General features: G+C 60.2%; 45 protein-coding genes and 1 tRNA gene (2 of these 46 cut by a window edge). 15 read left to right on the forward strand and 31 right to left on the reverse strand.

What is annotated here, in order from left to right:
• The 4 genes from rpiB to U5K31_04145 all read left to right on the forward strand — a co-directional run.
• Positions 1–436 carry the 3' portion of a ribose 5-phosphate isomerase B gene (gene rpiB, locus U5K31_04130; GenBank protein MDZ7771913.1) on the forward strand. Its footprint begins 8 nt before the window's first position, so only the last 436 of its 444 coding nucleotides appear in the window; the start codon falls outside the window, past its left edge; the stop codon is at positions 434–436.
• Positions 437–443: 7 nt separating this feature from the next.
• Positions 444–1,742, forward strand: a complete 1,299-nt coding sequence (glyA, locus tag U5K31_04135) for a serine hydroxymethyltransferase (protein ID MDZ7771914.1) — start codon at positions 444–446, stop codon at positions 1,740–1,742.
• A 54-nt stretch (positions 1,743–1,796) separates the two neighbouring features.
• On the forward strand, positions 1,797–2,648 hold the full coding sequence (tatC, locus tag U5K31_04140) for a twin-arginine translocase subunit TatC (GenBank protein MDZ7771915.1): 852 nt from the start codon (positions 1,797–1,799) through the stop codon (positions 2,646–2,648).
• Positions 2,649–2,716: 68 nt separating this feature from the next.
• A complete protein-coding gene (locus tag U5K31_04145; protein ID MDZ7771916.1) occupies positions 2,717–3,289 on the forward strand; it encodes an FKBP-type peptidyl-prolyl cis-trans isomerase in 573 nt (190 codons plus the stop codon).
• Here the strand turns inward: U5K31_04145 and alr (U5K31_04150) are convergent.
• Both alr (U5K31_04150) and U5K31_04155 read right to left on the reverse strand, forming a co-directional pair.
• Entirely contained in the window at positions 3,264–4,379 is a 1,116-nt protein-coding gene (alr, locus tag U5K31_04150) for an alanine racemase (protein ID MDZ7771917.1), read from the reverse strand. The genes U5K31_04145 and alr (U5K31_04150) overlap by 26 nt on opposite strands.
• The gene (locus U5K31_04155) at positions 4,379–5,974 is read right to left on the reverse strand and encodes an NAD(P)/FAD-dependent oxidoreductase (protein MDZ7771918.1); all 1,596 of its coding nucleotides are present in this window, start codon (positions 5,972–5,974) and stop codon (positions 4,379–4,381) included. Before U5K31_04155 ends, alr (U5K31_04150) begins: the two co-directional genes overlap by 1 nt.
• A gap of 102 nt (positions 5,975–6,076) precedes the next feature.
• Between U5K31_04155 and sppA the strand changes: the two genes are divergently transcribed.
• Together sppA and U5K31_04165 are read left to right on the forward strand one after the other, a co-directional pair.
• Positions 6,077–7,879: a signal peptide peptidase SppA gene (sppA, locus tag U5K31_04160; protein MDZ7771919.1), complete on the forward strand. Its 1,803-nt coding sequence runs from the start codon at positions 6,077–6,079 to the stop codon at positions 7,877–7,879.
• An 11-nt stretch (positions 7,880–7,890) separates the two neighbouring features.
• Positions 7,891–8,757: an MBL fold metallo-hydrolase gene (locus tag U5K31_04165; GenBank protein MDZ7771920.1), complete on the forward strand. Its 867-nt coding sequence runs from the start codon at positions 7,891–7,893 to the stop codon at positions 8,755–8,757.
• 40 nt (positions 8,758–8,797) lie between these two features.
• Here the strand turns inward: U5K31_04165 and rho are convergent, their stop codons facing one another.
• Together rho and U5K31_04175 are read right to left on the reverse strand one after the other, a co-directional pair.
• Positions 8,798–10,330 carry a transcription termination factor Rho gene (gene rho, locus U5K31_04170; GenBank protein MDZ7771921.1) on the reverse strand — a complete coding sequence of 511 codons (1,533 nt, stop codon included), beginning with the start codon at positions 10,328–10,330 and terminating at the stop codon, positions 8,798–8,800.
• Positions 10,331–10,468: 138 nt separating this feature from the next.
• Entirely contained in the window at positions 10,469–11,764 is a 1,296-nt protein-coding gene (locus tag U5K31_04175) for a folylpolyglutamate synthase/dihydrofolate synthase family protein (GenBank protein ID MDZ7771922.1), read from the reverse strand.
• Positions 11,765–11,858: 94 nt separating this feature from the next.
• On the opposite strand from U5K31_04175, the gene U5K31_04180 reads away from it, so the two are divergent.
• Positions 11,859–12,956: a quinone-dependent dihydroorotate dehydrogenase gene (locus tag U5K31_04180; protein ID MDZ7771923.1), complete on the forward strand. Its 1,098-nt coding sequence runs from the start codon at positions 11,859–11,861 to the stop codon at positions 12,954–12,956.
• A gap of 16 nt (positions 12,957–12,972) precedes the next feature.
• Here the strand turns inward: U5K31_04180 and U5K31_04185 are convergent, their stop codons facing one another.
• The 7 genes from U5K31_04185 to U5K31_04215 all read right to left on the reverse strand — a co-directional run bounded on the left by U5K31_04185 (position 12,973) and on the right by U5K31_04215 (position 25,306).
• The gene (locus tag U5K31_04185) at positions 12,973–15,477 is read right to left on the reverse strand and encodes a hypothetical protein (GenBank protein MDZ7771924.1); all 2,505 of its coding nucleotides are present in this window, start codon (positions 15,475–15,477) and stop codon (positions 12,973–12,975) included.
• Positions 15,478–15,544: 67 nt separating this feature from the next.
• Positions 15,545–16,975: a pyruvate kinase gene (gene pyk, locus U5K31_04190; GenBank protein ID MDZ7771925.1), complete on the reverse strand. Its 1,431-nt coding sequence runs from the start codon at positions 16,973–16,975 to the stop codon at positions 15,545–15,547.
• A 17-nt stretch (positions 16,976–16,992) separates the two neighbouring features.
• Positions 16,993–17,694: a hypothetical protein gene (locus U5K31_04195; GenBank protein MDZ7771926.1), complete on the reverse strand. Its 702-nt coding sequence runs from the start codon at positions 17,692–17,694 to the stop codon at positions 16,993–16,995.
• Positions 17,695–17,909: 215 nt separating this feature from the next.
• Positions 17,910–18,302 carry a Calx-beta domain-containing protein gene (locus tag U5K31_04200; protein ID MDZ7771927.1) on the reverse strand — a complete coding sequence of 131 codons (393 nt, stop codon included), beginning with the start codon at positions 18,300–18,302 and terminating at the stop codon, positions 17,910–17,912.
• Between the two features lie 99 nt (positions 18,303–18,401).
• Entirely contained in the window at positions 18,402–19,859 is a 1,458-nt protein-coding gene (locus U5K31_04205; GenBank protein MDZ7771928.1) for a RagB/SusD family nutrient uptake outer membrane protein, read from the reverse strand.
• A gap of 102 nt (positions 19,860–19,961) precedes the next feature.
• Positions 19,962–23,033, reverse strand: a complete 3,072-nt coding sequence (locus tag U5K31_04210; protein MDZ7771929.1) for a SusC/RagA family TonB-linked outer membrane protein — start codon at positions 23,031–23,033, stop codon at positions 19,962–19,964.
• Between the two features lie 152 nt (positions 23,034–23,185).
• Positions 23,186–25,306, reverse strand: a complete 2,121-nt coding sequence (locus tag U5K31_04215) for a GWxTD domain-containing protein (protein ID MDZ7771930.1) — start codon at positions 25,304–25,306, stop codon at positions 23,186–23,188.
• Positions 25,307–25,647: 341 nt separating this feature from the next.
• Here U5K31_04215 and U5K31_04220 point away from each other — a divergent pair, with 341 nt between their 5' ends.
• Positions 25,648–27,129 (forward strand): GWxTD domain-containing protein, encoded by a 1,482-nt coding sequence (locus U5K31_04220; protein ID MDZ7771931.1) that lies wholly within the window; start codon positions 25,648–25,650, stop codon positions 27,127–27,129.
• A 42-nt stretch (positions 27,130–27,171) separates the two neighbouring features.
• On the opposite strand, the gene alr (U5K31_04225) is transcribed toward U5K31_04220, so the two are convergent.
• The 8 genes from alr (U5K31_04225) to U5K31_04260 form a co-directional block, all read right to left on the reverse strand.
• Entirely contained in the window at positions 27,172–28,335 is a 1,164-nt protein-coding gene (gene alr, locus U5K31_04225) for an alanine racemase (protein ID MDZ7771932.1), read from the reverse strand.
• 49 nt (positions 28,336–28,384) lie between these two features.
• The gene (locus tag U5K31_04230; GenBank protein ID MDZ7771933.1) at positions 28,385–29,545 is read right to left on the reverse strand and encodes an amidohydrolase; all 1,161 of its coding nucleotides are present in this window, start codon (positions 29,543–29,545) and stop codon (positions 28,385–28,387) included.
• Position 29,546: 1 nt separating this feature from the next.
• On the reverse strand, positions 29,547–30,140 hold the full coding sequence (locus U5K31_04235; protein ID MDZ7771934.1) for a peptidoglycan DD-metalloendopeptidase family protein: 594 nt from the start codon (positions 30,138–30,140) through the stop codon (positions 29,547–29,549).
• Positions 30,137–31,207 carry an alanine/ornithine racemase family PLP-dependent enzyme gene (locus tag U5K31_04240; GenBank protein ID MDZ7771935.1) on the reverse strand — a complete coding sequence of 357 codons (1,071 nt, stop codon included), beginning with the start codon at positions 31,205–31,207 and terminating at the stop codon, positions 30,137–30,139. The genes U5K31_04235 and U5K31_04240 overlap by 4 nt, the downstream gene beginning before the upstream one ends.
• Positions 31,208–31,210: 3 nt before the next feature.
• Positions 31,211–31,654, reverse strand: coding sequence for a GNAT family N-acetyltransferase (locus tag U5K31_04245; protein ID MDZ7771936.1), 444 nt, complete (start codon positions 31,652–31,654; stop codon positions 31,211–31,213).
• A 49-nt stretch (positions 31,655–31,703) separates the two neighbouring features.
• Entirely contained in the window at positions 31,704–33,140 is a 1,437-nt protein-coding gene (locus U5K31_04250) for a sodium:solute symporter family protein (GenBank protein ID MDZ7771937.1), read from the reverse strand.
• A gap of 151 nt (positions 33,141–33,291) precedes the next feature.
• Positions 33,292–33,759, reverse strand: coding sequence for a polymer-forming cytoskeletal protein (locus U5K31_04255; protein ID MDZ7771938.1), 468 nt, complete (start codon positions 33,757–33,759; stop codon positions 33,292–33,294).
• A gap of 99 nt (positions 33,760–33,858) precedes the next feature.
• Positions 33,859–34,884 (reverse strand): ParM/StbA family protein, encoded by a 1,026-nt coding sequence (locus tag U5K31_04260; protein MDZ7771939.1) that lies wholly within the window; start codon positions 34,882–34,884, stop codon positions 33,859–33,861.
• 198 nt (positions 34,885–35,082) lie between these two features.
• On the opposite strand from U5K31_04260, the gene rocD reads away from it, so the two are divergent.
• A complete protein-coding gene (gene rocD / locus U5K31_04265; protein ID MDZ7771940.1) occupies positions 35,083–36,309 on the forward strand; it encodes an ornithine--oxo-acid transaminase in 1,227 nt (408 codons plus the stop codon).
• 715 nt (positions 36,310–37,024) lie between these two features.
• On the opposite strand, the gene U5K31_04270 is transcribed toward rocD, so the two are convergent.
• Together U5K31_04270 and U5K31_04275 are read right to left on the reverse strand one after the other, a co-directional pair.
• Positions 37,025–37,489: a mobile mystery protein A gene (locus U5K31_04270; protein ID MDZ7771941.1), complete on the reverse strand. Its 465-nt coding sequence runs from the start codon at positions 37,487–37,489 to the stop codon at positions 37,025–37,027.
• A gap of 184 nt (positions 37,490–37,673) precedes the next feature.
• Positions 37,674–37,746 (reverse strand) — tRNA-Met (locus U5K31_04275).
• Positions 37,747–37,890: 144 nt separating this feature from the next.
• Between U5K31_04275 and lat the strand changes: the two genes are divergently transcribed.
• A complete protein-coding gene (gene lat, locus U5K31_04280; GenBank protein ID MDZ7771942.1) occupies positions 37,891–39,219 on the forward strand; it encodes an L-lysine 6-transaminase in 1,329 nt (442 codons plus the stop codon).
• A gap of 16 nt (positions 39,220–39,235) precedes the next feature.
• Here lat and purL read toward each other — a convergent pair whose 3' ends face one another.
• The gene (gene purL / locus U5K31_04285; GenBank protein ID MDZ7771943.1) at positions 39,236–41,491 is read right to left on the reverse strand and encodes a phosphoribosylformylglycinamidine synthase subunit PurL; all 2,256 of its coding nucleotides are present in this window, start codon (positions 41,489–41,491) and stop codon (positions 39,236–39,238) included.
• A gap of 192 nt (positions 41,492–41,683) precedes the next feature.
• On the opposite strand from purL, the gene U5K31_04290 reads away from it, so the two are divergent.
• From U5K31_04290 to U5K31_04300, 3 genes are read left to right on the forward strand one after another with little or no spacing between them, the layout of a single operon-like run.
• Positions 41,684–42,271, forward strand: a complete 588-nt coding sequence (locus tag U5K31_04290; GenBank protein MDZ7771944.1) for a LemA family protein — start codon at positions 41,684–41,686, stop codon at positions 42,269–42,271.
• Positions 42,272–42,308: 37 nt separating this feature from the next.
• Complete coding sequence (locus tag U5K31_04295; protein ID MDZ7771945.1) at positions 42,309–42,758, forward strand: TPM domain-containing protein; 450 nt, start codon at positions 42,309–42,311, stop codon at positions 42,756–42,758.
• A complete protein-coding gene (locus tag U5K31_04300; protein ID MDZ7771946.1) occupies positions 42,755–43,561 on the forward strand; it encodes a TPM domain-containing protein in 807 nt (268 codons plus the stop codon). Before U5K31_04295 ends, U5K31_04300 begins: the two co-directional genes overlap by 4 nt.
• A 23-nt stretch (positions 43,562–43,584) precedes the next feature.
• On the opposite strand, the gene U5K31_04305 is transcribed toward U5K31_04300, so the two are convergent.
• The 8 genes from U5K31_04305 to U5K31_04340 form a co-directional block, all read right to left on the reverse strand.
• Entirely contained in the window at positions 43,585–46,050 is a 2,466-nt protein-coding gene (locus U5K31_04305) for an acyl-CoA dehydrogenase (GenBank protein ID MDZ7771947.1), read from the reverse strand.
• A 37-nt stretch (positions 46,051–46,087) separates the two neighbouring features.
• On the reverse strand, positions 46,088–46,702 hold the full coding sequence (locus U5K31_04310) for a TetR/AcrR family transcriptional regulator (GenBank protein ID MDZ7771948.1): 615 nt from the start codon (positions 46,700–46,702) through the stop codon (positions 46,088–46,090).
• An 83-nt stretch (positions 46,703–46,785) separates the two neighbouring features.
• On the reverse strand, positions 46,786–47,460 hold the full coding sequence (trmB, locus tag U5K31_04315) for a tRNA (guanosine(46)-N7)-methyltransferase TrmB (GenBank protein MDZ7771949.1): 675 nt from the start codon (positions 47,458–47,460) through the stop codon (positions 46,786–46,788).
• Between the two features lie 28 nt (positions 47,461–47,488).
• Positions 47,489–48,148, reverse strand: a complete 660-nt coding sequence (pdxH, locus tag U5K31_04320) for a pyridoxamine 5'-phosphate oxidase (GenBank protein MDZ7771950.1) — start codon at positions 48,146–48,148, stop codon at positions 47,489–47,491.
• Between the two features lie 57 nt (positions 48,149–48,205).
• The gene (locus U5K31_04325) at positions 48,206–48,787 is read right to left on the reverse strand and encodes a thioredoxin family protein (GenBank protein MDZ7771951.1); all 582 of its coding nucleotides are present in this window, start codon (positions 48,785–48,787) and stop codon (positions 48,206–48,208) included.
• A gap of 281 nt (positions 48,788–49,068) precedes the next feature.
• The gene (locus U5K31_04330; GenBank protein MDZ7771952.1) at positions 49,069–50,133 is read right to left on the reverse strand and encodes a PA0069 family radical SAM protein; all 1,065 of its coding nucleotides are present in this window, start codon (positions 50,131–50,133) and stop codon (positions 49,069–49,071) included.
• Positions 50,130–51,500 carry an NAD-dependent succinate-semialdehyde dehydrogenase gene (locus U5K31_04335; GenBank protein ID MDZ7771953.1) on the reverse strand — a complete coding sequence of 457 codons (1,371 nt, stop codon included), beginning with the start codon at positions 51,498–51,500 and terminating at the stop codon, positions 50,130–50,132. The genes U5K31_04330 and U5K31_04335 overlap by 4 nt, the downstream gene beginning before the upstream one ends.
• 69 nt (positions 51,501–51,569) lie before the next feature.
• On the reverse strand, positions 51,570–52,766 hold the full coding sequence (locus U5K31_04340) for an aspartate aminotransferase family protein (GenBank protein ID MDZ7771954.1): 1,197 nt from the start codon (positions 52,764–52,766) through the stop codon (positions 51,570–51,572).
• Between the two features lie 262 nt (positions 52,767–53,028).
• Here U5K31_04340 and U5K31_04345 point away from each other — a divergent pair, with 262 nt between their 5' ends.
• On the forward strand, positions 53,029–56,160 hold the full coding sequence (locus tag U5K31_04345; protein ID MDZ7771955.1) for a T9SS type A sorting domain-containing protein: 3,132 nt from the start codon (positions 53,029–53,031) through the stop codon (positions 56,158–56,160).
• A gap of 11 nt (positions 56,161–56,171) precedes the next feature.
• Here the strand turns inward: U5K31_04345 and U5K31_04350 are convergent, their stop codons facing one another.
• On the reverse strand, positions 56,172–57,086 hold the full coding sequence (locus tag U5K31_04350) for a UbiA family prenyltransferase (GenBank protein ID MDZ7771956.1): 915 nt from the start codon (positions 57,084–57,086) through the stop codon (positions 56,172–56,174).
• A gap of 112 nt (positions 57,087–57,198) precedes the next feature.
• Between U5K31_04350 and U5K31_04355 the strand changes: the two genes are divergently transcribed.
• Positions 57,199–57,671, forward strand: the 5' portion of a protein-coding gene (locus U5K31_04355; GenBank protein MDZ7771957.1) for a 3-methyladenine DNA glycosylase. The gene runs 427 nt beyond the window's last position; only the first 473 of its 900 coding nucleotides appear in the window; its start codon is at positions 57,199–57,201; the stop codon falls past the right edge of the window.

Consider the following 57,671-nt stretch of genomic DNA (forward strand, 5'->3'; position numbering starts at 1 on the left):
TCCCATCGCAAGCGACCATGCGGGCTACCCCGCCAAGGAAACCGTCAAGGAGATCCTCGAGGAGATGGGCCACATGCCCGTGGATTTCGGCACGCACTCCGAGGAGTCGGTGGACTACCCCGAATTTGCCGTGCAGGTGGCCGAAAAGGTGGACGGCGGCGAGCACGATCAGGGTATCCTGATCTGCGGCAGCGGACAGGGCATGTGCATGACGGCCAACAAGTTTCCCAACGTCCGCGCCGGGCTGGTCTACTCGCCCGAGGTGGCCGCCCTCACGCGCCGCCACAACAACGCCAATGTGCTCTGTCTGCCCGGCCGCGAGCTCGACAATAATCAGCTCCGTGACATTCTCGAGGCCTGGTTCGACTCGGATTTCGAGGGTGGCCGACATGAGCGCCGGGTGGGCAAAATCCATTCCCTAACCGAGAAATCCTGAGCTTCCCATGAAATCACTGCAGCAGCAGGACCCCGACCTTCATGCCATCCTGGACGACGAGCGGCGGCGGCAGAACCAGAACCTGGAACTGATCGCTTCGGAGAATTTCGCCTCCCGCGCCGTCATTGAGGCCATGGGATCCACCCTCACCAACAAATACGCCGAGGGGCTGCCCGGCAAGCGCTACTACGGGGGATGCGAGCACGTGGACCGTGCGGAAAACCTGGCACGCGAGCGGGCAAAAAAGCTGTTCGGAGCGGAGTGGGTGAACGTGCAGCCCCACTCGGGCGCGCAGGCCAACGCCGCCGTATACCTGGCCCTCATGGAGCCGGGCGACACCCTGCTGGGGCTGGATCTCTCTCACGGGGGACACCTGACGCACGGCTCGCCGGTGAATTTTTCCGGCATCCTCTACCGTTCGGAGTTCTACGGCGTGGACCGCCAGACCGGGCGCATCGACCTGGACAAGGTGCGTGAGCGCGCACGCGAGGTGCAGCCCCGCATGATCTCCATCGGCGCTTCGGCCTATCCCCGGGACTTTGACTATGCGGCGTTTCGCGAGATCGCCGACGAGGTGGGAGCCTTCCTCTGGATGGATATGGCCCACACGGCCGGGCTCATCGCGGCGGACCTGCTCAACGATCCCCTCCCCCACTGCCACGTGGTCACCACTACCACGCACAAAACCCTCCGGGGTCCCCGCGGCGGGATGATCCTGCTGGGCAGGGACGGGGAGAATACCGTGGGCGTCACCGCCCGCAAGTCGGGCCGCACCAAAAACTGGAGCGAGGTCTTCGACTCGGCCGTTTTCCCCGGCACCCAGGGGGGTCCCCTGATGCACGTGATCGCCTCCAAGGCCGTGGCCCTGGGCGAGGCGCTGGAGAAGGATTTTCCCGCCTATCAGCGGCGCGTGCAGCAGAATGCGCAGGTGATGGCCGAGGCCTTCCTGTCGAGGGATTACGACCTGGTGAGCGGCGGCACCGACAACCACCTCATCCTGGTGGACCTGCGCAACAAGGGCTTGACCGGCAAGACGGCCGAGGAGGCCCTGGAGCGCGCCAACATCACCCTCAACAAAAATATGGTGCCCTTCGACGAGGAGAGCCCCTTTGTGACCTCGGGCATCCGCATCGGCTCCCCCGCCATGACCACGCGCGGCATGGGAGACGAGGAATTCCGGCTCATCGCCCGCCTCATCGACCGGGTGCTGCAGGACCCCGACGACGAGTCGGCGATACGGGAGACCCGCGCCGAGGTGAGGGAGCTCTGTGCGGAGTTCCCTCTCTATGATTTCGTAACCGCCTGACCCGACCAGCCGGCCCGACGGCCGGCGCGAACCAACCGCATTTCCCATTCCTCCATGGCCTCATCCGACCAACGCCAGATCATGTCCGGAAGCCCTCCCAAGGCGCGCATGCCCAAAGACCGCACCAAGGAGATGTCTTTCCTGGAACACCTGGAGGAGCTGCGATGGCACCTGCTGAAGGGGCTGGGCGGATTTGCGGTGGGCATTGCCATCGCCGCCTTCTTCGCCGATTTCCTGGTGGACCGGATGATACTTGGACCCACCCGCGCCGATTTTATCATCTACCACTGGCTGGGCATCGAGGCGGTGGACCTCACCATCCAGAGCCGCAGGCTGCCGGGTCAGTTTTTCACCTACTACGGCACCCTCATTATCGCAGGGGCAGTCATCGGCTCGCCCATCTTCTTCTACCAGATCTGGTCGTTCGTCGAACCGGCCCTGGAGCGCTCTTCCCGCTGGAAGACTTACCTGCACACCTTTTTCATCGCTTTCTTCTTTCTGCTGGGCATCGCCTTCGGCTACTTCCTGCTGGTGCCCTTTGCCCTGCAGTTCTTCGCGCAGTTCCAAATATCCGACGTCATCCGCAACGACTTTGACATCAACGAGTACTTCACCTCCCTGACCATGTGGGTGGTCTCCTGCGGAATCATTTTTCAGCTGCCCATGGTAAGCTACTTCCTGTCGAAATTCGGCCTGCTCACGCCCGAATTCCTCCGGAAGTACCGGCGCCACGCCATCCTGGGATGCTTTATCGTCTCGGCCGTGCTCACTCCGCCCGACCCGGTCTCGCAGGTGCTCATCGCCATCCCCCTGATTCTGCTCTACCAGTTTTCCATAGCAGTGAGCCGCTTCGGACTCAGACGTCGGGAAAAAGAATTCAACCGAGCCATGGATGGGTCCTCGTAGCGGATTACTTTTCAAGCATGGAAAAAAATCTTACTTTTCCCTAAATGCCAACTTTCAGCGATACAGCTATGCAACGTCTGTCCCTGCCCTACCACCAAGCCATCGTCCTCATGCTGGCGATTCTGGTACCGTTTATATCCGGTTGCGGCGACAATGCATCCGGTCCTGATTTCAGCACGGTGCCCAGTCCCTACGACACCAGCCAGGCCGTAAAAACGGTGACGACACCGGGGGGCATGGTCGTACATATCATCGAGGAGGGGGATGGAGCCTTTCAGGTCGTCAGCCGCGACATCATCGACCTCTTCTACACGGGCCGCTCGCTGGACGACCAGCGGGTATTTGACAGTTCCTATGCCAACGGCAGCGAGGAACCCCGCACCTTTCGGAACCTGACACCTGTATCCGTGGCCTCCGGCAACCAACCCATATCACCCCTTATCGAAGGCTTCCGCAAAGGCATCACAGGCGTTACCGTGGACGGTGAAACCTTGCTGGAAGGCATGCGGGAAGGCGAGCGCCGGACGCTCATCATTCCCCCTTCCATGGGTTATGCGGGAGCCCCGGAGGGTAACAGCGGTTACAACCTGCGCAACGACACCCTGCGCTTCGACATCAAACTTTCCCAGATCTACTACTGAGTCCCGCGCTGCGCGGGACCCTGCGTGAGAGTCCCGTAAGTATTTCGTAGGAAATGGTGCCGGCGGCCGCGGCCCACTCTTCCACCCCGTTTTCACCTCCCAGCAGCGTCACCTCGGTAAGTTCAGGCCATCGCTCGGACCCGAGCCAGACCATGGCGTAGTTCATGGTGACCGTGCCGGCCAGCTCGTAGTGTTCGGACCCGATCTCCACGGATATTTTACCGGACAGATCCCGGCGCAGCCCGTCCTCGTAGCCTACCGGAAGCACGCCCACCCAGCCGTCGGAGGGGGCCGCCCAACGCGCCCCGTAGCTGACCGTCTCTCCTTTTCGAACCCGATTTACCTGCACCAGGTGCGTTTTCCATCCCAACACGGGACGCAGCCCCTCCAGGGGGGTCTCCCCGGGGGCACAGCCGTAGAGCGCGATGCCCGTCCGCACCAGGTCGAAGCGCGCCTCCGGGTAGAAAAAAAGTCCCCCGCTGTTGGACATATGTACAGTGAGTCCGTCCGCCAGGTCCCCCAATCCGTCCTGCACCTCCCGGAAACGTGCCAGCTGCCTGCGTGCCATACCGGATTCCGGGACGTCCGCCGTGGCGAAATGGGAGTAGATACCCGTGCAGCGGGGTCCGTCGACTGCCTGCAGGCGCCTTATCATATCCCCCGCCGCCTCCGGCCGCACGCCCAGGCGTCCCATGCCCGTATCGACGTTCAGGTGGCAGGTGGACCCCTTCTCCAGCAGCTCGACATGGTGCAGCGTACTTACCGTGGCGGTGAGGTCCCACCGGCGGTAGGCGCCCCGGTGCCGCGACTCGGGCACGCCGAAGACCAGCACCGGCGCACGGATGCCTGCCCGTCGGAGGGCCACGCCTTCGGCCACCTCGTTCACCGCCAGCCCCTGGACCTCCCCTTCCAGGGCCCCGGCGATACGCACCAGGCCGTGCCCGTAGGCGTCGGCCTTGACCACCGCCATGACGCCGGCCTCCCCGGCCCTGCGGCGCACCTCGGCCAGGTTGTGCCGCAAGGCGCCCAGATCAATTTCGATGACCGAGTGTCCCCCTGTGCGGAAGCTATGTTCGCCGGTCCCCGCCATCAGAACCACCGGGTTTTGGAATGGTCTCGGAGCACCATGCGTGCGGCATTGCGGCCGGCCGCTCCGAAGACGCCCCCTCCGGGGTGGCAGGAGGCCGAGGAGAGGTAGAGTCCGTCAACAGGAGTGCGGTAGTCGCTCATTTCGGGAAGGGGCCGGAAAAGAAACATCTGGTCCAGGCTCATCTCCACGTGCATCACGTTGCCGCGCGGCATGGCGTGCTTTCGCTCGATGTCGAGGGGCGTCTGTATGTAGCGGTCGATGAGACCGCCCTCCAGGTTGGGGGCGTAGCGGGTGAGCACGCTCCAGATCCTGTCGGCCTCCCGCTCGCGTATGTCGTCCCAGTTCACTCCGCCGGCCAGCTCGTAGGGATGCCACTGCGCCCAGGCAAAGAGGGTATGTCCCCCGCTGGGCGCCACATCGTCATCGATGGCCGAAAAGGTCATGGCCAGTACGGCGGGCTCCTCCGGAGTGCGGCCCGCCCGGTAGTCGCCTATGGCGCGATTCATATAGTCCACCGAGGGCGCCAGAAGCTGCATGCCCTTGTGAATGTGAGGGTCGCCGGGGCAGGCCCGGTACTCCGGCAGCTCCTCCACGGCGCAGCGGATGACCATGCCGAAGCCGTTCCCCACGTTGATGTTCTCCACCTTGCGGTAGAAGTCCGGGTCAAGGTGACCGGCTCCAACAAGACGCATCATGGTGGTCTGCACGTGGGCATTGGAGATCACGGTATCCGCGGCGATCTCTTCCCCGCCGGCGGCGCGCACGCCCCGGACAGCCCCCTCCTCCACCAGAATCTTCTCCACGGGGGTGGCGGTGCGCAAGGTCCCGCCGTGGTCCTCCAGGAATCCTTTCAGGGCCTGGGTGAGCATGCCGCTGCCGCCGCGCGGGTGCTTGGCCCCGCTTCGGTGCAGCATGGACTGCCAGCCGGCGAAGTCGCCCGTCGCAGGGTGGTCGGGGGTGGGACCCGACTGCGCGGCAAACCAGGTGAGGGCGGCCTTGACGGCCGGGTGCTCGAAGGCATCGTCCACCACCTTGCCGTAGGGACTCAGGATCTTCTGCAGGCCGTCCATGTGGTCGCCTTTGGCAAACATGCCGCCGCCCGACCACGGCCCGCGCAGCATCTCTGTGGCCAGATGGCGTCCGGTAGGCGGTTTAAGAAAGGTGCGCATCACCCCCTCATTCACCCTTCCCCAGAAGTCCACGAAGCTCCGGTAGTTTTCGGCGTCGGCCGGGGAGATGCGCGCAATGGAATCGGCCGTGCGTTCCAGGTCGCGGAAAAAGTGGATCACCCCCTCCTCTTCCGGCAGCGGGTAGGACATCATCGGGTCCATGTCGATATATTCCAGTCCGTACTCCTCCAGTGCCAGCTCTTCTAAGATGCCCGTCTGGTGGATCATAATATGCACCGACGACCCCGTGTCCACCCGGAAACCCTCCGGATAGCCCTCGCTTCGGAACATGGTTTCGGTCTGAACCGCTCCTCCCGCCTGCTCCTGGCGCTCCAGCACGCAGACCGACCAGCCCTCGCGGGCCAGGTAACAGGCCGTCACCAGGCCGTTATGCCCCGAACCCACCACGATTGCATCGTATTTCATTGTATAAAATGCCTCATTTTTCATAACATGCCGCTGACCGGCATGTCATACCAACCGGAGCGCATGCAGCCAATTCAGAAACAAAACAATTTTTTTTAAAGGATGAAATTTTTTAAAAGTCTGATCGCCGCCACGCTGGGCACCTTCCTCGCCCTGCTCATTGCTTTTTTCGTTCTTGTTATCACCTTTTCGGGAAGCGGACAGGCCCCTGAGCCCTACATCCGCGACAACACGGTGCTGGAGGTGCACATGAGCGGCAGCCTGCCTGCGCGCGACGCCCGTTCGCCCCTGGAGGAACTGTTCCCCACCGCCGCCAATTCCGGCGTTTCCCTTCAGTCCCTGCGCGAAAACCTCGACAAGGCGGCCTCCCACGACAACATCGGGGGCGTACTGCTGGAGATCGACGTGATGACCGCCGGCTGGGCCAGCCTGGAGGAAGCGCGCCGCATCATCGACCGTTTCCGGGAAGATTCCGACAAGTTCATCTACACAACCACCAACGACATCGGCCTCAACGAAAAGGGATACTACCTGGCCTCGGCGACCGACTCGGTATTCTCGCCGCCGGAGACCTTCTTCGAATTCGACGGTTTCTACAGCGAGGTTATGTTCCTGGAGGGCCTTTTCAATAAAATAGGCCTGGAGGCGGAGATCGCACGCCACGGGGAGTACAAGGGGGCCGTGGAACCCTTTATGCAGCAGGAGCTCTCCGAGGAGAACCGCGAGCAGCTCAATGCCATCGTAGGCCGGGCCGGCGCCACCTTTGTGGAGGCCGCCTCAGCCAAGTCGGGCCTGGAGTCCGCGCAGGTCCACAGCCTGCTCAACGGGCAGCCCCAAATGTCAGCCCGATTCGGGTATGAGAACGGCTTCATCGACTCTCTTCTCTACCGCGACGAGCTGGAGAACCACATGAAGGGCCGTCTTGGGGTGGACGCAGGCGATGAGCTTCAGACGGTGGATTTTAAACGCTACACGCGGGTCACCAGCAGCTCCGCCGGACTCACCTCCCCCTCCACGCAAGACAGGATCGCCGTCATCTACGCCTCGGGCATGATCGCGCCCGACCCGTTTACCGATTCGCCTTTCGGCGAGGGACAGATGATCAGCACCTCCTTCTTCGAGGAGCAGCTGGAAGAGATCCGGGATGACGGGGACGTGAAGGCCCTGGTGGTACGGGTTAACAGCCCGGGCGGTTCCGGCTCCACCTCCGATGCCATATGGCGCATGCTCAACCAGATGCGCGACGAGATGCCCGTCATCGTCTCCATGGGCGACATGGCCGCTTCCGGGGGCTACTATATCGCCGCCGCGGCCGACACCATCCTTGCCGAGACCAACACCCTTACCGGCTCCATCGGCGTCTTCTCCACCAAATTCAACGCCCAACAGCTCTTCAACGAGAAGCTGGGCCTCACCTTCGGCACGGTCACCAGCCACGAGCACGCCGACTGGCTGAGTCCCTCCCGCGGCTTCACGCCCTCCGAGCAGCAGGCCTTTCAGAAGTATGTCGACCGCTTCTACGATACCTTCATCACCAAGATGGCCGCCTCTCGCGGCATGGAAAAGCAGCGCATCGACGAGCTGGCCGGGGGACGCGTCTGGACCGGAGAGGCCGCACAGCAGAACGGGCTGGTGGACCTGCTCGGCGGCATGGACCGCGCCCTCGAGGTGGCGGCCGCCAAGGCGGGTCTGGAGGCGTACCGCGTGTCCAGCTACCCGGAGCCTGAGAGCCTCTTCGAATTTTTTATGGGCAGCGCACAGACGCAGGTTCGCTCCTGGGTGCGCAGCCTGGTGCCAGGCTCAACACTTACGGCAGAGGCCGCCATCGAGGCGGAGCGCGCCATGGGCATCTTCGGGCGCCGCGACCCCCTGACCCTCTTCCCCTACGATATCACCGTAGAATAGAGGGGCGTCCGATGGAGATGGGAGCGTTTCGGGTGGAGCAGCTCAGCGAAGGCCACTTCCGCATTTTCGAGGACGGCCACATCCGGCGCGAGCCCTCCTCGCCCTACGGGCACGGGAAAGAAGGGGGCGGCGTCCCGGAGGGACTGCGCAGACCCGGCTACCGCATCGGCATAGGACCCATCCTGGTGAGCCGCGGGGACACCCATCTGCTGCTGGATGCCGGTCTGGGATGGGGACTCGACGCAGGAAGCGCCTACGGGGAGGTCTCCAATGTGCTCACCAACCTGGAGATTTTCGGCCTGGGGGCAGGCGACATCGCTCACGTGGTGCTCTCCCACCTTCACTACGATCACGCCGCGGGATGTACCTGGAGCGATGCCGAAAACGTCACGCGCCCCACTTTTCCCAACGCACGCTACCATTTGCAGCGCGCGGAGTGGGACGACGCCCTGGCCCGCTACGACCGCGACAAGGTGAAGGCCGGGGCCGGCTATGAGCTGGATGAACTTTTCCGCCTGGCGGCCGACGGGCGATTCCATTTTCTGGAGGATCGCGAGACCGAAATCGTGCCCGGGATACGTGTCATGCGGACCGGGGGACATACGCCGGGCCACCAGGCGGTGCGTGTGGGAATGCCCGACGAGGAGGGAGCCTTCTGGTACCTGGGCGACCTGCTGCCTACCCACGGCCAGCTCAATCACTACGACATGCAGCATATGGACCGCGATCCCCTGGAGGCGAAAAAGCAGAAAGTGCGGCTGCTTAAAAGGATTTACCGGGAGCAGGGCGTGCTTCTTTTCTACCATTCGCGCCACGCCCGTTCGGGCACCCTGCTGAGAGATGAGAGGCAGCGCTACATACTGAACGAGAAAAGCTGAGCGCAACTGTGCGCCATGGCTGCGCCGGGTCGGGAGGCCCTTACTCCTTGTTCATGGAGACAAGAAACTCCTGGTTGTTTTTGGTGCCTTTCATCTTGTCCTTGACGAACTCCATGGCCTCGAAGGTATTCATGCGGTTCAGGTATCGGCGCAGCAGCACCACCTTTTCATGCTCGTCCTCTGGAACGATGAGCTCCTCGCGGCGGGTACCGCTCCGGAAAATGTCCAGGGCCGGGAAGATACGGCGGTCGGCCAGGTTGCGGTCCAGCACGATCTCCATGTTGCCGGTGCCCTTGAACTCTTCGAAAATGAGATCGTCCATCCGCGAACCGGTCTGCACGAGGGCGGTGGCCAGGATCGTAAGGCTGCCGCCGTCCTCGATATTGCGGGCCGAGCTGAAGAGCTGGCGGGGCGCCTTGAGGGCCTCCGAATCGACGCCGCCCGACATGGTGCGCCCCGATGTGGGCACGCATATGTTGTAGGCGCGCGACAGACGGGTGATGGAGTCCATGAGCATGAGCACGTCTTGCCCGCTCTCCACCAGTCGCTTGGCCTTCTCAAAAACGATCTCCGAGAGGCCGATGTGATTTTCGGGTTTTTCATCAAAGGTGGAGGCCACCACTTCGGCATCCTTCACCGTGCGCTCCATCTCGGTCACCTCCTCCGGACGCTCGTCGATGAGCAGGATGATCACCTTGGTGTCGGGATCGTTGCGGTTCACCGCATTGGCGATGTTGCGCAGGATGGTGGTTTTGCCCGTCTTCGGCTGCGCCACGATAAGTCCCCGCTGGCCTTTGCCCATGGGGGCGAAGAGATTGATAATACGGGTGGTATATTCGTTGGGTTCGAATTCCAGGTCGAAACGGTCTTCGGGGTAGATAGGCAGCAGATCCTCGAAATCCTCCCGGTTGTCCATGTCACGGGGAATTTTGCCGTTTACCCCCTCCACGCGCAGCAGGGCGAAATAGCGCTCACCCACTTTGGGAGGACGGATAATGCCGATGACGCAGTCGCCCTGCTTCAGGCGAAAACGCTTGATTTGGGAGGGCGAGACGTAGATGTCGTCCGGGCTGGCCTTGTAGTTGTAGTTTACCGAGCGCAGGAAGCCGTAGCCGTCGGGGAGGATCTCCAGCGTACCCTCGTTAAGCAGGTAGGGTCCCAGTTCATCATCTATCTCCTCCAGGCGATCGTCCAGCGTGGCGCGTTCGGAGTCGGGCAGCTTGTCGTGCACGCCACCTTTGGGACTGCCGCCGTTTCCCTCGTCTCCGCCACTTCCGCGTCCTGACGTGCCGGAGGAGCCTCGTTCGGGGCGGCGCGGGCGGTCGTCGTCCTGCTGGTAGGGCTGGGTATGGCTGGTGTTCTGCCGCTGCCGGCTGCGGGAGCCTTCGTCGGTCGAGTCGTCGCCGGACTCCTCCACTTTCCTGCGAATATTGCGGATCAGGTCGCCCTTGTTAATGCCCGTAACACGTTTGAGTCCCACTCCGCGTGCAATGGACTGCAGCTGCGGCAGCTTCTTCTGTTCGAGGTCGCTCAGGTCCTCTTCGGTTACATTACCGGTATGGTAATCCGACATAATGCTCGTTTGTATAGCGTTTAAATTGGATTGGAATGAAAATAGGTACGAAAAAAGCTTAGACGACCCCTAAGGGAGTTAATCTCCACTGCAAGCTGAAGGCAATCCGGGGCGGAAGAAGTTCAGGCAGATATGAATTCAACGGGATTTAGAAAAAGAGAACACCCATTCCCGAACCGTGGCATAAAAGTAAAAACTTCCTGCAAAAATTACTAATTCACTTTGCAGGTCCCTCATCAGGGAGAGGCGTTCACCGGAGCGGGAAGGAAATTCGGATAATTCCGGAAGGCCGGGCGATAAATCATCCAACCGGGCCGACCGGGCCGTTTCAAGGTTATAATAATAGATTTTTTTGAATTCCGAAAATGCCTGCAGCAGGTCGGGGCCCGCCTTGTCGCGCATCAGAGCGAACACCAGCACCGCTTCAGAAACGGGGCGGCGGGCCGCGACGGCCTCCTTGAGTGCGCAGGCAGCCGCGGTATTGTGGGCCCCGTCAAAAAACCACTCCAGGTCGGGATGAAGCCGCTCAAAACGCGCCGGCAGGGGAAAATTCTGCGGAGCGCGGGTGAGTCCACGTCCCACCGTTACGTCATCCATGGGAAAGTCATCCGACAGCAGACGTGCGGCGCGCCAGGCCATGGCCAGGTTGTGGGCCTGCACCGGGGGCAGGGCACCCACCCACGCCTCGAAGCCGCCCCCCTTCTTATCCCGGGACGGCTCCAGTCGAAAGAGACCGTCTTTCAGGGCATAGCGCAAATCGTCCGTGCCGTACAGGGAAGCGCCGCGTTCCGCCGCCGCTTCACGGATCACTTTCCGTGCGTCAGGACTCACGTTGCCGGTGAGCACGGGCACGCCGGATTTGACGATGCCGGCTTTCTCCCGGGCAATTTCCGGCACAGTCTCCCCCAGCAGATCGGTATGGTCCAGCGAGACGTTGGTGATGATCGACAGCACCGGAGAGATCACGTTGGTGGCATCCAGTTTTCCACCCAGACCCGTCTCCACCACGGCCAGGTCCACCTGCCTCTCTGCAAACCACCAGAAGGCGAGGGCTGTGGTCAGCTCGAAATAGGATAGCCTGAAAGAGGTGATAAGGTCTTCGTGCGTGCGGAAGTAAGCCAGCATCTCTCCGTCGGTGATCATCTTCCCGTCCACCCGGAAGCGCTCGTGAATACGCTGAAGGTGGGGAGAAGTGTAGAGGCCGGTGCGCCATCCCCCCTCCCGCCAGACCGAGGCGATGAGCGAACAGGTGCTGCCCTTGCCGTTTGTGCCCGCCACGTGCACCGAGGCGAAGCGATCCTGGGGATTGCCGGACACTTCCAGATAGCGCCTGAAGCGCTCCAGATCGAAGTTGGCCGCCTCCGGACCGGAGGTGGAGAATTTAGGCATCTGCTCCAGATAGTCGTGCACCTGGCCGATTCGTTGGAATCTCATGACCTGAAGATAGCGGTATTGACCGGGGGAATCCTAATTTCGTTCTTTTGAGAAGGCTCTGTACCTTGTCCGGGCTAACCTCGGACACATGATCATGGTATACCAATCGCTGCTGAAGCCCCTCCTTTTTCGCCTCGAGGCCGAAAAGGCGCATGAGTTGGTCTACGATTTCGCACGAAAAATTTCGGACATCCCGCTGGGAAGGGATTTGACCCGGCTGATCTACGGCTACACCTCCCCTGTCCTCGCCCAAGATCTCTTGGGACTTCATTTTCCCAATCCCGTCGGCCTGGCGGCAGGATTCGACAAGAACGGGTACCTACCTGAGATACTGGAAGCCGCCGGGTTCGGTTTCATGGAAGCGGGAAGCATTACCGCGCGCGCCAGCACCGGCAATGCCCGGCCCCGCATGTTCCGCCTGCCCGATGACCACGCCCTGGTGAACCGTATGGGACTGAATAACGACGGGGCCCGGACCGTGTGCCGTCGCCTGGCGAATCGAAGGTGTGATATTCCGGTGGGCATCAATATCGCCAAGACGCACGACTCGAAGATTACCGGCGACGCCGCCATCAACGATTACGTACTGAGCTACCGGGAAGCACAACACACAGCCGATTACATCACACTGAATATTTCATGTCCGAATACGGCCGACGGCCGAACCTTTGAAGAACCAAATGCCCTGGACGAGCTCCTGTCCGCCACCAGGAGCCGCGATGACGCCGGAACGACCCCCACCCTGGTTAAATTTTCATCGGACCTGCCGCGCGATGAGCTATGGCGCCTGGTGGAACGTTGCGAAGACCACCGGGTGAACGGTTACGTAGCCGTCAATACCACCGGCAGCAGAATGGGATTGGCCAGCGATCCTGAACGTCTCTCGCAGATCGGGCGGGGCGGACTGAGCGGGCGCCCCTTGTTTTCACGGAGTCTTCGCACCGTTGGATGGATTCGGGAAATCGCAGGCGACAAAAAACCCATCATTGGAGTGGGGGGCATTGATTCTTTCGAGGCAGCACAGGCCATGCTCCGGGCAGGCGCCGATCTCCTGCAAATCTATACCGGGCTGGTTTACGAGGGACCCGGGCTGGTGAGACGCATCAACCGGGGCCTGGCGCGGTATCTCAGGGAGAAGAGCCTGAACTCTCCTGCCAAACTTCGGCAGAACGCCACGGTCCAGGGTCCCTGACAGGGAATCCGCAGAATCAACGCAGCGAAATGGGAAAATGGTAGGTACATTGTATGTTGGCCGCCTCACCCTGCACGTGCACGGGCAGGAAGCGAAGGTGCGCAGGGAATTCGCGGGTCAGGACATCTTCCAGGCCCAGCCCCGTGGTCGAGCCCTGCAGTTCCCATGACAGGGGTACGCCCTGCCGGTCCACCCTGAAACGGTAGCTGATGGTGCCTTCCAACCTCATACCCTGCAGAGACTCGGGTATGCGCAGATGCTCCATAAAGGCATCCAGTCCCTCCCGGATAACAAGCTCAGAGTCCGTCTCTTCGCAGGTACGAAAGTCCCGCGCGGCGGCCTCGCCTGTATCAATTTGCAGTTCGTCGAGCAGCGCCTCTGCTCTCCCCGCCAGCTCATGTTCCCCGAACTCACTGAGAAAGTCCTCCAGGGCCGCTCGCACGCGATCCCAGTGCGTACCTGCATAGCGGGCGGAGCGGCCGGTATCCGCAGGCCCCTCATTCTCACGGGTCCTGGCCTCCTCCGCATGCAGTTCGATCGCACGCATATACAGCTCCGGTGCTATAGAAGCCTGGGAATGATCCTTGGCCATCTGACGCAGCTTCAGGGCGGCTTCACCTGTTGTACGCAGGGTGTCCCTCAACAGGGAGCGGGCGGTCCTTCTCAGGGAATCCTCAAGCGAAATGGAGGTTTGGTGGTCGGCGCTTCGTTCATAGGCCGCGCCGTAGCGATCACGTCCCTCACGCAGGATCTCCCGGGCGAGGGCCGAGTCTCCCTGTGCCAGGTAGAGCTGCTCAAGTGAAAAGAGTCCCACCTTGGCCACGGGACTCTCCGGGTAGCGTTCCGCCGCCCTGCGGTAATAGGTGGCTGCGCTGTCGGGCATGGCCAGTGAGAATCGAAAGTGGTGGCCCAGCTGCAGACTGAGTTCGGCCAGGCGATTGCGCATGCGGTCCTGAGCCTCCGGTGTCAAAGGAATGGCCTCAAGGTTCAGGTCGATGACCTCACTGGCGCTCTCCTGTTCTTCCGTGTACGGCTCCTCGGGAACAGGTGGGCTTTCCCCGTACCCGCTATCGGATCCGCCCTGCGTGCGCCAGTTGTCCTGCAACGGCCGTTCTCCCCAGTACGCCCTGAACTGATTCCGGGCTTCCTGTCGCATGGATGGGTTTCGATGGTTCAGAAATCCGAATAGCGCCCAGTTACCGGAGCCGGGATCCGCATTCCGGTGCGGCGCACCGTAAAGGCGGTCGCTTTGACGCATCTGGTTCTCCCTGAGGGCTTCCAGCCGCCTGTTTCTCTCCTCCTCCAGCAGTTTTTCGCGTTCCAGGGCTGGTAGGGAGCCCAGCCAGAGCAGACTGTCCATCCGTTGCATGCGATGCCGCATTCCCGCATAGTCGCGGTAAGGGGTAGCAGCCAGCGAATCACGGTCCGGATTCAGGATGTTTGAAAAGGCGGAGGGCGAAAGGCCGGATGCGGAGTCAAAATAGGCTGCCGCTTTCAGATAGTCGGATTGCTGCCGCACATAGAGTGACCCCAGGCGATAGTAGGTGTCTGCCCGTATCCCCGGTACTCCCCCGGCTGTATTCGAACGCAGGGTTTGCAACAGGTTCAGATAGGTGCGTTCAGCCTGTTCGTGGTTGCCCTTCGCTTCTTCTGTTTTCGCCTGCTCCAGGACAATATGATGTCGGTAACCGTAAAATTTGTCGTCCCGGAGCAACTCCCTGAGAATGTCCGCTGATTCCTCGGTATTTCCCATCTTTCGCGCCATATCTGATTTTTTTACGGCGGACAAGAAGAGGTAGATCGGTTCAGGGTACCCCTGAGACACGTTGGTATACGCATAGTATGCTTCCACCCAGCTGCCTCGTTCTTCCAATACCTGTCCGAACAGAAAGTGGGTTCTTGCCCGCAGGTCTCCTGGAGGAAGCTCGCTTGTGGCCTCTTCCAGCATGGTGCGCGACTCGTTCAGCCTCCCGTTGCGGGCATGCGTCTGGGCCAGCAACGCTTTGGCCTCTGCCCGGTAGTTGCGGTCTTCGGTTACGGCAAGTCTGCCGAGTTCTCCCTGCAGGTAGGCCGTTTGGAGAGAATCCCTGTTCATTTCGTAAAGCACCCGGCCCTTCCATATTACCGCCTTCTGGCGGTATGCACTCTCCATATCGGATGCCAGCTCGTCAAAGCTCTGAAGAGCGCGATAGGGTCTCCCCAGATAATACAGGGAGCGGGCACGAAGGAATTGTGCCTCGCCGGTCCACCTGGAGTCAGGAAAGTTCCGAAGAAGCTCCCCGGTTTTGGCGATGGCCTTCTCGAAGGGTTCCTCCTGTCCCGCCCTTCTTTCGGGAAAGAGCTGGATCCACGGATCTGTAAAGCGGTCGAAATCCTGTTGAAGCGCATCCTCTCCTGCCCTGAATTCCTGCTGTGCGTTGTAGAGGCGGTTGTAATAGGCGCGAAAGTCGGTCCAGGACCGTGAAACCGTTGAACAGCCGGCCAACAGAAGCGCTAGCAGTATGAACGCCGCCTTTTTCATATACTGACGTGCCTTGAAGGTGGTAGAAGTGCGGACCGTGTCATGGCCTGAATGCGAAGATGCAGCGCTACGAAATGGTACTCACTTTCACCATATTCGTATGTTTCTTTTTGGTAACGGGCATGCCTGTTGCAAGAACTACACGATCCCCCGAGTTAACCAAACCGCTCGATTTTAGGTAGTCTTCCATATACCGTACGCTTTTGTCGATGCCAAAGATCGATTCCAGCATTACGGGGATAGTCCCCCAAACCAGGGACAGCTGGCGATAGACGATTTCGCTTTCGGTGAAGGCGATGATGGGTACGCGGGGCCGGAATTTGGCGATGCGTTTTGCGGTGTTCCCCGAATGGGTGATGGTACCGATGGCGCGTGCATCAACGTTGTCAGCAAGCATGACCACGGAATGAGCGATGGATTCAACAATCTGTTTATCCTTCCATTCCGGCTTACGAAAATCAAGTCCCCCGTAGATGCGGGAGGAATGATCTTCAATGGATCGACAGATTCGATCCATGGTACGTACCGTCTCCAACGGATAATCGCCTACCGCAGTCTCCCCGGACAACATGACCGCATCAGATCCGTCAAAAACGGCATTGGCTACATCGGAGCTTTCGGCCCGGGTGGGACGTGAATGGGTTATCATAGAGTCCAGCATCTGGGTAGCGGTGATGACCGGCTTCCCTGCCATACGACTGCGTTCGATGATGCGCTTCTGAATAAGCGGCACGCGTTCGCTTGCGATTTCTATACCCAGATCCCCCCGTGCCACCATCAGGGCGGTAGCCTCCTCGATGATTTCGTCGAGGTGTGTCAGGGCTTCCGGTTTCTCAATTTTAGCAATTACGCCCGCGTGGCTGCCCGCCGATCGCAGCCTTGAGATAAGCTCCATCAAATCGTTGGGACTACGGACAAAGGAGAGTGCCACGTATTCAACGTCCGCTTGGATGGCGAATGCGAGATCCTCCACATCCTTGGAAGTCAGCGAAGACATGGCAAGGTTGACTTCCGGCAGGTTTACCCCCTTTCGTGACTTCAGGCGACCCCCTTCCAGTACAAGGGCGGTCAGCTTATTGGCATTTTTCTTAATGACCTTCAGTTCCAGCAGCCCGTCATCGATAAGGATCCTGTTGCCTTCGGAGGCATCATCGACCAGGCCGGGGTAATCAATGGGAATGCGTTTGCTCGTACCGGTAATATCCTCTGTCGTAATTTCCAGATAGTCACCGGTTTTTATCGTTTGTCCGCCGTCCATCATGGTCCCCACCCGCACCTTCGGTCCCTGCAGGTCGGCCAGAATGGGAATGCCGACGTTCATATCCGAAGCCACCGTACGCACGGCTTTGATAGTATCGCTGTGCTGCTGGTGCGTACCGTGCGAAAAATTGATACGGGCCACGTTCATGCCGGCATCAACCAACCCGCGAATGAGCTCTTCGGACTGGCTGCTGGGACCCAGGGTACATACGATTTTGGTCCTTCGATTTGCTAGCATAGAAAAGCTTGGACTCGTCAGTTACCCTGTGGAATAGTACTTTCCGAGGAGGCCTCCACATCCAGCGATTCCATCAGCAGCTGATCTATACGGTCAGTATTCGATGATTCGCGCGGGTCCAGGATCTGCTGCGTCTGGGGATCAACCAAAAATTCATCCACGAAACAGACAATACGCAGCTTTAAAATTTCCTTGTCGGCGCCTATGCTTACCGTCTCAAAAGTGAGACGATGATTCAGGTTTGAGCTGGAATGATACTCAAAGTCTTCCCCATTGTAGGTGCCCTTCATATAAATGGAGTATCGGGAGCCGCCGCTTACAAGATCGGTGTCGGGAACGGAAATGCTGTCGGGCGGAGGATTGACGAAATACTCAAAGGCATTAAAATCGTTGAAATCATCGTAGCCGAGTTCCCCGGCAAAGATGAAATTCTCAATACCTGAGTTGCTTGCGTCATAATTCAGAATGATTCCCTGGTTGGCCTCCAACCGTGCTTCGCCAGTAGTCTCCAATATAAATGAGCCCAGGTAGAGTTTTACTTCACTCACTACCAGCTCATTGCCGTTTCGCTCTATGGTCCTGTTTTGTGAACCAACAGGATCTACAAGGAAGGTCATGTTAACCCGCTTGGGAACAGATGGCACGTCCTGCAAACATCCGGATAATAGCGACAGCACGAACAGGCCGGCCATCAGCGATACGAACTTCTGTGCTTTCATAAGGAATATAGAGTATTAGTAATTAGACGGTTCAATATACCTATCAGACCGTCATCGTTCAAACGTATACGGTTAACGAATGGCGGGTAAAGCCTATTCTATTCGATCCTCAGAAAATCCTTACCTGCTATAAATACAAAAGGCCATGTCCGAAGACATGGCCTTTTGCCTACATTCGAAGATGTCGAATGCGTTGCGGTCTCTTTTTTACCCGTTTACTCCCCTTCGATGAAGAGGTCGTAGTACTTGAGGTTCTCGGCAGGAGCAACATCTCCTCCCGTGAGCTCAAGGGTCAGCTGTCGGGTTGTTCCGGCAGAAATGCCGTCACCGTTCAGGTTGATGGTGATCACCGTCTGGCTGCTGTTAGCCGGTATGGTAACAGGATTGCCGGATACGATGTCGTAATCATCACCTGTGGCGGTGGTAGCCGAGTCGTTGACGGCCCAGTTGATGTTGGTCGCAGCACTGCGCTGCGGGCCTATCAACTGCACCTCCACCTGGATCTGTCCGGATCCCTCGGAACGAGTGTCATCCAGAGGGAAGAACTCAACGACAGTAGGGCCGTCATATTCACGGCTTTCCTGTTCGAAGAGGCCGCAACCTGCCACAGCAATGCAGAGTACTGCGACAAATAGCGTGCTTTTAGTGATATTTAGGTATTTCATGGATGTACGGATTTTATATTCGCGTTAAGCCTGAATGAGCGATCATTCGTAGCCGGGATTTTGGACCAGCACGTTCTCACCCTCGGCATTAGCTTCGGAAAGCGCAATTTCTCCACTGGGGAGATTACCGAGAATGATGTAATCCTTGTAGCTGACGGTCTCGACCACTTCAAACTGGGCGGCGAGCGTGGGATCTTTTACGATATCACGCCCGAGACGCTTGAGATCCCAGTAACGTTGACCCTCAAAAGCGAATTCGCGGCGACGCTCTTCCAGGATGTCATCCGTAGTGAGCGCGGCAACGGGGGCTATGCCCCGGGCCTGGCGAAGTTCGTTGAAGGGAGCCAAGGGGTCACCGGGTGCGCCATTAATCCGTGCTTCAGCTTGGATCAGCTTCATCTCGCTTACGCGAAAGAGAGGTACATCGTCGATGTACTGGCCTTGTTCGGCGTTCCACTTCTGGGTTTCCAGCGTACGGCTTCCCCCCTCGATGGTGGGATGCGTGGCCCAACAGTTGTTGAGCGCGGTGCTGTTGCCGTCTTCGAAGCAGGGTGCGTACCAGGCCAGACGGGCATCATCGTTGGAGTAGAGATCCATCAGGCTTTGGGTCGGCACCTGTGCGATCCACTGCTCGGAGGTGTAGGCGGACAGGCCGCTGTTCACCCCGAGAGCTTCCGCCGAGTTTGCCACGTTAATGACCATGATACCCTCCGGATTAAGACCGGCGGTCTCATCGAACATGGTGGCAACGCCGCCTTCTTGTACCAGCGAGGCGGTGGTGCTGCTCAGCGCACTGGAAGCGGCACTCTCGGCGGCGCTCCAGTTGCGGGCATACAGCTCAACGCGAGCCTGGAGCGCATAGGCTCCGGCCTGGGTCCAGTAAGTCGGATTGCCAGTCCCGGACTGGCCGAGCAGGCTGATGCCCTGCTCCAGGTCGGAACGGATCTGGGCATAGACTTCATCCACCGTGGAACGGCCCCGGAAGTCCGCCTGCTCGGCGGTCTGTACGGGTTCGGTCCGGATGATAATGCCCTGGTTCCAACCCGCCGTTTCGGCGATGGGCGTGGGCGCTGCAGGCGCCATGCCGGGCTCGTAGCCCAGCGCACGCACCAGGTGATGCATGGCGAATGCACGCATCACATAGGCCTCTCCGCGATAGCGGTTAAGGCGATCCTGGGAAATGACTCCTTCATCAATGGCACTGATCAACAGATTGGCCTTGTTGATGAGGTCATAGGTACCGCCCCAGCTGGAGGGCACGGCGCCCTCGCTGTTTTGGGCCTGCCCGATAAGGCGTGTGGTACCCGGACGGTTGTAGGAGTTGTCTCCCAGTGCTTCGGGTGCGAGCATGTAGGTGGTGGTGTAGGTTCCACCGTGGAGCTCGCTGTACATTGCCGCGTGGACGGCTTGCACCGCCCCTGCATCCTCGAGCGCTATGGTCTCGGAAATAGATGTGCTGGGCGCGGGCTTCTCCAGCAACTCCGTACAGGACTGGGTCACTGCTACGATGAGCAGTAACATCAGTATTCGTGTTAGGTTTTTCATAATCATACCTGATTTAAATGATTCGACTGAATGACGTCAATGGAATTATCAATGGCGTTAAAAGTCCACTTCTATACCACCATTGATCTGACGTGCAACCGGGATGGAACCTGCCGTGCTCAATGACGTCGTCTCCGGATCGTAACCCGGGAACGAAGTGATGGTCAGCAGGTTGAGGCCGGTAACGTACAGTCGCACGTTGCCAAGACCCAGCCGGTCCATCAGCGAGTTGGGCAGATTGTAACTCAGGGTTGCATTCTTCAGACGAATGTAATTGGTCTTCCAGTAGTAGTTGGTACTGCCGGTGAAGTACCCGTCGGTATCGGTGTGGTAGAAGTTACCAAACACCAGCGGGGAGGGAATGGGGGTGATGTCACCCGGCTGTCCCCACGATTCAGTAAGCATCTCCAGGATAGGATTGGTACCGCTTCCCGACGCCTGGGCCATACCCCAAACGGTCATCTGGGAAGGACGGGAGATGCCGCCGAAGCTGTACTGGAAGAAGAAGTCCAGCGTGAGTCCCTTGTAGCTCAGGCGGTTGCCCAGGCCTCCGGTGAAATCACTGGCGTAATCTTCATCCCTCTCAACTTCATCCGCCTCGGTGGGCGTATAGGTGATGTCCCCGTTCTCGTCGTACCACATCGGACGACCGTCGGCGGGGTTCACACCGGCCCAACGAATCTGGTTGAGTGCGCTCTGCGAGCGTCCAACCTCGTAAGGAGTCATTGAACCCGGGAAGAGCGCGTCTTCGCCCTCGCTGAGTTCCATGATTTCGTTCTCCGTAGCCGCAAAGTTGAACCGGGACGTCCAGAGGAAGTCGCCGATGTCAACATTCACAGAATTAAAGGAGAACTCGATGCCTTCGTTGCGGACATGGCCGATGTTACGCGTGATGCTTCCGAAGCTGCTGTCGCCGGGAAGCGGCTGGTTGAGCAGCAGCTGGGTGTTGTCACGGCGGTAGACGTCGATGCTACCGGAGAGGCGACCCGCCCAGAGGCTGTAGTCAACTCCGATATTGACGGAGCCGGATTCCTCCCAGGTCAGCAGCGGGTTGGAAAGCTGCGAGGGGCCGAGACCGCTGACTCCGTTGTAGGAGCCGCTCAGTCCGTAGAGACCGAGTGCGGCGTAACGGCCGATCTGGGAGTTCCCTGTCACGCCGTAGCTGGCGCGGATCTTGAGATCCTCAAAGGCGTCCACGTTCCAGAAGTCTTCTTCACTGACGGCCCACGATGCGGCGACCGAGGGGAAGAAGCCCCATCGGTTGTCGGCGCCGAAGCGCGAGGAACCGTCGTAGCGGGCGGTAAGGTTGACGAAGTACTTGTTGTCGTAGTTGTACTTCAGGTTACCGAAGTATCCGGCAATGCGGAACTCGTCGAACTCACCGCTGGTGCTGGTCGCTTCAGCAGCTGCATCGAGCACGGTAAACAGCTCGTTGGGGAATCCAATGCCCGAGGTACCCAGATCGCGGGTGAAGTCGCGGCGGTATTCGCCTCCGAGCAGGCCGGAAAAGTTGTGCACTTCGTCAAAGGTCTGACGGAAGTTCAGCACGGTGTTGGTCGTGAAGTTCACCGTGGTGTTGATGCCTTCACTCATGGTACCGCCCTGTCCGGGACGAGCCACCGGGTTGTCGTAGCGGTAGTCGCGTCCGTTTCTCCAGTCCATGCCGAACTGCGTACGCAGGCTCAGCCAGGAGGTGAAGTTGTAGGTCGCCTGCACGTCACCGATAATCTGAACGGTGCTGGTGTTACGAGAAACCTCGTTGAACAGGATGGCAGGCTGGCTGCCGGCCCCGATGAATGGGAAGTAGGGGCTGTAGTCGCCAACCTGAAGGTCAGGGTTGTACTGCGTCATCTGCTCCGTCACATAGGGCTGCGTAAACGGCAGCATGAATGTGGAGCCGGAGAGGGGACAGTTAATATAGTAACCGTCCTGGCAGACACCGTTGAACTTCGAGTTGGAGAGGCTCAGGTTCAGCCGTGTGGAAAACTTGGAGCTGACCTGGTGGTCGATGTTCGAGCGCAGCGAATAGCGCTGGAACCCGGAATACTTGATCTGGTCATCGTCCTTCTCGTACGCACCGGAAATGTAGAATCGCGTATCCTCATTACCGCCGCTAAGCGACATGTTGTAGGTCTGCGATGCACCCGGGCGCGTAATGAAGTCGAACCAGTCGGTGCTGGGAACTTCGCTGAAGGGCGTATTGGCAGGAATTCCGTAGGAGGGAAGCAGGCTGCGGATGACATCGTTGGCCGCCTCCTCGCCGAATCCGGAGGTCCGGTAGGCTTTTTGCAGATACTGAATGTACTGCTGGGAATTCATGTATTCCACGTTCTCGACGAAAGTACGCGCGCCGCGCTGTACCGAAGCGCTGACCTGCGTTTCGCCGCTCTGTCCACGCTTGGTGGTGATCAGAATCACGCCGTTGGCAGCCTGCGCGCCGTAAATGGAAGCGGCGGCGGCATCCTTCAGCACCTCGATGGACTCAATGTCCTTCGGGTTGATTCCGTTGAGCGGGGATTCGTCGACCTGGCCGGACTGGTTGCTGAAGCTCACCTGTACGCCGTCGACGATCCAGAGGGGATCATCGCCTGCGTTGATGGAGCCGTCACCGCGGATGTCGACTTCAAATCCGGCACCGGCGGTACCACTGCTGGTCGTCACCTGGACTCCGGCTGCACGCCCCTGCAAAATACCAGCGGTATTCTGAACAGGCACATCTTCGAAGTCTTCGGAACTGACCTTGGCAATGGAGCCGGTAAGCTCTCGCTTGGACTCCACGCCGTAGCCGGTTACCACCAGCTCGTCAAGTCCGATCTCGCCTTGCTCCAGCTCCACATCGTGTGTGAGCTGCTGCCCGGCTTCGATGGTTACTTCTGTTTCGTATGCTGTGTAGCCCACGAAGGTCACGCGCAGCGTGTACGTCCCGGAAGGAACGTCTTCGATGAGATAGATCCCATCGACATCGGCTGCATCGCCTCGTTGAATCGGCAACAGTATGACGTTTGCTGTGGGTACGACATCACCCGTCTCAGCGTCAGTCACCGTACCGGTGATACTGCCGTCTTGAGCAAAAGTCATAGGTGCGATAAGGGCTACCATAAATATGGTAGATAGTAGCTTTCTAAGCATAATAGTCACCTTGGTTGAGATTTATTTACAAGCAGCGATTCCACCTGTAGAACCGCTACTTGTCTTTATTGTACATAAAAATAATTAAAAACAAAAGCCTGCATGCAGGAAAGAAGTGCAATAATTCATGCAGGGGGCCTGCTGAGGGAGCGCTATCCCTCCTCGATGGTAACGTCTAACGTGCGGCTGAGGCTGCGTCCTGTAAGTTCGTCGGTTACCTCAATATTCAGTTTATAGTCGCCGGCCTCGAAGGATGAGGTTACTATTTCCAGCACCTGGGAGAAAGACGAGCGGTCCGTCTCGTTGTTCAGGGTAATATTCACGCCGAGATCCCTTGAACCGAAGAGGCGAGCCAGACCGGACCGTTTTGCCCTCATTTCATAGGAGAAGGTAAAGCGGGCCCGTCCGCCGGCCGGCTGCTCCAGTTCGTATACCTCATAATATAGATTGAGATTGCTGCCCTCCGGTATGGCACGGTCATGGCTGACCGAAAAGGGAACGAATCCCTCCCCGCCGGATGATCCCTGGCTGCCGTCCGGCCGGGTGTAGCCGACCATAATGTCGGATATCGTAATATTCTCACCGGAGAGAGGTTCAGGAATATCCACTACACGATTGGAAACCGCCTTGACGGCACGGTTGAAGGAGGTGTCTCCGTGAAAAAGCGAGTCTACAGGTTCGTCGCTCTTTTCAAGCTGGCTGCCGGCCACCAGCGTGACATCCTCCTCGTAGGGATAGAGGTTGAATTCCGAGGTAATCCATTCATGGCGGCCTTCCGACAGCCCGTAATTGCGGCGATCGCGTTCTTTTACGTTACCAAGGCTGTCCAGCGTAACCACGCCGCTGGCCAGCCGGTACTGCCTCCAGGACCTTCGGTTCAGGCGGGTATCCGCCGTGAGTTGATCGTAATAGCCGGCATCCCGCGGATTGCTCTCCAGGTAGAGCTTGAGGTAGGGACGGCCGCTGTCATCGCGAAAGCGGTAGGGATGCAGCTGCATGGGAAGCGTGGGCATGGTCCGCGCATAGCGTGACTGTTCGCGCGGGGCCCTCCGTTCGATCTCCATGAGCCTGCCTGCGTTGGTGTTTTCAAATTCACGCGCCAGGCTTGGCGAGAGATCCATATTCAGGTTGTTGTACCGGGTGAGCATCTGGTCAAAGGTCTGCCCGAAATAGCTGTCCAGGGCGGCCAGCTGCTGGTAGTACATGATTTGGATGAGAAGCGCCGGCGTGATTTCCTGCGGGGGCGGCGTATTGGCCCTTCCCTGGTTGTACTCGCTGAGCGAAATAGCGCCGCTTGTCTCTTCATCGTCCTGCCCTCCCTGCTGGTTGTCGTTGAGGGCCCTCATATCCTGCACACTGCTGTTGAAACCGGTGGAGGGTTCATAGAGGCGGAAGGCGCTGTTGGGGATCAGGTCCTCCAGGGCATTGATCTTCTGGAAACGGCTGCCGCCGTCCTGCGTTCCGAACAAAAAGATGGTATTCTGTACACGGTCGGTGAGATCCCTGTAGATCCAGACTTCGTAGCGGGGGTGTTGATGGGTTTGCCGTACATAGGACTCCAGGTTGAATCGCTGGTCGCCCCGGACCTGCTCGGTGGGAGAAAACTGGTTCATGGTACTCATGGATCCCATGCGCTGTGAGAGCAGGCTGTTGACCATATTCGAATTGTAGGTCAGCTGGTCCTGCTTGCGGTAGAAGGGATCGCCGTAGCGGATGTAGATGCGTGCGCGGTCTTCCAGGTCTTTGTCTTCCCTCGTCGGGTAGTGCTCCTCGGTATAGGCTATGCGGTGCCAATGTTCAATCAGCCGTTCGTTGTATTCGCTGAGCGGCGTGGGGTCGGTCTTATTCCAGAACAGGCGCACCTCGTCCAGCACATCGGCATCTCCCTGTTCGGCAAGATCCTGCATTTCCTGGTATTCCGCACGGTCAACGAGCGGTTCGAGGTACTGGAGCTCGCGAAGCACAACCTCCCGTTCCTGGGAGATCGACGGGTCGTTGAGCCCCCAGAAATATATCTCGGAGGCTTTACGGTAGGCCTCCTCTACCTTTTCCCGGCTGGCCACGGCGATGTACCGCTGCGCGAGACGAAACTGGGGGTCCTCCAGGTTTTTCCATCCCTCTTCCCAGATGGAAAGCGCCTGCCTGATATGGCCTTGCGCTTCCTGGTCTGCGCCCCGCTCATAGTAATCCGAAGTATCGGGATTGGCGGCCGAACGGTCTTCGGAGAGGGCTGCCTGCTGGATGCCCACAAGAAGCAGGCAGGCGGTCGCCATTCTGAGCGCCACGGGTTTGGTTGCCCTTATCACTGCGCGGGATGGAATTAGGGAAGGCATGGCGGTCACAGCTGCATTATGTTGAGGGCCGGAACAGTCTACATTCAGATAAACAGCAAGGCCAACCGGGACGTTCGAACAAAAGTTACCTGCCAGTCGGCTTGCAATCAAGGTATAATGTTCAAACGGGCCGTGAAAGCCTTTAGTATCGGGTCTTACCCCTCAACGCCACGGCCGGCAGGAGGAAACGCTGCTGACGGACAAAATAGTCTGCGACGGCAAACGTTATGCACTTTGTGCCACCCGGATTGATTATGAACGGCAAATTAACGTACATACAAGTGCATCGCACCTACGACTCCATCCCGCAGTTACCACTTATGCCTACCAACATCCCCCGCCTGTCGACATTTCTGCTCTGCCTGTTCAGTTCGGTCATACTGCTTTCCTGTGCCCGTTCCGCCAACCCTGATATTGAAAGAGGATCCAATTACAAATTTCGCCAGGGCTATCCCGAGGCACGTGCGGACGCCGTAGGATATATTGACGAGAACGGCGATCCCGGCATCAGCGTGGCTGTTGACCTGGTGTACGGAAGCCTGGTCTACAAGGAGAATGATGAGGGCGCACTCACGGCCAGCTACGCCATCGATGTTCAGGTCATCGAACAGGGAGGCCTGAAGAGAGTGATCAATTCCGTACGACACACCAACGAGGTGAGTTCCAATTCTGAAAGCATCGTATATAACCAGGACGTACTCAACTATGAAGACCGCATAGAGGCCAAGCCCGGAACCTACGATGTCAACATTACGGTAACCGACCTGAATTCCAGCCGGCAGATTACCCGCATTGCACAAACCAGCATCCCCAACCCGCGGAGCAAGCAAATGGACCTGACCAACATCCGCATGTTCAGCAAGGACATGGATGTGCAAAACCCGGCCTGGAAGCCGATGACCACCTACGATGTGGCAGGGGATATCGATTCGCTCAAATTTATTTTCCAGGTGGTTAACAGCCCCTCCGACCGGCCGCTGCAGATTGATACGCGCCTCGTCCGCTACCAATCGGATACCGAGCCGGCCCGGGATATGTACCAGAGCAATTACGGCTCTTCAACCCTTGGGCACAAAGGAATAGAATATGACGAGTTTGATGTGGTCCAGTCCAGTCAACGAACCTTTGAACAGGCCGGGAGCGTGCTGATCGAACTCAAATTTGCTCAGCAGCGACGAGGTAACTACCGCTTCGAAGCCAGCACCTACAGGAACGAGAACGAAGAAGAGTCGATTTTCAAAGGAAGGGACTTCGGTGTGAAGAGCCAAAATTACCCGGCCGTGCAGAACGCCCGCGAGCTGGCTCGGCCCCTGACTTATTTGATGAACGCCGACGAATACGAGTCCCTGATGTCCATTGAAGAGGACGACTCCCTTAAAGAAGCCATCGATCGCTTCTGGCTGCGGAATATTGGAAACACCCAGGAAGCGAGAAGCGTAATCCGCATGTACTATGAAAGGGTTGAGGAGGCCAACAAGCAGTATTCCAACTACAAGGAAGGGTGGAAAACCGATCAGGGCATGATCTATGTCCTCTTCGGCCCGCCCTGGTATACCGAAGAGAACCTCGACCGCCAGGTCTGGTCGTACTCCTACAACCGCAACGATCCCGACCTGAACTTCCTGTTCATTCAGCGAAAGTTAAAGACCGAGTTCTACCCATTTGACAATTATATCCTGCAGCGCAACAACTATTATTACGACACGCAGTATCAGCAGGAGCAGCTCTGGCTTTCGGGACGCATCCTGAACCGAAACATCTGACAGCCACGCATCATCGGGGTGCTTGAGCCGGCTCTGCACGGATCAGACCACCGTGCGAGGTATGGAGGAGGGCAGGCGCGTGAGCACCTCGTAGTTCATGTAGTTGGTCATTTCGCTGAAAGACGCCACGGTCATTTCGTTCTCTCCCTGCCGGCCTATAATCACCACCTCGTCGCCCTTGCGCACGCCCTCGATATCGGTCACGTCCACCGTCAGCATATTCATGTTCACCAGGCCGGCCACCTGCGCGCGCTGGCCGCGGATCAGCACGCGGCCGGTGTTGGTCAGGTTGCGCCCGTAACCGTGCGAATAGCCCACCGGTACGGTGGCGATCTTCTGGTCGCGGCTGGTCAGGTAGGTATTGCCGTAACCCACGAATTCGCCGGCATCGACCGACTTGGTGCTCATCACCTGGCTTTTCCAGCTTAGAACCCGCTGAAGGGGATCGCGGTGTTTCTTGTCGATGCCCGTATGCTTCTTTACGAAATTCATGTAGGTCTCGCGGTTGGGCCAAAAACCGTACTGCGCGATGCCAATGCGCACCAGGTCGTGCACGGTCTCGGGGTAATTTAGAGCAGCGGCCGAGCAGGCCGAGTGACGATAGCGCGGCTTCAGTCCCTCCTGTTTCAGTTCCCGGCAGCGTTCCTCGAAGCGCTGGATCTGGCGGGTGACTCGTACATGGTTGCTGACGCTCTCAGCTCCCGCATAGTGGGTGCAGAGCCCCTCCAGGGAGAGTTTATCCTCGTTTCCCCGCACCAGCCGCACCACCTCCTCCAGTCGATCGCGGTCCAGTCCCAGACGGTTCATGCCGGTCTCCAGGTGCAGGTGGATGCGCGCCTTGAGGGAGAGCTCGCGTGCCGTGTCAAGAGCGTCCCTGAGGCGGTCCGGCTCGAAGACAAAGAAAGAAATGCCGTTGCGAATGGCCCACGGCATATTGTCGCTGCTGACCATGCCCATAATCATGATTTCGGTCTCCTCACTCTTTCGCGCCTCCAGGGCGGCTTGCGCCTCGTGGTCGCTGAACACCCCAAAATAGTCGATGCCGCAGTCCTCAGCCATGGGAACGAATTCCTTTATGCCATGCCCGTAGGCATTGCCCTTGATGACCGAGCAGAAGGCGGCCTCCCGCCCGATATAGTCCTTCAGGAAACTCACATTCTCCTGGAATTTTTCACGGTCAAGCTCAATGTAGGTGGGCGCGATCATGGATACTGGGCGTACATTTGCATTGCGATTTTAATTTGTTTTATGGGAATCATGGCTGCCCGCTGCCATTCAGATCGTCGGCCAAACCTGCAAAGAGACGTATGCCCGGCTCCAGCAGTCCGTCGGGAAAGTCGTAGGCAGCGTCGTGCAGGCTGGGGTGGTCCGTGCCGCTGCCCAGTCCAAAGAGGGCGCCAGGGTAGCGGGCCGTAAAGTGTCCGAAATCTTCCGACCAGGGAAAGGGCTCTTCCTTCTCGAGAAGATTATACTGCAATCTATCTGCTGTTTTCGCGATTCGCGTAACAGCTTTATCATCGTTTTCCGTAACAATGAACCGCTCCACCTGCTCCACTTCTGCTTCCAGTTCGTGTGCCGTGGCCAGCCCCCGGGCCACCTCCTCCGCCTTCCCCAGCAGGCGCTTCAGCAGCTCCTCGTCAAAAGCGCGCAGGGTGGCCATCACCTCCGCCCGGCCGGGCGAGGTGCCAAAGGCCCGCTCGCCAAGGCTGGCGTGTATGACGGTCACCTTGGCCGGCTGTTCGGGCGGCACGAAAAACTGCGGCATGGCCGAAAGTGATTCCACCAGCTGCGCCATGGCCAGGGCGGGACTCCTCCCCTGTTCAGGGTGACCGGCGTGGGAAGTCGCACCCTGCATCCGCGCAATGAATCCGCAGGATCCCGCCGCGAAGACGCCTCGGCGTACCACCACCTGGTTCTGTTCGTACCCGGGAAGGTTGTGCAGGGCAAATATTCCGTCGGGCTGCAGCTCGTCCACTTCCCCGCTCTCTATCATGGCCCGCGCGCCCTGGCCGGTCTCCTCGGCGGGCTGGAAGAGCAGGTGCACCCTTCCACGGCGTGGAGGCTGCCTGGCAAGATGGCGGCCCACTCCGCACAGTATGGCCATATGTCCATCGTGCCCGCACTTGTGACCGGTTTCTTCGTTGCGCGATCGGTAGGGAAAGTCGTTCTGTTCGGGGATGGGCAGGGCGTCCAGCTCGCTGCGGAAGACCGTGTCGGGGCCCTCCTTTCCGCTGTCCCAGGTGGCGATGATGCCCGTGCCGGCCACGCCGGTCAGCAGCCTGTCGGGGCCGGCTCCGGAAAGGAACTCCCCGACGGCGGCCGAGGTCTGATGCTCCTCACCGGAGCGTTCCGCTAGCGAATGCAGCTTGTGCCGCAGCTCAACGATTTCGGGCAGGAATGTCAGGTTCTGTTGCATCTCAATAAATTTCACCCAGGATGATACGAGGATCGGGATAGCGCCGAAGCGCCTCGCTTATTTCCTCCTCCGCCACCACCCCCGGCATGTCGGCCTCCCCCGGATCTTCACGGCTGATCTGGAAATGCAGGTGCGGTACCCATCCCCCGTTCTCCTCCTCGGTGCCCAGCCGCGCCAGCAGCGCACCTCGCCCGACGTCGTCGCCGGGCTTCCAGCGTTCCAGTGAACCGCGGGACAAGTGGCCGTGAAGGGCCCAGAGCGGTGCGTCCTCCACCCGGTGGCGGGTCACGATGGTGGGACCGTAGTTGCCCTGCTGGTCGTGGTCGGCAAGGTAAGCGATCTCCCCCCTGCCAAAGGCATAAACCGGCGCTCCGGCCCGGGTCCACAAGTCGATGCCCATGTGGATGTTACGCCGTCCCTCGTACTGGGGGGCCAGGTACATGTTCCTGCGCTTCTCGTTGTAGCGGCCAATGGCCCACGGCAATTCGCGAATGAAGGAAATATTACGTCTTTGTCCCAGATCAAGCACCGGCGCATCCCCCGGCATCTTCATGACACGATGAAAGGCCCGTTCCCGGAGATCTTGCTCGCTCATTCGATTTTCTTGTCGATGTAATCGGAGTTCATGATGCCCAGGGCGCCCATGTACTTCATGCGGAAGCGGATGAAATCACCCACCTGGTAGCCCGCCTGGTTGTCGCCCACGTCCAGGATCAGCATGTCGGAACTGGCGTCGGCAATGGTCACATCTTCGTGAACGTTGATCAGGTATTCGGGATTGATATCCAGGTAACCAATATCGAGAATGGCGCGGTAGGAGGTCTCCCCCAGCTTATCCTCGTCCACCTGGTGCGTCTGCCCCTGGGGGTTGGCGCCCAGCTCCCCGCTGGGCATCTTGGGCTTATCGGCTATTTCGATAATCTGCGTATACAACTCCATCACCCCCGCCTCCATACCCTCGATGGTGCCGCCCGTATAGAGGTCGCGTCCAAAGAAAAGGGACTCGCCCACACGAAAGTGGTTGATGCCGCTGGGAAGCTGATTGCGCAACAGCAGGGGGATGGTCACACTTGTGCCGCCCGAAACCAGCGGGATGGACTTGTTGAAACGCAGTTCGATGATCTGCTTGTAGAGGGAGAGCTGGATAAGCTTGTCCTCGTCGGGCATCACCCCGTACATGCAGTTCAGGTTGGTGCCAATGCCGATCACCTCGATGGCGGGCAATTCAAACACCTTCTCGTAAAAGTCGATGAGGTTGTCCCGGATCACCCCCTCCCGCAGATCGCCCATCTCGATCATGATGATCACCTTGTGGACGGTGTCCTGCCGTTGCGCCTCTTCGGAGAGGGCGTGCAGGGTGGCCAGCTCGGTATTGAGGCTGGCGTCGGCGTAGCGGACCACCTCCTCCACGGTGTCACGGGGCGGGGGCTTGATGTAGATGGTCATCACCTCCGGGTCAATCTCCTTGATGCGCCGCAGGTTGCTGACCCGCGAGTCGTGCATCTCGCCAATACCCAGTTCGGCTACCTCCCGAAGAGAGGCCTCATTGCCGCAGAGCAGCTTGGTGGTGATGCCCCATTTGATGTCGTTCTCCTTGAACAGCTCGTCCAGGAAACGGTAGTTGTGGCGCAACTTGTCGCGATAGAGTTTCAGATAGGCCATACCCTACTTGCTATGCCTGTATTCCAGATACTTGTTGGTGAAGTCGTACTTCTCGTAAAGGTGGCGCGCCGGGTTGTCGTGCTCCACGTGCAGCGCCACGTCGCCTTCGGTGCGTTCCAGTATACGCTCCATCATGCGGCTGCCCACCCCCTGCCCCCGGTAGTCGCCGTGTGTGGCAATATAGACCAGGATATGCTCGGGGATGTAGCCACCCATGTTGGTGTCGTTAATCACGACGGCGCCGACCAGCTGCTTCCCGTCGGAGGCCACCAGCACGAAGCCGTCCTGGCCGTTCTCCTCCCCGTAGGCGTAGGCGATGGAGGCGAGAATGTGTTCGCGGGCATCCCCGAACTCGTCGAGGTGCTCATATAGAAAATCGGCGATCTGGTCCCTGGTAAAAGGCACCTCGCCGCTCTCTTCGCTGTTGATAATATGCAAGTCAATCATAGGCGGGTCTTGTGATTCGGTTAACGGGATCAATGGATGCGTTCCTGCCTCACGATCGCCGGCCTGGGAAGAGCAGGGAAACCGATACGAATACGATGGCCGACACGGCAATACCGAAGACGTTGGCGTCCAGTCCCAGCGGAAGCTGCTGTAAAAACACCTGGAGGCAGACCGTAGTTCCTCCCCCCATGACCATGGCGGCGATGGCGCCTGCGGGGCTGCTTTTGGGCCAGTAGAGAGCGCCCAGGATGGGAACGAAGAGCCCGGATACCATGAAGGCGTAGGAATAGAGCATCAGGTTGAGCACGCTCTCCATGGCGCTGGCAATCAGCAGCGCGGCAACGCCGAGTACCAGGGTGGTCACCTGCGAGAACCGGAGGAAGGAGGTGCTGTCGGGATCCACGTCCCGGAAAAAGCCGATAATGTCCGTGACCACATTGCCTGAGGCCGCCATCAGGCAGCTGTCGGCCGTCGACAGTATGGCCGAGAAGTACGCGCTCATCATAATGCCCATCAGTCCCACGGGCAGCACGGTGCGAAGCAGCATGGGAAGTCCCGTCTCGGGGTCAGTTTCAGCGATATTGGCGGCACCCAGGTAATCAAACATGCCCTGTGCGGCGCCCACCTTGGCGAAGAGTCCCAATGACACCCCCATAAAGGCCATCACAGGCCACTCGAACAGGCCGGCCATATACCAGGCGCGCTTGGCCGTCTTCTCGTCGCGGCAGGCGTAGATGCGCTGGTATAGGGTCATGCCCACAAACCAGATGGGAATAATGGTGGCTCCCCAGTAGACCACGCGCTGCCAGGTCATGTTACCCAGGGAAAGCATGGAGGGGTCCACCGCCGCCTGGATGGCCTCCCATCCGCCCACGGCGCTATAGGAGATGGGAATGCCGATGAAGACCAGTCCCACCATCAGCAGTCCCCACTGGATGGTGTCGGTGTAGATGACGGCCTTGAGCCCGCCCATAACGGTGTAGATTACGGCGACCGAGCCCATGATGATGAGCGCAGTCTGCAGATCGAGATTGGCGAAGGTGCCGTTGGCCAGCTTGGCGCCCGCCAGGATCTGCGAGCTGGTAAATCCGGCGTATCCCACAGCGGAGATGATGCCGGCCACCAGGGCCACCCTGGCATTGAAGTAGTGTTCGAAGACCTGCGGAAAGGTAAGGGCCTTGTCAAAGGCCGGGTTGCCCTTGACCTTGGGAATGAGCAGCACGGCCGCCATCCAGGCGCCCAGCAGGCCGGTGAAGAGCATCCAGGAACCCGAAAGTCCCAGGGTGAAACCCAGTCCCCCGAGTCCGATGGAAAAACCTCCGCCCACGTCTGTGGCCACCACGGAAAGTCCCACGTGGAGGCTGCTCATGTTGCGTCCCCCCACGTAATAGTCGTCGGCCCCCTTGTTCCTGTGCAGAAAGAAATAACCGAAGCCCAGCATCCCGATCATGTACAGGATGAAGATGGACAGGTCGATCCAGTGCATGTGGAAAGAAGCCGCTTAGCTTGTGATTTCCGCTAATGAAAAACCCTTGAGCGTCTGTCGCACCCAAGGGTTGATTGCACAAAATATAGGCCTATTACGTTCGAATTGCCAACGGGGAGGGCAGCCTCCGCGCCTGCGGCCCGGCGGCCTGTCACCAGAGCCGCTCCATCTGGTCGGGATCGCCGGGAAAGCCGGCGGGTACGGCTTCCTCCTTGCCTTCGGTACGGGATTCGGGAAGCTGCTGATTCCTTTTTTCTGGCCGCCCGTCATCCTTTTCCGGGCTCCGGCCGTTTCCAGGGCCGGTATCCCCGCTGCGGCCGGCCTGCGTGGGAGGCGGCGAGGTGGCGTATCGGGCCGGGCGGAGCCGTTCGATGTCGGAGAGGGAAATGGCGTCGGGTCGGTCGGAAAGACTGAGCGCACCCAGGTGGTAGGCACCCTCCTGCAGAAGGATCTTCGCGGTGCGAATGGGTCCGCGTACCTCGGCGCCGCTAAGGATCGTGACCTTGCGGGCAGCCTCCACCTCGCCACGCACATGGCCCTCCACCACCACTTCGTCAGGCGAGGAGATGGATCCCTTGAATGAGGTGTGTTTGTCGAAATAGGTGCAGTCTTCCTTCACACTGACCTCTAGACCAAATTAGCTGTAGTCACCGGCTACTCCTTTTTCCGCAGCCTACTTCGCGTTTTCTTCCGCCGCCACCTGTCGGGCGGCCGGGCGTCAGGGCTGCTGGTTCATCGCGCAGACCAGGGTATTTGCGTTGCCCATGTCAATTCCGATGGGAACGCCCTGATCGATCTGCCGCGAGGTATTGATGCAGTATCCGTTGACGGCCATTTTCTCAGGCTCGTCTGTAATCTGAACGTTGAGGATGCCTTCGAACTGCGAGGAGATTTGGCTGGTAAGCTCGTTGAAATAGGCCCCGCCTCCCACGATGTACATCTTCGAGCAGTCCTCGAAGTCGGAGTCCTCGAAGGCGTTGGCCACGGCCGGGCGCACGATGTTCTCGTAATAGGACTTCAGTACGCGCTGGCGCAGGGCGGTCAGGTCGACCATACGCTTGTTGATGTTGATGCGCCCGTTCTGGAAGGCGTTGTTGAGCTGGTGCTCAGTCTTGAAACCAAGGTAGTGGTTTTTCTGGAGCTCCTCCTTCATCATGTTGATGGCGTAGCGCAGACCCCGCGCGCTGGTTGCCGTCCGGCGGATGATGCCGTTGGGGGTGCTGAGCACGCCCTCCATGGACCCGTAGCCGAGACTTAGGATAAAGAAGTTGTTCTTTTCGGCCACCGGGCCGTGGCGCAGGGCGATGATGCCGCCCGCCACTTCAGGAATGACATAGACGTTATCAACGTTTACTGTCACCACCTGACGGCCCATGCCGTCGCCCCTCTTGAAGGTGGAACTGTCGTAGGAAATGTCGTAGGAGCGGGTCAGCTTCTGCTTGGCCGAATCCTTGTGCAGCTGGAACATTTCGAAGGGGAATCCCATTGTAAAGGAAAAATTGCTGCCCGCCTTGCTCTGGGCAACCAGCAGGGCGGCCCGGAGCATGACCTCAAAGTCAAGTTCGCCGGGTGCGCAGTTGATGAGCCGGTGAGGGGACAGCCCTTCCTTGAGGGCCAAGTTTCCGACCATATAGGACTCTTCCTGGTACTCGATCTTGAGTCCGTCCAGAAGGGTGTTGCTTACCCCGTTCAGCTGTGCCCTGGTTGACTCAAATACACTGGGAAACGAAGAAATATCTACCATTTTATTTTTATTTTATTCACCGGTGCCCGTTTGGGACCTTTTAAAGCTTGGTTATAATAACAAATTTTTTCGTGAAAAAGCCACTAATTCGCCCAACCCGTACAAATACGTACCTTTCGGCCTGGGCCGCGGCGGCGTGGCACCCCCGCCGCCGACCTTCGAATCCTCGCTGCAACCCCTAAGCAAATTATCTTATAAATGATTACCAGCCAAGAAGCCACACAACTCGAAGACAAGTACGGCGCGCACAACTATCACCCGCTGCCCGTGGTCCTCTCCCGCGGAGAGGGGGTTCATGTGTGGGACCCGGAGGGCAACCGCTACTACGATTTCCTATCGGCTTACTCGGCCGTCAACCAGGGACATGGCCATCCCAGGGTGGTGCAGGCCCTCACCGAACAGGCCGGACAGCTCTCCCTCACCTCCCGCGCCTTCTACAACGACCGCCTGGGGGCCTATGAGAAGTACATGAGCGATTATTTCGGCTACGACAAGCTGCTGCCGATGAATACCGGCGCGGAGGGCGTGGAGACAGCCATCAAGCTCTGCCGTAAGTGGGCCTACCAGAAAAAGGGCATTCCCGAAGGCAAGGCCAAGATCATCGTGGCCGACGGCAACTTCCACGGGCGCACGGTCACTATTATCTCCTTTTCCAACGACCCGCTGGCCCGAGACGAATTCGGCCCCTATACCCCGGGTTTTGAATCCATCCCCTATAACGACCTGGACGCACTGGAGGAGGCGCTGAAGGACGATCACGTGGCCGGTTTTATGGTGGAACCCATCCAGGGCGAGGCCGGCGTGGTGGTCCCCGACGAGGGCTACCTTAAAGGGGCCGAAGAGCTCTGCCGGGAGCACAACGTGCTGCTCATCGCCGACGAAATCCAGACCGGACTGGCGCGCACAGGCAAGAGGCTGTGCGTGGACCACGAGGACGTACGTCCCGATATGATCATTCTCGGCAAAGCCCTCTCGGGCGGCGCCTATCCCGTTTCGGCGGTCATGGCCGACAATGAGATCATGAACTGCATCAAACCGGGCGAACACGGCTCCACCTACGGGGGCAACCCCCTGGCCTGCGCGGTCGCCATTGCGGCCCTGGACGTGCTGCGCGACGAGAACCTGGCCGAAAACGCCGAAAAGCTGGGTAAGATTTTCCGAAGCGAGATGCAGAAACTGGTGGACGATATCGACCTGCTCAAGCTGGTGCGCGGCAAGGGCCTGCTGAACGCCGTGGTCATCAACGACAGCCCGGACAGCGACACCGCATGGAACATCTGCGTACAGCTCAAGGAAAACGGCATGCTGGCCAAACCCACCCACGGCAACATCATCCGCTTCGCCCCTCCCCTGGTGATGACCGAGGAGCAGCTTCACGACTGCGTCTCCATCATCGAGAAGACGTTCCGGGAATACGGGGGCTGAGCCTTACCCTTCCCTCTTCAATCCAAGCGGCCTTTCCGGCATTCTCCGGGGAGGCCGCTTTTTTTACGCCCGGCCGCGCCGGTCACACACCGTACCTAATATAATGGATCAGGCGCCGTCTGTTTTCGGACTAGCTCCGTACGAAGTCCTCAAGGAACCCGTAGTCATGGTTATCCGCGGCCCTTAAGGCACGAATGTAGCGCTTTCGCACTTCTCCCGGACCATCCAGGTTGCCCGATCCCCAGGAAAAGGGACTGAGGCCCCACCACCGCTCAAGTATGTGATCGGATACGAGCCGTGCATGTCGCCCATTGCCGTTCGGAAAGGCATGGATGTAAACCAGCCTGTGATGAAAACATACGACTATTTTATCCGGCCTGAAGGATTCATGCTCTTTCCAGTAGGCCAGGTCATCCAATAGTTCTCGCAGCGCTACAGGAATTTGAGGCCAATCTATGCCAATATTCTTGTTGCTTCGGCGATAGTTTCCTGCCCAATCCCACACCTTGCCAAACATTTTCCGGTGCAGCGTGCGCAAAAAATTTTCATCCAGCTCCGCTGGTCCACGCTTCCTAGACAGCCAACGATGTGCTTCCAGAATATTCCTGTGTTCCCAGATGTTCAGCTCCTCACGTGTTGTGATATGCGATAACCTGAGTCTTTCCTTTTCGTCAGGCTCAAGCGGTGTTGCCCCGTCAGGATGTTCTGTCCCCATTTATTCGCTCCAAAAGGTAGCAGGCTCTTCCACCAGGATCTGGTCAATGTGATCCTTCAACGCCCTTTCCAGCTCATCATCACCCAGACCTTGTTCCTCCAACTTCATGGAGTGGTCCGTCCTGTTCATGCGTTTCAAGGCGATCTTTCTGGCTTGCTCGCGAACCAGATCTTCCAGCGTGGATTTCGGTACAAAACCGTAGACAAAGGTTACCCCCAGAGCATCCGCAATTTTCTCCAGCGTCGATATCTTAATTTCTCGCCTGGCTTCGGCCGATTCTATGCGCGATATCCTTGACTGGTCAAGGTCAGCGCGATCCGCCAGATCGTAGGTAGACATGCCAAGACTTTCACGTATGGTTTTGATCCAGCCTCTTTCTGGCACTGGAAGCTGCAGTAACGGCTTCAACTTTTTCAACTTCTGATCCAGCTGTTCACGGATAAGCTTTTTGTCCCAATAATCCATAAAGATGATATATCTACCATTGTTTTTATATTTATTAATGATAAATATAACATTAATATATGAAATTTCAATGATATTTATAGCATTATCAGAGGACGTCTGCACCAGAGCTTATTAAAGGAGGGGGTACTATGCCCACAATAAAAAAAGGCAGCTCGCCGTGTGACGAACTGCCTTGGATCAGTGGCGGGGGCAGGATTCGAACCTGCGACCTTCGGGTTATGAGCCCGACGAGCTACCAGCTGCTCCACCCCGCGATGTAGATGCCTAAGATACGGCCCCTTCCGGGTACTTGTCAATAATTATCTGGAGAATTCTGGCCCTCTCCTTTGAAAACGAGGAGGAAAAATTATACCATTCCTCTCCTCTCCGAACCGCAACGCCAAAAACATTCACACACCATGTCCGCCGACGAGCTCATTCATCCCCGGAACGTCCACGAAATCCTGAACCGGCACATCCTGACGGACGGCTACGACATCGTACTCGACCTGCAGAAGAGCAAGGGCATGATGCTGCACGACGCGCGCAGCGGCAAGGAGTACCTGGACCTGTTCACCTTCTTCGCCTCCAACCCGCTGGGCATGAACCACCCGGCCCTGGATAACGCCGAATTCCGCGATAAGCTCGGCCGGGTCGCCGTCAACAAGCCCTCCAACTCCGATATCTACACCGGCGAGATGGCCGAGTTCGTGGACAACTTCTCGCGAGTGGGCATTCCAGGCTACCTTCCCCACTCCTTCTTCATCGCGGGAGGAGCGCTGGCCGTGGAGAACGCCCTCAAGGTGGCATTCGACTGGAAGGTGCAGAAAAACTTCGAGAAGGGCTACCGCGAGGAGCGGGGTTTCAAGGTGCTTCACCTTGACCAGGCCTTTCACGGGCGGTCGGGCTACACCCTCTCGCTCACCAACACCGACCCGCGCAAGACGCGCTACTTTCCCAAGTTCGACTGGCCGCGGATCGCCTCGCCCGCCATGGAATACCCCGAAACCCCCGAACGCGCCGCCTCCGCGGAAGAGCGGGAGCGCAGGGCTCTGGCCCAGGCGGAGCGCCACTTCGAACGCAACCCCGACCAGATCGCCTGCATCATACTGGAGCCCATCCAGGGCGAGGGAGGCGACCGTCACTTCCGGCCTGAGTTTCACCGGGCGCTGCGGGAGCTGGCCGACCGCCACGAGGCCCTGCTGGTTCACGATGAGGTGCAGACCGGCGTGGGACTTACCGGACGCTTCTGGGCCCACGAACACTACATCAAACCTGACATCCTGGCCTTCGGCAAGAAGGCCCAGGTATGCGGCATTCTGGCAGGAGAGCGCATCGACGAGGTGCCCGACAACTGTTTCAAGGTCTCCTCGCGCATCAACTCCACATGGGGAGGCAACCTGGTCGACATGGTGCGCTTCGGGCGCATCCTGCAGGTCATCGAGGAGGAGGAGCTGGTGCAGAACGCCGAACAGAAGGGACAATTCCTGCAAAAGGGTCTCCGGGAGCTGGCCTCGGAACACGAGGTGCTTTCCAACCCACGGGGCAAGGGACTGATGTGCGCGGTGGACCTGCCCGATGCGGCCACGCGCGATGCGGTGCGCAGGGCGTGTTTCGAGCGGCAGATGATGATCCTTGGCTGCGGCGAGCGCACCCTTCGCTTCCGTCCTCCGCTCACGGTGCAGCAGGAGCAGCTGACACGGGCCCTTGAAATCGTGGAGGCCTCCGTGAAGGCGGTGAAAGCATAACCCTCGAGGCGTCCTTCTAGCCGGCCTGCAGGCTGCGCCCGTCCATGATGTCGTGGAAGACCGAGCTGTAGCTTTCGGCCAGCTTATCCACCTTCAGGCCGGCCATGCCGCGCATCTCCAGCACGTCGCCCCCCACCGTGCCCAAAGTATGGCAGGGCACGCCCGCATCGGAAAAATGGGCGGTCACATCAGCGGCCTTCTCCACCTCGCAGGTAACCACCACGCCCGACTGCGCCTCGCTGAACAGGATCTCATGGTCGGTGCCGCCCAGGTCGTCGAGCTCCACGGTGGCGCCCAGGCCTGAAAAGATGGCCATCTCGGCCAGGGTCACCGCCAGTCCCCCGTCGGAGAGGTCGTGGGCGGCGTTGAGCAATCCCTCGTGGATGGCTTCCAGCAGGGCGTCCTGCAGCATCTTCTCAAAATCCAGGTCGAGCACGGGAGCATCGCCGGCGGTCAGACCGTGGATGGCGTGCAGGTACTCGCTGCCTCCCAGGCCCCTGCGCTCCGCCCCGATGTAGAGCACAGCATCGCCCTCCCCCTTGAAGGCGGGGGTGGTGGTATGCTTTTCAAGATCCTCCACCAGTCCCAGCATGCCGATGACCGGCGTGGGGAATACGGCGTGTTTCGGGTTCTCGTTGTAGAAACTCACGTTGCCGCCGGTGACCGGGGTGTTAAAGGTGCGGCAGGCTTCGCTCATGCCGGCCAGCGCCTCCCGGAAGGTCCAGTAGACCTCCGGCTTGTAGGGATTGCCGAAGTTGAGGCAGTTGGTAATGGCCATGGGCCTGCCCCCGCTGCAAACCACGTTGCGGGCCGATTCGGCCACGGCGATGGCGCCCCCGCGGCGGGGATTCAGGTAGACGTAGCGCCCGTTGCAGTCGGTCTTGACCGCCAGGCCCTTGCGGGTGCCCTTCACACGAATCACTCCGGAGTTGCTGGGACCCGGACGATTGACCGTGTTGGTGCGCACCATGGTGTCGTACTGCTCGTGCACCCAGCTCTTGTCGGCGATGTTGGGTGAGGCCAGCAGGCGCAGCAGGGTCTGGCCGTGGTCGGAGGGATGGTCCAGGCTGCCCGGATCAAAGTTCATGGTATCGTCGAGGTAGGCGGGCCGTTCGGCCTCGCGCACATATTGTGGCGCGCCGCCGCCCAGCACCAGGCTGTCGGCGGGAATTTCGGCCTTCACCTCCCCGTCCTTCAGGTAGGTCACCTTGTCGCCGTCGGTCACCTCGCCGATGACCACCGCATTGAGGTCCCACTTTTCGTAGATGTCGATAATCTCCTGCTCGCGGCCCTTCTCGGCCACCACCAGCATGCGCTCCTGGCTTTCGGAGAGAAGGAGCTCGTAGGCCGTCATCCCATCCTCACGGGCCGGCACCTTGTCCAGGTCCAGACGCATGCCGCATTTGCCCTTGGCGCTCATCTCCGAGGAGGAGCAGGAGATGCCGGCCGCGCCCATGTCCTGCATGCCGACCACGCCGCCGTTCTTAATGGCCTCCAGGGAGGCCTCCAGCAGCAATTTTTCGGTAAAGGGGTCGCCCACCTGCACGCTGGGACGCCTGTCCTCGCTATCCTCGTCGATCTCCTCGGAGGCAAAGGTGGCCCCGTGGATGCCGTCGCGGCCGGTAGAGGAACCCACGATGATTACGGGATTGCCGGCCCCGCGGGCCACGGCCGAAACCGTCTCGCCCTCCTTGACGATGCCCACGCTCATGGCGTTGACAAGGGGATTGCCCTCGTAGCGCTCATCAAAATAGATCTCGCCGCCCACCACCGGCACGCCAAAGGAGTTGCCGTAGTCGGCGATGCCGCGCACCACCCCATCCAGAAGGAAACGCACGCGGGGCTCCTCCAGGCTTCCGAAACGCAGGGAGTTGAGGCTGGCAATGGGACGCGCGCCCATGGTGAAAATATCGCGGTGTATGCCGCCCACACCTGTAGCCGCCCCCTGGTAGGGCTCGATGGCGGAGGGATGATTGTGGCTCTCCACCTTGAAGGCACAGCCAAGACCGTCGCCGATGTCCACCAGTCCGGCGTTTTCCTCGCCTGCGCCAACCAGCAGCTGGGGTCCTTCGTTGGGCAGCTTCTTGATCTCCAGGATGGAGTTCTTGTAGGAGCAGTGCTCACTCCACATCACCGAATAGACACCCAGTTCGGTGAAAGTGGGCGTGCGGCCGAGAAATTCCCTGATCTTATCAAATTCCTCCTCGCTGAGGCCGTGTTCCTTGGCCAGTTCCAGGTTCACTTCGGGTTCCGCGCGGCTGACGTCTGACATCGGGCGAACTATTTTCGGTGGTGGTTTCCGGTTGAATGGCGGGGTGCGCGAGGCCGGGGCGTGCCGGTGCCCGGCAGGCCCGGAAAGCGCCCCCGATCGAAGGGGCAAAAGATAGCGAAATCGCTACTTGCATCATAATGCCCTACGATTCGTATATTCCATCGCTTGGCAACCCTAACAACGTACCCGACTATGAAAATCAAGGCCATCATCACCGTCGTCATCCTCCTGCTGGTGGGCGGATACAGCATCAGCAAATACAACACCCTGGTATCCCAGCAAGAGACGGTCAACCAGCGCTGGGCGCAGGTGGAGAACCAATACCAGCGCCGCTCTGACCTGATCCCCAACCTGGTGAACACCGTCCAGGGAGCGGCCGACTTTGAGCAGGAGACCCTCACCGAGGTGATCGAGGCGCGCAGCCAGGCCACCTCCATCCAGGTGTCGTCCGAAGACCTCAACAACCCGCAGGCCCTGCAGCAGTTCCAGCAGGCCCAGAACCAGCTTACCGGGGCGCTCTCCCGCCTGCTGGTAACCGTGGAAAAATACCCTGAGCTGCAGGCCAACGAGAATTTCCAGGACCTGCAGACCCAGCTGGAAGGTACGGAGAACCGCATCGCCACCGAACGCCAGCGCTTCAACGAGGCAGTGCAGGGCTATAATACCTCTATCCGGCGTTTCCCGACCAATATCTTCGCCGGCCTGTTCGGCTTCGGGCAGAAAGCCTATTTTGAGGCTGAAGAGGGAGCCGAGGAGGTCCCCGAAGTGAATTTCAATTGACCGCTTGACCCAGGGCATCCGAAAACCAGACATGGCTATGGCTTTTCTTACCGACGAACAGGAACAAACGGTTGTGCGCGCCATCGCGCAGGCCGAAAAACAGACCTCCGGGGAGATCCGCATTCACATGGAGGAGCACGCGCCCCGCGAACCCCTGGAGCGCGCCGCCCGACTCTTCCACGAACTGGGTATGGATCAGACCGAAGAACAGAACGGAATCCTGATCTATGTGGCCACCGAAGACCACAAGGTGGCCGTCTACGCCGGCAAGGGCGTCCACCGGCAGGTGGAGGACCATTTCTGGAATGATGTGCTTCAGCTAATTCTGGAACATTTCCGGGAGGAGCGGCACGCCGAGGGACTCATCGCAGCGGTGGAAAAATCCGCCGCCAAGCTCGCCGGGATGTATCCCTACGCCAGGGGCGACGTCAACGAACTGACCAACAAGATAAGCTACCGCGAACGCCAGAAACCCGAAAACGAATGAGGTTCCCCCGCACGTTCCGACTGATCCCCGCCCTGCTTCTTTGCGTCCTTGTCGCCCTGCCTCAGCTTATCCAGGCCCAGCAGCCGAATTTTCCCTCCGAGCCCAGGGGACACGTCAGCGATTTCGCCGGTTTCCTGAATGCCTCCGAAACACAGCGTCTGGAATCCAAGCTGCGCACCTACCGCGACACCACCACGACGGTCATCGCCATCGCCACCCTGCAGAGCCTGCAGGGCGCGTCCATCGAGGAGACCGCCACCGCCATGTTCAACGCATGGAACATGTGGGAGGACGACCGCGACAACGGCGTGCTCATCCTGGTCTCCGAAGAGGAGCGCCAGCTCCGCATCGAAGTGGGCTACGGCCTGGAAGGCGCCATACCCGACGTGATGGCCGGCCGCATCATCCGCAATATCCTCACGCCCTCTTTTCGCAAGGGCGACTACTACGAGGGCTTCGACCGTGCCACCTCGGCCCTTATCCAGCTCGCCTCCGGGGAGTTCGAGGGCGAGCTGACCGAAAGCCGTGAAAGCGGCGGAGACGACGACAGCGGCTCGCTGATCGTCTTCCTGCTTTTCCTGGCCTTTGTGGTCTACGTCTCCTCCCGACGCGGCGGCGGCAAGGGCGGCGGCAAGGGCAGCCGGCGCCGGCGCACCCTGGGTCCCGGTGGATTCATCTTCCTGGGCGGGGGCGGATTCGGCGGAGGAGGAGGCGGCTTCGGAGGCGGCGGCGGAGGTTTCGGCGGATTTGGCGGGGGAGGTGGATTCGGCTCCGGCGGGGGCGGCGCCAGCGGCGGCTGGTAGGCGCTCCTCCCCTGACGTGACCGCTACCCTTCTGCCTTCGATGGCGGGGCCGGGGTGCGGCTCTGGTACTCCTCAAGGGTGAACTCGTCCACCTGCACCGCATCCACCCGGGCCAATTCGGCCTTGCGCACCATTTCGCCCTCCTGCTTGGTGAGCACGCCCTTCTCGATGGCCTCGTCGATCTGGAAGCGGGGCTGCCGGTCGGGAAGCTCGCCCTTTTTGGCCGCCGTCTTCAGCTTCCGGTAGAGCGGCTCGGCCTCCATTTTCAGCCGGAAGGCGTTCTCGTACTTGCCCAGGGCCTCGTCGGTATCCTCCGTCAGGTAGATGCCCTCAGTAAGGCGGTCGCGCTGCTCGCCGGGACGCTGCATGGCCTGCGCCACATTATGCCCCAGCACGTCGGAAGGCTCGGAGCCGATGCGGTTGATGCGCGACCACAGGGCCAGGGGACCGTGAAAGAGCCATCCCAGTCCCGGCACCTCGATCTCCCGATAGATGTTGTCGAAGGCCTCCTGAATGCGCGCGAAGGCGTAGTCGAGCGACCATCGCAGGAAGGGCAGGTCTTCCTCCCTCCTGCCCTCCGCCTCGAAGCGGCGCAGGGTGGCCGTCGCCAGGTACATCCAGCTCAGGATGTCGCCGAAGCGGCCGCTGATCTTCTCCTTGATCTTCAGCTTGCCCCCGTAGGAGCCCAGGGCAAGGTCGGCCAGGAAGGCGAAGGAGGCGGAGGTCCAGGCCAGCTTGCGGTGATAGCCGGATGCGGGTCCCCCGGGCGTGGAGGCGAGCGTGCCGCGGGTCAGGCTCAGCAGAAAGGCGCGGGAGCCGTTGCGCACTACGTGTCCAATGTGCTTCCAGAAGGCCTCGTCGAAGGCCTTCACATCGCCGCGCGTAAGGGCGTCGATCTCCTGGTAGGCGTAGGGGTGGCAGCGGATGGCGCCCTGCCCGAAGATGATCAGGCTGCGTGTGAGAATATTGGCCCCCTCCACCGTAATCGCAATGGGCACCGCCATGTGGGCGTGCGCAAAGATGTTGCGCGGACCGCGGGAGATGCCCGCACCGCCCAGGATGTCCATGGCGTCGTTCACAACCTGCCGGCCCATCTCGGTGAAGTGGTACTTGGCAATGGCGGTGACCACGGCCGGCTTGGCCCCCTGGTCGAGTCCCCCGCAGGTGTAGCGCCGGGCGGCCTCCATCAGGTAGGTGAAACCGCCGATGCGCGCCAGGGGCTCCTCGATGCCCTCGAAGCGCCCGATGTTGATGCCGAACTGCTGCCGGAAGGCGGTGTAGGCGCCCACGGCGCGGGTTGCCACCTTGGCGCCCGCCACGCTCTCGGCCGGCAGGGAGATGCCGCGTCCCACGGACAGTGATTCGGTGAGCATGCGCCAGCCGTTGCCGGCCTGCTCGACGCCTCCGATAACGGCGTCGGCCGGCACCACCACGTCCTCCCCGTCGATGGGACAGTTGTAGAAGGGCACGCCCAGGGGGTCGTGTCGCCTGCCCAGCTTTACGCCTTCGGTATCGCTGGGGATGAGAGCACAGGTGATGCCCAGGTCCTCGCCCCGGTCCAGCAGATTTTCGGGATCCTCCAGCTTGAAAGCCAGTCCTATAACCGTAGAAATGGCAGCCAGGGTGATGTAGCGTTTGGTGAAGTTGAGGCGGATATAGAGCTCGCCGTCCTCCCCGCGGAACAGCTCTCCGCGGGCCGTCATGGAGCCGGCGTCGGAGCCCGCCGTTGGCTCGGTAAGCGCGAAGCACGGGATCTCCTCGCCCCGGGCCAGGCGCGGCAGGTAGTAATCCTTCTGCTCGTCGGTGCCGTAGTGCACCAGCAGCTCGGCCGGACCCAGGGAGTTGGGCACCATCACGGTGATGGCGAGGGGGGCGCAGCGGGAGGAGAGCTTGGCAATGATGGCGCTGTGGGCGAGGGTGGAGAAATCGTGTCCCCCGTACTGCTCCGGTATCTCCAGACCAAAGAATCGATGCTCCCGCAGGAAATCCCACACCTCCTCCTCGAAACCCTTGTTTACGTAGACCTCCCAGTCGTCCACCATGGCGCAGACCTGCTCCACGGGTCCGTCCAGAAAGGCCTGCTCCTCCTCGGTAAGTTCGGGATAGTCCTCCGCCATGAGACGGTTCAGGTCGGGGCAGCCGGAGAAGAGCTCCCCGTCCACCCAGACGTTGCCCGACTCCAGGGCCGTGCGTTCGGTCTCGGAGATTTTGGGCAGGAACTGCAGGGCGTCCAGCAGCTTCATGAGGGGGCCCGAGAGCAGCGTCCTGCGCAGGGGCTTCAGGTTAAAGAGGAGGCAGAAGACTGCAAAGAGTCCCAGCAGCCACCAAGGGGCGCCCAGGCCCCAGAGGGTGAGCAGCCCGGCCGCACCCCACAGCCACAGCGGCGCGCCGGTAAAACCGAAAAGCAGCGCCACGGCCAGGATGCCGGCGACCAGCAGCCAGGCGGGAAAGTTGTTTAAAAATCCGAGCGTTTCCGTCAGTGCGTCCATAGTGCTATACCTCCTTGTAGCTAAATATGCGTTTCTGCTATTCCGTGCCCGGTACGGCCCGGACCCGGTAGCCCTGCAGGATATGATCGAGGGCCTGTTCGATGAAAAGTTCCTGATTGATGCGGGAGTCCAGCCGGCGCGAGAGCACCACCGCCATCACCCCGTGGAGCTGCGCCCAGAGCGTGTAGGCGGCCAGCACCGGATGGGGCTCCTCCAGTCCCCCGGTGGCCACGCCCTCACGGATTACCTCGGCTACTATTTCGTAGCCCCGGCGGGCGCGGCGGAATTTTTCGCGGGGGTAGCGAGTCATCTCGTCGGAACTGACCAGGTAGATCACCTGGTATTCGCGGGAGTTTTCCAGTGCATAGCGCACGTAGGCACGGGCCAGCTCCTCCAGGCGATCGGTGGCGGGTCCGCTGCGGGAGGCCGCCTCCTCAAGCCGCCGGTTCAGTTCGTCGATGGAGCGCTCCATCACCGCGTGAATAAGCTCGTCCTTGCTCTCGAAGTGCAGGTAGACGCTGGTGGCCGTGACGCCTGCCTCACGCGCGATCTTGCGCAGCGAGCAGTTGCGGTAGCCCTCCTCCAGCAGCAGTTTCCGGCAGGCGCGGATCAGCTCCCCCTTCAGTCCGTTGTGTTCCTGCTGTCCGCTCATGGCCCTGTCCTGGTTAACGGCGTTAACTTATAGTAACGAATTACAGAAATATCGCCTGAAATGCAACGTGCGATCGCAGCAGCTCAGGCTTCCTCCCGCAACCGGAAACGAACATAGTGAATGGTCTTTCCGTTGCGGAGGTGCTTTTCCTCATAGTAGGTCGTGATGCCCAGCAGCTCGTCGTCCGGGCGCTCGCCGTGCACGTCCTCCACCAGCTCCTCCAGGTGGCAGCCCTGCTCAGAGATGACCTCACGGGTGTAGCCGAAGAGCAGGTCACTGTCGGTCTTCAGGTGGATGGGCGCCCCCGCGGCGAGTACCTGGCGGTAGATGGCCAGGAATTTGGGATCGGTGAGCCTCTTGTTGCGGTCGGGCGACCGAGGATAGGGATCGGGGAAAGTGATCCAGATCTCCTCCACCTCCCCGGGACGGAAGTATTCGGGCAGATGGTCGATATAGATGCGCAGGAAACGCACGTTGGACAGCTCCTGATCCAGGGCACGCTTGGCGCCCTTCCAGATGCGCGCGCCCTTGATATCCACCCCTACAAAATTACGGGTGGGATTTCTGCGGGCCAGTTCCAGCGCGTATTCACCCTTGCCGCAGGCCAGCTCCAGGGTGAGGGGATTGCCGTTTCCGAAGATCTCTGAGGCCCACCGGCCGCGCGGTTTCTCGTCCTCCCCGTCCTGGAAATCGGTCAGCTCAAGGACGTTTTCGAAGGTGCCGATCTCCTCGAAGCGCTCCAGTTTGTTCTTGCCCATGGCGAATGCTGCTTGCGATTGGTTCTCTTCAGGGCGCCAGGCGGCGGATATCCCACGACTCCCCCTCGCGCCGGTAGACCAGCCGGTCGTGCATACGCTCCTCGCGGCCCTGCCAGAATTCGATGACGTCGGGCCGCAGCAGGTAGCCTCCCCAGAATTCCGGCAGGGGCACCTCCCCTCCTTCAAACTGCTTTTCGTAGTCACGGAATCGCATTTCCAGCTCCTCGCGCGATTCCACCCTGCGGCTCTGCTCGGAAGCCCAGGCGGCAATGCGGCTGGGACGGGGGCGCTGCCGGAAGTACTCCCTCGACTCCGCGCGGCCCAGCTTCTCAACCTCTCCCTCGATGCGTACCTGTCGGCTCATGGCCGGCCAGTAGATGCAGAGGGCCGCACGGGGATTCTTCTCCAGCTCGCGACCCTTCCTGCTGCGGTAATTGGTGTAGAAACGGAAACCCTCCGGATCAAACCCCTTCAGCAGTACCACGCGGGAGGAGGGCCGCCCGTCGGGAGTCGCCGTGGAGAGGGTCATGGCGTTGGGATCCATGGGTTCGGCCTCCAGGGCCTGCTCGAACCACGTCTGGAACTGCTCGACGGGGTCTTCGAACACGCTCCGGTCGTCAAGCGGTTCGCCGGCGTATTCGCGCCGGATGGCGGCCAGCTTTTCCTTGTCGGGGGGGATGTCCTTCATAGGGCGCGTGGTATTGGGTCGAATGACGGCAGGGGCTCCGTAGGTAGTAAGCCCGGTTCAGGCGAAGTAGTCCGGTTCGTTGCCGGCTTTCCACTTGATGTTGCAACCCATGCTGGGCTTCTGTCGCTCAAGGGTCTCCCCTTTCTCCAGCAGCAGGTCGAGGGCCTCCCTCAGGTCGCTTCCATCCACCGGCTCGTCGTTGCCGGGGCGGCTCTCGTCAAACTGTCCCCGGTATACCAGCTCCAGGTCGCTGTCGAAGAGGAAGAAGTCCGGCGTACAGGCCGCACGATAACGCCTGGCCACCTCCTGGGATTCATCGTATAGGTAGGGAAAGGGGAAATCAAGCTCCTCCCCCAGCTCCTTCATCTTTTCCGGTCGGTCGTCGGGGTAGTTCGATACGTCGTTGGAGCTGACGGCGACCACCTCCACTCCGCGGGAGGCGTATTCCCTCGCCAGATCGACAAATTCAGGCAGTATATGCTTGACGTAGGGACAGTGATTGCACATGAATACGACCAGCAGTGCCTCGGCGCCTTCGTAGTCATCCAGGGAGACCTCGCGGCCGCTGAGGGCGTCGGTCAGCTGAAAATCGGGGGCGCGGGTACCCAGGTCGAGCATGGTGGAGGGAGTAGCGGACATAATGCGTCTGCTTAATTTGCGGTTAGCCTTGACGTCGTTCGCAGGGCTAAAACTACAAAGAAATGCCAAAAACAGTTCCGTTGCCCGGGAAAAATCTTATCGTAAAGAGGGGCCTAAAAAAAAGAAACCCGATACCTGCGGGATTCAGGTGATTATCTATGCTTAGAAAGCTACTGTCGCCAGTAGAATAGATGTGCTCCGCAGATACCGGGTCCTTTAGGTCAGGTGCTTGTCCCATTGAACGTAAATCGGGACCAAATGTTTCGAAGGCCTGCCGGTGATCAGCTCCCCTCAAACAGCTCGCCCTGGTTGCCCTTGTAACGGACGAAGGCACCGGTATTCAGCTCAACCTTCTCCCGATTGAGTCTCATTTTTCCGACGTGCATGTAAAACAGCGAGCGTATCTGCTCCGCAAAATTTCCCTCCGCATGAAAACGCTTGCCGAACTCCGAGACGTTCAGCTTGCCCTCGCGCATCTCCCGCACACGGTTCAGCACCTTATCCCTGCGGTCCGGGAAGTGCTGCTCCAGCCAGTCGCTGAAAAGGTCCTTGACCCCGTAGGGCAGCCTCAGGATCGTGTAGCCGGCGTGTTCAGCTCCGGCATCGGCGGTGGCCTCCAGAATTTTCGGGATTTCGTGATCGGTCAGGCCCGGCACCACGGGGGCCACATTCACCCCGGTTGAGATACCGTGTGAGGCCAGCTTTTCGATAGCCTCCAGGCGGCGGTAGGGCTGCGAGGTGCGCGGCTCCATCACGCGGGCCAAATCGCGGTCGAGGGTGGTTACCGAGAGGGTGACGTGCACCGCACCGACCTCCGCCAGCTCCTGCAAAATGTCGAGATCGCGGGTGACCAGGTGGTTTTTGGTGATCAGGCTCACGGGGTTGCGGTAGCGCGCCAGCACCTGCAGGCACTGCCGGGTTATTTCAAGTTCACGTTCGGCCGGCTGGTAGGGATCGGTCACCCCGCTCATCATAATGGTCTTCGGAGACCATGAATCCGACGACAGGCGCGCCTGCAGCTTTTGGGCTGCATCGTATTTGACCAGGATGCGCGACTCAAAGTCCAGCCCGGCCGAAAAGCCCAGGAATTCGTGCGTGGGACGGGCGTAACAGTAGATGCATCCGTGCTCGCAGCCCCGGTAGGGATTGAGGCTCACCTCGAAGGGCAGATCGGGGCTGTCGTTGGTGGCCAGCACCTCCTTGGTGTCGTCGGCGTAGAAGCGCGTATGCCGGCCGGGTTTCTCCCCCGTCTCCTCGTCCAGCTCGTAGTCGGTGTACCGCCCCTCGAAACGGTTGGCGGGATTGTCCGAGCTGCCCCTGCCCCGTATGGGATTGCGGTCGGTCACTGTTGGCTGACAAAAACGGTTTTGCGGTTGACGAATTCGCGAATACCCTCCCGCGAGAGCTCCCGCCCGTAGCCCGACTCCTTGACGCCGCCGAAGGGCTGGCGCGGGTCCGAGGCCACGAAGCTGTTCACGAAGCAGCAGCCCGCCTCCAGGCGGTTGGCCGCGATCTCCTCGGCGCGCGCCGTGTCCCGCGAGAAGACGGCCGCACCCAGGCCGTAGGAGGTGTCGTTGGCGATTTCGACCGCCTCCTCTTCCGAACCCGCCCGGATCAGGGAGGCCACCGGTCCGAAGAGCTCCTCCTCCCACGCCGGCATGCCAGGCTCCACATCGGTCAGCACGGTAGGAGGATAGAACCAGCCCCGCCCCTCGGGAAGGTGTCCCCCGAGCAGGCATCGGGCGCCCTCCTCACGGCTGACGCGCACCTGCCGGTGGAGGTTGACGCGCAGATCTTCCCGGGCCATGGGTCCCACGTCGGTCTCTTCGTCAAAGGGATCGCCAGTCTTTTGGGCATTCATCTTCTCCACCACCAGCTCGCTGAAGGCATCGAATACAGAGGAGACCGCGATAAAACGCTTCGCGGCGATGCAGCTTTGTCCACTGTTGATCATCCGCGAGGTGACGCAGGTTTCCGCGGCCATCTCCAGGTCGGCGTCCTCCAGCACCAGGTAGGGGTCGCTCCCTCCCAGCTCAAGCACCGTCTTCTTGAGCGTGGCTCCCGCCTGCGAGGCCACCGCCTTGCCGGCCCGCGTGCTGCCGGTGAGCGTGACCGCTGCGATGCCGGGGTTTTCAATGATATCCTGGACCTGGTTCACCTCCGCCACCACCGTCCGGAAGAGATCGCCGGGCACACCGGCCTGATGCAGCAGGGATTCGATCCTCAGGGCGCATCGGGTGACGTTTTCAGCGTGCTTGAGGAGGGCGCCGTTGCCCGCCATCAGGGCGGGAGCGGCGAATCGGAAGAGCTGCCAGAAGGGAAAGTTCCAGGGCATGATGGCCAGCACCGTGCCCATCGGCCGGAAGGCCAGGTAGCTGCGTCCCCCGTCCGCCTCCAGCGGTTCATCGGCCAGGAACTCCCCGGCCTTGTCGGCATAGTACTCGCAGACCCAGGCGCACTTTTCGGCCTCCGATACGCCCTGCGCCAGCGGCTTGCCCATCTCCCGGGCCATCAGTTCGGCCAGCTCACCGCTCCGCCCGCGCAGCAACCGGGCCGCCTCGCGCATCACCCCGGCGCGGTGCTCGAAATCGGTCCTGCCCCAGCGCTTTTGGGCCTCGGAGGCGTCGCGGACCAGGGTGCGGATCTCCCCGTCGGACATAGCTTCGTATTGCTCGATGGTATCGCCGGTGGCGGGATTGACGGACTGTATCATAGCTGTCGTTTACGCTTGGTGTTAACGGTATATTGAAACAAGCCGCACGCTACGTCCATTCGTCCCGGGTCAGCCTTGACCCGCCGCCCGCTCCTCCTCTACGCAGTCTCTTATGGTGTGCAAACTTTCCTCCAGCAGCTCATCCCCGATGACCAGCGGCGGGGCCAGGCGCACCAGGGTGTCTGAGTGCAGGGTCCACCCCAGGATAATTCCCTGCTCCAGGCAGCGGGTCACCACGCGGCGGGTAAGGCCGGCGCTCTCCAGCTCCATGCCCAGCATGGCGCCGCGCCCCCGCACCTCCACGATGCCCTCGCCGGTCAGTATTCTTCGGGCAGCGGACTCGATCTGTTTCGCACGTGCGCCGTAGTCGCCCCGCAGGAGCTCCTCCAGGGCGGCCAGGGCGGCCGCGCAGCTGACCGGGTGTCCCCCGAAGGTGGTTACGTGGTTGAGGGGCGGGTCCTTGCGGAAGACCTCGAATACCTCGCTTGAAGAGACGAAAGCCCCTATGGGCATGCCGCCTCCCATGGCCTTCGCCAGGCAGAGCACATCGGGCGTCACCCCGTAGTGCCAAAAGGCAAAGAGGCTGCCGGTCCGGGAAAATCCGGTCTGTATCTCATCGAAGATGAGCAGGGCGCCCGCCTCGCTGCAGCGCCGCCGGACCTCCCGCAGCCACGCCACCTCAGCCGGTATGATGCCGCCCTCCCCCTGCACCGGCTCCAGGATGACCGCGGCGGTCTCCCCGTCGATGGCATCCAGTCCACCGCCGTTGAAATCGAGGAAGTGGACGTCCGGCAGCAGGGGCAGATAGGGATCGCGGTAGACGTCCCGGCCGGTGACGCTGAGCGAACCGTGGGTGTCGCCGTGGTAGCCGTGCCGGAAAGCCACCAGCTTATGCCGGCCGGTATGTTTCTTGGCCAGTTTGAGGGCGCCCTCCACCGCTTCGGTCCCGCTGTTAACGAAATAGACGCGGTCCAGCGAACCGGGCAGCTCTCCGGCGAGGCGCGCGGCCAGACGGGCCTGGGGACGCTGGACATATTCCCCGTAGACCATTACATGCAGGTGGCGGTCGACCTGCTCCTTCACCGCACGCACCACCGCGGGATGACGGTGTCCCAGCGAGCTGACGGCGATGCCCGAGATGAAGTCGGTGTATCGCCTGCCGTCGGCCGTATGTATGAAACAGCCTTCCGCACGCTCCACTTCCAGTCCCACAGGCTCGTCGCTGGTCTGGGCAATATGACGGTAAAAGCTTTGGCTGTCAGTCACTTGGCGCTTACTAATGAGACTCTAACTTACTCGTATTGCTTGGTAATTAGTATAATAAACACAAACGGCATAAGGGAAGCGCCATTTATCCGGTTCCATTCCCTCCTTTCTTTCCCAGTCCATGGCGTCGCTTGAAAAAGACAAAATAATTGTGTGTCTGATAAAATATCAGCAAGTTTCCATCGCCGATAGCAACTATCCCGACTGGAACCTCAGAGAAATTTCCCCTCTGTAAGCGATATTTAACACACATCAGCACCCCATGAACCGTTTTTCCGGGCACCTGCCTGCCATGCTGACAGCCGGTGCCATCGTACTGGTCCTGGCTGCAGGAATCTTCCTTGACCTGCGCATGTCTCCCCTGGCAGACGAACCGCAGGCTGGCATCAGCTCGGACGATACGCAGCTCAGCCTGGAAAAGAGCCAGCGGCCCAAAGGTGCTTTCAACCGCCCGCGCTACGAATACTTTTTCCGCCTGCTGCGCGACCCGGCCACCAACGCCATCCCTCCAGACGTACGTGTGCGGGAGCTGAATTACGCTCGCAACCTGCCCCGCATGGCCGAGCTTCCGCGCCAGGGGGCCCAGCCTGCCGGCTTCGACTGGAGCAACGCCGGCCCCTCCGACGTGGGGGGACGAACCCGCGCCCTGGGCATCGACCGCCGCAACCCCCAGGTGCTCATCGCAGGCGGGGTATCCGGGGGCATCTGGAAATCCACCGACGGCGGGGCGACGTGGGACCTCAAGACGCCGGACGCCGAAAACCTGAGCGTCACCGACCTGGTGCAGCACCCCGGGCAGCCCGACACCTGGTACTATGTGTCGGGGGAGATCGCGGGCAACTCGGCCAGCGGCAACGGCGCCTTCTACTACGGCAGCGGGGTCTTCCGATCCACCGACAACGGGGAGAGCTGGAGCCGCATCACCTCCAACACCGACAACCCAACGGTGGTGGACGATCCTTTCGACATCATGTCGCGCGTGGAGGTGAATCCCGCCACCGGCAGTCTCTTCGTCTGCAGCAACGGCTTCGGGGTCTACCGTGCGCCCGACGGACAGCATTTCGAAAGCCAGGCCGTGCTGGGCAACCCTGTCAGCATGATGCACTGCGACCTGGAGGTCACCTCCTCGGGCACCCTCTTCGCCGCCCTCTCCACCGAAAAAATTGCGGAAGGCGCCAACGTACCGCAGCAGACCGGCCTCTTCATGTCCACCGACAACGGCGACTCCTGGACCGACATCACGCCTTCGGGCTTCCCGCAGGCCCACGGGCGAAGCGTGCTGGCCGCGGCGCCGTCGGACGGAGACATCCTCTACGTTCTCACGGAGAAACTGGAATCTGAGACCAACCAGGGAATAAGTTTTTTCCGCCTGGACCTCAATGAAAACGAAGTCTCCCCTGATCGGGCGGGCAATCTGCCTGACTTCCGCAGCGGCGGCGACGGGTCGGGATACATGAATCTGCAGGGAGGCTACAACATGGTGGTCGCGGTAAAACCCGACGACCCGGATTTCGTACTGGTCGGCGCCACCAACCTCTTCCGATCCACCGACGGCTTCGCAACGGCGCCCGCAGGCGGCTACGACATCGACAACGAGTCGCAGGTGAACCAATACTGGATCGGTGGCTACGCGCATGACAACTCGTTCGGTCTCTACCCGGGACAGCACCCCGACCAGCATGTGATGACCTTCGACCCCTCCAATCCCGACCGCATGTTCGCGGGCACGGACGGGGGCGTATCGCTGACGCAGAATGTGACCGCCTCCGAGGTCTCCTGGACTCCCCGAAACGACGGCTATATCACCTCGCAGTTTTATACTTCCGCCATGCCGCCCGGGGAGAACGACGACCGGCTGATGGGCGGCACACAGGATAACGGAACACCTTACTTCCGTTATCCCGGGGGAGGCAGCCGGATCACCTCCGAGGACATCTCCCTGGGAGACGGGGGATACGCCTTCTTCACCCTCGACTATCTATATGTTTCCCGGCAGCGGGGAAGTATCGTCAAATATACAACCAACGGGAGCGGCGAACCTCTTCGCTTTGACTGTGTACACCCTTCGGGGGTGGATAGAGAACAGCTTCTTTTCATCCACCCCTATACGGTGGATCCCAACGACCAGAACGTCATGTACTTTCCAGACCAGAACAGGCTCTGGCGCAACTCGGGCGTAAATGATATCGACAACAACAACCCGAGCTGTCCGGGTGCCTCTACAGGCTGGGAAGTCCTCCACGAGGCTGCCGCGCCGCACGGTTATACCATCAGCGCCCTTGAGGTAAGCCGCTCGCCGGGCAACGTTCTTTTCTATGCCGCCTCTTCCCCCGAACAGCCGCCCCTGGTCCGGCGGCTGGATAATGCCAAAAACAGCAGTTCCACACCTGTGGATATCTCCATTCCGGGAGCGGCCGACGGGGCCTGGGTGAAAGACCTCGCCCTCAGCCCGGTCAACCCCGGCGCCGGGCAGGTCGAGCTGCTGGCCGTGATGTCCAACTACAATATCGAAGGACTATGGCACAGCGACGACAGCGGACAGACCTGGGAGGCGGTCGAAGGCAACCTCTCCGGCGGAGGAGGTGAAACAGGGCCCTCGCTGCGCGCTGCCGCGATTCTGCCCACCGATGAGGGACCGGTCTACCTGGTGGCCACCAGCACCGGCCTCTACCGCACCCATACCCTTGACGGTTCCGACACGGTATGGGGACAGGAGGCCGAATCCGAAATCGGAAATGCGGTGACCGATCACCTCGACCTGCGCGTAGCCGACGGCGATGTGGCTGCGGGCACCCACGGAAGAGGCATGCTCTACGGGAATTTCCTTGGAAACACCGACGCCCCCACCATCGCGGTCAACCCAGGCAGCGGACGTCCGGGTGAGGAGGTGACGGTTACAGCCAGCGACTTTACCTTCAGCGATAACGCTGCGGGCAACGAGGTTTTCTTCAATGACGCACGCGCCGAGGTGCTCAGCTCTGAAGCGCAGGAGCTCCGTGTGGTGGTACCACGCAATGTCCTTCCCCGCGAGGAATCCAGCCGAACCGCCTCCCTGCGCGTTACCACCGACAACCAGACCCTCACCACCGCCTTCGAGGTGCTGCCGCCCCGGCAGAACAGTCTCAGCCAGAATTTCCCCAATCCCTTCGGCGGCACTACGCAGATCCCCCTCGATCTGCAGCAGGAGAGCCGGGTGACCCTCCGCGTATACAACATCCTGGGACAGGAGGTCTTCGCGCCTTATGAGGGTGACGTTTTCCAGCCGGGCACCTACAACATACCTATCGATTTCAGCGACAGGGCGAGCGGTACCTATCTCTTCCACGTCATCGCAGAGCCCACGGGCGGGGGCGATCCCTTTATCGACTCCCGGCCCATGACCCTCGTAAAGTAATGCCTGGCCTTTCAGGCGTGCCGCAGCAGCAAGACCGCCGTAAGCAGCGCCACAAAAAAGAGGGAAGCCCCGTATTTGATGCGCATGACCGTACGGTAGCCCTCGCGCCGGTAGATCTTCTCGCGCAGGACACGCCGTATGGCCCCGCCCAGCGCCAGGGCGGCCAGGACCAGCGGCACTACCAGCCACAGCCTCGGATAGAGCGGCCAGAAGGCGCAGGTCAGCAGCAGCACACCGGCGCCCCACGCCCCGGTAAAGAAACGCACCACCCCGACGGGCCCGTAAACCAGGGCGAAGGTGCGGTCGCCCCGCGCGCGGTCCTCCTCCGCCTGGTAGGCCTGGGAGACCGGGTAGAGACTCAGGATCACCAGGGTCGCCCCAAGTGCGCCGGGCGCAGCCACCCAGGCGTCCACATACCCGGGGGAGGCCGCCAGGTAGCCCATCAGTACGCCGTTGATGCCTGTGCTGATCCCGATGGCCGCCAGGCTCTTCAGCGGCGCCCCTTTCCAGCGGGCGTGCGGGGTGGAGTAGAGCCAGAAAAGCAGCATGCTCAGGGCGTAAACCGCGGCAAAGGCGAAGCCCGACAGCCACCAGGCCAGCAGGAGTCCCACACCCTGAAGTGCCAGGGAGGCCGGCAGCATCCAGCGGCGCATGGGCGGAGGATGGCGCAGCCCACCCACCGGACCCGTGTCGCGGTCCCAGTACGAATTGTAGGCCGTGGCACCCCCGAAAAGCAGCAGGTGCACATTCAGCAGCTGGGCCAGCCACACCCCCCAGGGCATCACGCCCGCCAGCGCCCCGCCCAGCAGGTAGCAGCCGGAGAGGATGCCCAGCTGGTAGTGCGGGCGCAGGTGAACCGCAAAGTGCAGGACCTGCCGGGGAAGAGAGACAGGCTCGGCCGCGCGGTGTGTCTCGGGGACGTTCATGATAATGTCAGCATAGGCATTTTGGCACTTCCGATCCACTTCCGGTGGCTGACAGGGGCCGCTAAAAGAGCTATATTAAAGCTTTACGTCTTTTCAACACCGGCCAGCTCCCATGCACACCCTCCTCGAACGCAGTCCCGCCATGGAAACCCTCCCCCGCCGGGAGTGGCAGGAGCGCCGGCGACGCCACCGGGCGCGCGTCTCCGGGCTCATCGACGACTACCTGCAGGCAAGGCAGCGCCAGGAGAAGGACCCCGTCATGGATTTCCTATTCGAGTACTACGCCTTCCGTCCCTCCCACCTCAAACGCTGGTCGCCGGGCTTCGGCGTGCGCCTGGAGGGGGTGGAGGATCTGTCCGGCTGGGAGCTGGACGGGCTGACCGCCGTGGAGGGTGTCGCCTGGCTGGATCCGGGGCGTTTTCCGCGGGACCGCCTCTCCTCCCTGCACTGGATACTGGGCATGCTGAAGGGCACCCGCAAGCGCGCCCCAAATTTCGGCTGCTACGGCATGCACGAGTGGGCCATGGTCTACAAGGCTGATCAGGTGCGCCACGAGCAGATCCCGCTGCGCATGGAGCCCGATGA

The organism is Balneolaceae bacterium (assembly GCA_034521445.1).
In the GTDB taxonomy this organism is placed as follows: Bacteria; Bacteroidota; Rhodothermia; order Balneolales; family Balneolaceae; genus JAXHMM01.

Coding starts and splice junctions, on each gene's coding strand:
- glyA (MDZ7771914.1), top strand. CDS start 444: ATGAAATCACTGCAGCAGCAGGACCCCGACCTTCATGCCATCCTGGAC.
- tatC (MDZ7771915.1), top strand. CDS start 1,797: ATGGCCTCATCCGACCAACGCCAGATCATGTCCGGAAGCCCTCCCAAG.
- U5K31_04145 (MDZ7771916.1), top strand. CDS start 2,717: ATGCAACGTCTGTCCCTGCCCTACCACCAAGCCATCGTCCTCATGCTG.
- alr (MDZ7771917.1), bottom strand. CDS start 4,379: ATGGCGGGGACCGGCGAACATAGCTTCCGCACAGGGGGACACTCGGTC.
- U5K31_04155 (MDZ7771918.1), bottom strand. CDS start 5,974: ATGAAATACGATGCAATCGTGGTGGGTTCGGGGCATAACGGCCTGGTG.
- sppA (MDZ7771919.1), top strand. CDS start 6,077: ATGAAATTTTTTAAAAGTCTGATCGCCGCCACGCTGGGCACCTTCCTC.
- U5K31_04165 (MDZ7771920.1), top strand. CDS start 7,891: ATGGAGATGGGAGCGTTTCGGGTGGAGCAGCTCAGCGAAGGCCACTTC.
- rho (MDZ7771921.1), bottom strand. CDS start 10,330: ATGTCGGATTACCATACCGGTAATGTAACCGAAGAGGACCTGAGCGAC.
- U5K31_04175 (MDZ7771922.1), bottom strand. CDS start 11,764: ATGAGATTCCAACGAATCGGCCAGGTGCACGACTATCTGGAGCAGATG.
- U5K31_04180 (MDZ7771923.1), top strand. CDS start 11,859: ATGGTATACCAATCGCTGCTGAAGCCCCTCCTTTTTCGCCTCGAGGCC.
- U5K31_04185 (MDZ7771924.1), bottom strand. CDS start 15,477: ATGAAAAAGGCGGCGTTCATACTGCTAGCGCTTCTGTTGGCCGGCTGT.
- pyk (MDZ7771925.1), bottom strand. CDS start 16,975: ATGCTAGCAAATCGAAGGACCAAAATCGTATGTACCCTGGGTCCCAGC.
- U5K31_04195 (MDZ7771926.1), bottom strand. CDS start 17,694: ATGAAAGCACAGAAGTTCGTATCGCTGATGGCCGGCCTGTTCGTGCTG.
- U5K31_04210 (MDZ7771929.1), bottom strand. CDS start 23,033: ATGCTTAGAAAGCTACTATCTACCATATTTATGGTAGCCCTTATCGCA.
- U5K31_04215 (MDZ7771930.1), bottom strand. CDS start 25,306: ATGGCGACCGCCTGCCTGCTTCTTGTGGGCATCCAGCAGGCAGCCCTC.
- alr (MDZ7771932.1), bottom strand. CDS start 28,335: ATGATCGCGCCCACCTACATTGAGCTTGACCGTGAAAAATTCCAGGAG.
- U5K31_04230 (MDZ7771933.1), bottom strand. CDS start 29,545: ATGCAACAGAACCTGACATTCCTGCCCGAAATCGTTGAGCTGCGGCAC.
- U5K31_04235 (MDZ7771934.1), bottom strand. CDS start 30,140: ATGAGCGAGCAAGATCTCCGGGAACGGGCCTTTCATCGTGTCATGAAG.
- U5K31_04240 (MDZ7771935.1), bottom strand. CDS start 31,207: ATGGCCTATCTGAAACTCTATCGCGACAAGTTGCGCCACAACTACCGT.
- U5K31_04245 (MDZ7771936.1), bottom strand. CDS start 31,654: ATGATTGACTTGCATATTATCAACAGCGAAGAGAGCGGCGAGGTGCCT.
- U5K31_04250 (MDZ7771937.1), bottom strand. CDS start 33,140: ATGCACTGGATCGACCTGTCCATCTTCATCCTGTACATGATCGGGATG.
- U5K31_04260 (MDZ7771939.1), bottom strand. CDS start 34,884: ATGGTAGATATTTCTTCGTTTCCCAGTGTATTTGAGTCAACCAGGGCA.
- rocD (MDZ7771940.1), top strand. CDS start 35,083: ATGATTACCAGCCAAGAAGCCACACAACTCGAAGACAAGTACGGCGCG.
- U5K31_04270 (MDZ7771941.1), bottom strand. CDS start 37,489: ATGGATTATTGGGACAAAAAGCTTATCCGTGAACAGCTGGATCAGAAG.
- lat (MDZ7771942.1), top strand. CDS start 37,891: ATGTCCGCCGACGAGCTCATTCATCCCCGGAACGTCCACGAAATCCTG.
- purL (MDZ7771943.1), bottom strand. CDS start 41,491: ATGTCAGACGTCAGCCGCGCGGAACCCGAAGTGAACCTGGAACTGGCC.
- U5K31_04290 (MDZ7771944.1), top strand. CDS start 41,684: ATGAAAATCAAGGCCATCATCACCGTCGTCATCCTCCTGCTGGTGGGC.
- U5K31_04295 (MDZ7771945.1), top strand. CDS start 42,309: ATGGCTTTTCTTACCGACGAACAGGAACAAACGGTTGTGCGCGCCATC.
- U5K31_04300 (MDZ7771946.1), top strand. CDS start 42,755: ATGAGGTTCCCCCGCACGTTCCGACTGATCCCCGCCCTGCTTCTTTGC.
- U5K31_04305 (MDZ7771947.1), bottom strand. CDS start 46,050: ATGGACGCACTGACGGAAACGCTCGGATTTTTAAACAACTTTCCCGCC.
- U5K31_04310 (MDZ7771948.1), bottom strand. CDS start 46,702: ATGAGCGGACAGCAGGAACACAACGGACTGAAGGGGGAGCTGATCCGC.
- trmB (MDZ7771949.1), bottom strand. CDS start 47,460: ATGGGCAAGAACAAACTGGAGCGCTTCGAGGAGATCGGCACCTTCGAA.
- pdxH (MDZ7771950.1), bottom strand. CDS start 48,148: ATGAAGGACATCCCCCCCGACAAGGAAAAGCTGGCCGCCATCCGGCGC.
- U5K31_04325 (MDZ7771951.1), bottom strand. CDS start 48,787: ATGTCCGCTACTCCCTCCACCATGCTCGACCTGGGTACCCGCGCCCCC.
- U5K31_04335 (MDZ7771953.1), bottom strand. CDS start 51,500: ATGATACAGTCCGTCAATCCCGCCACCGGCGATACCATCGAGCAATAC.
- U5K31_04345 (MDZ7771955.1), top strand. CDS start 53,029: ATGAACCGTTTTTCCGGGCACCTGCCTGCCATGCTGACAGCCGGTGCC.
- U5K31_04350 (MDZ7771956.1), bottom strand. CDS start 57,086: ATGAACGTCCCCGAGACACACCGCGCGGCCGAGCCTGTCTCTCTTCCC.